The 55,833-nt window shown below is 72.0% G+C and carries 51 protein-coding genes (2 of these 51 running past the window's edge); 20 read left to right on the top strand and 31 right to left on the bottom strand.

The annotated features are described in order from the left end of the window. Positions 1-210, top strand: partial view of a TetR family transcriptional regulator gene (locus tag CRP49_RS16220; RefSeq protein WP_094217255.1) — the 3' portion only. It extends 426 nt beyond the left edge of the window; 210 of the gene's 636 nt are visible here — the last part of the coding sequence; its start codon lies beyond the left edge, outside the window; the stop codon is at positions 208-210. A gap of 47 nt (positions 211-257) precedes the next feature. Here the strand turns inward: CRP49_RS16220 and CRP49_RS16215 are convergent, their stop codons facing one another. The 3 genes from CRP49_RS16215 to CRP49_RS16205 form a co-directional block, all read right to left on the bottom strand. Next, entirely contained in the window at positions 258-4,337 is a 4,080-nt protein-coding gene (locus CRP49_RS16215; RefSeq protein WP_097253999.1) for a serine protease, read from the bottom strand. Beyond that, on the bottom strand, positions 4,337-4,774 hold the full coding sequence (locus CRP49_RS16210; protein WP_143669990.1) for a CU044_2847 family protein: 438 nt from the start codon (positions 4,772-4,774) through the stop codon (positions 4,337-4,339). Before CRP49_RS16210 ends, CRP49_RS16215 begins: the two co-directional genes overlap by 1 nt. A 98-nt stretch (positions 4,775-4,872) precedes the next feature. Beyond that, complete coding sequence (locus CRP49_RS16205) at positions 4,873-5,334, bottom strand: Lrp/AsnC family transcriptional regulator (RefSeq protein ID WP_094217252.1); 462 nt, start codon at positions 5,332-5,334, stop codon at positions 4,873-4,875. An 82-nt stretch (positions 5,335-5,416) separates the two neighbouring features. Here CRP49_RS16205 and CRP49_RS16200 point away from each other — a divergent pair, with 82 nt between their 5' ends. Continuing rightward, the gene (locus CRP49_RS16200; RefSeq protein WP_097253997.1) at positions 5,417-6,037 is read left to right on the top strand and encodes a LysE family translocator; all 621 of its coding nucleotides are present in this window, start codon (positions 5,417-5,419) and stop codon (positions 6,035-6,037) included. On the opposite strand, the gene CRP49_RS16195 is transcribed toward CRP49_RS16200, so the two are convergent. Together CRP49_RS16195 and CRP49_RS16190 are read right to left on the bottom strand one after the other, a co-directional pair. Next, positions 6,038-6,514, bottom strand: coding sequence for a nitroreductase family deazaflavin-dependent oxidoreductase (locus CRP49_RS16195; protein ID WP_097253996.1), 477 nt, complete (start codon positions 6,512-6,514; stop codon positions 6,038-6,040). After that, complete coding sequence (locus CRP49_RS16190) at positions 6,514-7,698, bottom strand: acyl-CoA dehydrogenase family protein (protein ID WP_097253995.1); 1,185 nt, start codon at positions 7,696-7,698, stop codon at positions 6,514-6,516. Before CRP49_RS16190 ends, CRP49_RS16195 begins: the two co-directional genes overlap by 1 nt. Before the next feature lie 118 nt (positions 7,699-7,816). Between CRP49_RS16190 and CRP49_RS16185 the strand changes: the two genes are divergently transcribed. Then, a complete protein-coding gene (locus tag CRP49_RS16185) occupies positions 7,817-8,986 on the top strand; it encodes an acetyl-CoA acetyltransferase (RefSeq protein WP_097253994.1) in 1,170 nt (389 codons plus the stop codon). 139 nt (positions 8,987-9,125) lie between these two features. After that, positions 9,126-9,806: a pyridoxal 5'-phosphate synthase gene (locus tag CRP49_RS16180; protein ID WP_097253993.1), complete on the top strand. Its 681-nt coding sequence runs from the start codon at positions 9,126-9,128 to the stop codon at positions 9,804-9,806. A gap of 31 nt (positions 9,807-9,837) precedes the next feature. On the opposite strand, the gene CRP49_RS16175 is transcribed toward CRP49_RS16180, so the two are convergent. Genes CRP49_RS16175 through CRP49_RS16165 form a run of 3 tightly spaced genes read right to left on the bottom strand, consistent with a single transcriptional unit; the run spans position 9,838 to position 11,562 of the window. Further along, complete coding sequence (locus CRP49_RS16175; RefSeq protein ID WP_097253992.1) at positions 9,838-10,710, bottom strand: GNAT family N-acetyltransferase; 873 nt, start codon at positions 10,708-10,710, stop codon at positions 9,838-9,840. A 16-nt stretch (positions 10,711-10,726) separates the two neighbouring features. Then, positions 10,727-11,116, bottom strand: coding sequence for a Zn-ribbon domain-containing OB-fold protein (locus CRP49_RS16170; RefSeq protein ID WP_097257391.1), 390 nt, complete (start codon positions 11,114-11,116; stop codon positions 10,727-10,729). Beyond that, complete coding sequence (locus CRP49_RS16165) at positions 11,116-11,562, bottom strand: DoxX family protein (protein WP_097253991.1); 447 nt, start codon at positions 11,560-11,562, stop codon at positions 11,116-11,118. Before CRP49_RS16165 ends, CRP49_RS16170 begins: the two co-directional genes overlap by 1 nt. A gap of 193 nt (positions 11,563-11,755) precedes the next feature. Between CRP49_RS16165 and CRP49_RS16160 the strand changes: the two genes are divergently transcribed. The 4 genes from CRP49_RS16160 (at position 11,756) to CRP49_RS16145 (ending at position 17,887) form a co-directional block, all read left to right on the top strand. Next, positions 11,756-13,321, top strand: a complete 1,566-nt coding sequence (locus CRP49_RS16160; protein ID WP_097253990.1) for a subtype B tannase — start codon at positions 11,756-11,758, stop codon at positions 13,319-13,321. 284 nt (positions 13,322-13,605) lie between these two features. Then, positions 13,606-14,793: an NAD(P)/FAD-dependent oxidoreductase gene (locus tag CRP49_RS16155; RefSeq protein ID WP_097253989.1), complete on the top strand. Its 1,188-nt coding sequence runs from the start codon at positions 13,606-13,608 to the stop codon at positions 14,791-14,793. 95 nt (positions 14,794-14,888) lie between these two features. Beyond that, positions 14,889-17,108: an acetate--CoA ligase family protein gene (locus CRP49_RS16150; RefSeq protein ID WP_097253988.1), complete on the top strand. Its 2,220-nt coding sequence runs from the start codon at positions 14,889-14,891 to the stop codon at positions 17,106-17,108. Next, entirely contained in the window at positions 17,105-17,887 is a 783-nt protein-coding gene (locus CRP49_RS16145; protein ID WP_179851638.1) for an enoyl-CoA hydratase/isomerase family protein, read from the top strand. Before CRP49_RS16150 ends, CRP49_RS16145 begins: the two co-directional genes overlap by 4 nt. A gap of 6 nt (positions 17,888-17,893) precedes the next feature. On the opposite strand, the gene CRP49_RS16140 is transcribed toward CRP49_RS16145, so the two are convergent. Then, a complete protein-coding gene (locus CRP49_RS16140) occupies positions 17,894-18,820 on the bottom strand; it encodes a hypothetical protein (RefSeq protein WP_257033418.1) in 927 nt (308 codons plus the stop codon). An 80-nt stretch (positions 18,821-18,900) separates the two neighbouring features. On the opposite strand from CRP49_RS16140, the gene CRP49_RS16135 reads away from it, so the two are divergent. Next, on the top strand, positions 18,901-19,509 hold the full coding sequence (locus CRP49_RS16135; RefSeq protein ID WP_097253986.1) for a flavin reductase family protein: 609 nt from the start codon (positions 18,901-18,903) through the stop codon (positions 19,507-19,509). A 6-nt stretch (positions 19,510-19,515) separates the two neighbouring features. Here CRP49_RS16135 and CRP49_RS16130 read toward each other — a convergent pair whose 3' ends face one another. Next, positions 19,516-20,817, bottom strand: a complete 1,302-nt coding sequence (locus tag CRP49_RS16130) for an MFS transporter (RefSeq protein WP_097253985.1) — start codon at positions 20,815-20,817, stop codon at positions 19,516-19,518. A gap of 130 nt (positions 20,818-20,947) precedes the next feature. Here CRP49_RS16130 and CRP49_RS16125 point away from each other — a divergent pair, with 130 nt between their 5' ends. Beyond that, complete coding sequence (locus CRP49_RS16125) at positions 20,948-21,961, top strand: GlxA family transcriptional regulator (protein ID WP_097257389.1); 1,014 nt, start codon at positions 20,948-20,950, stop codon at positions 21,959-21,961. Here CRP49_RS16125 and CRP49_RS16120 read toward each other — a convergent pair. The 4 genes from CRP49_RS16120 to CRP49_RS16105 all read right to left on the bottom strand — a co-directional run bounded on the left by CRP49_RS16120 (position 21,919) and on the right by CRP49_RS16105 (position 26,451). Beyond that, positions 21,919-23,199 carry an MFS transporter gene (locus CRP49_RS16120; protein ID WP_257033417.1) on the bottom strand — a complete coding sequence of 427 codons (1,281 nt, stop codon included), beginning with the start codon at positions 23,197-23,199 and terminating at the stop codon, positions 21,919-21,921. The two genes, CRP49_RS16125 and CRP49_RS16120, sit on opposite strands and share 43 nt — an antisense overlap. Positions 23,200-23,308: 109 nt before the next feature. Further along, positions 23,309-24,358, bottom strand: coding sequence for a Zn-dependent alcohol dehydrogenase (locus CRP49_RS16115; protein WP_097253984.1), 1,050 nt, complete (start codon positions 24,356-24,358; stop codon positions 23,309-23,311). After that, positions 24,358-25,506, bottom strand: a complete 1,149-nt coding sequence (locus CRP49_RS16110) for an acyl-CoA dehydrogenase family protein (RefSeq protein ID WP_097253983.1) — start codon at positions 25,504-25,506, stop codon at positions 24,358-24,360. The genes CRP49_RS16115 and CRP49_RS16110 overlap by 1 nt, the downstream gene beginning before the upstream one ends. Positions 25,507-25,539: 33 nt before the next feature. After that, positions 25,540-26,451, bottom strand: a complete 912-nt coding sequence (locus CRP49_RS16105; protein ID WP_097253982.1) for an SDR family oxidoreductase — start codon at positions 26,449-26,451, stop codon at positions 25,540-25,542. Positions 26,452-26,537: 86 nt separating this feature from the next. On the opposite strand from CRP49_RS16105, the gene CRP49_RS16100 reads away from it, so the two are divergent. Further along, complete coding sequence (locus CRP49_RS16100) at positions 26,538-27,464, top strand: cyclase family protein (protein WP_097253981.1); 927 nt, start codon at positions 26,538-26,540, stop codon at positions 27,462-27,464. Between the two features lie 233 nt (positions 27,465-27,697). On the opposite strand, the gene CRP49_RS16095 is transcribed toward CRP49_RS16100, so the two are convergent. The 4 genes from CRP49_RS16095 to CRP49_RS16080 form a co-directional block, all read right to left on the bottom strand. Further along, a complete protein-coding gene (locus CRP49_RS16095) occupies positions 27,698-28,162 on the bottom strand; it encodes an ATP-binding protein (RefSeq protein WP_097257388.1) in 465 nt (154 codons plus the stop codon). A 484-nt stretch (positions 28,163-28,646) separates the two neighbouring features. Continuing rightward, complete coding sequence (locus CRP49_RS16090; RefSeq protein WP_097257387.1) at positions 28,647-29,519, bottom strand: acyl-CoA dehydrogenase family protein; 873 nt, start codon at positions 29,517-29,519, stop codon at positions 28,647-28,649. 2 nt (positions 29,520-29,521) lie between these two features. Beyond that, positions 29,522-30,655: an acyl-CoA dehydrogenase family protein gene (locus CRP49_RS16085; protein WP_097253980.1), complete on the bottom strand. Its 1,134-nt coding sequence runs from the start codon at positions 30,653-30,655 to the stop codon at positions 29,522-29,524. Continuing rightward, complete coding sequence (locus tag CRP49_RS16080; RefSeq protein ID WP_097253979.1) at positions 30,655-31,860, bottom strand: amidohydrolase family protein; 1,206 nt, start codon at positions 31,858-31,860, stop codon at positions 30,655-30,657. Before CRP49_RS16080 ends, CRP49_RS16085 begins: the two co-directional genes overlap by 1 nt. 85 nt (positions 31,861-31,945) lie before the next feature. Between CRP49_RS16080 and CRP49_RS16075 the strand changes: the two genes are divergently transcribed. Then, the gene (locus CRP49_RS16075) at positions 31,946-33,469 is read left to right on the top strand and encodes a class I adenylate-forming enzyme family protein (RefSeq protein ID WP_097253978.1); all 1,524 of its coding nucleotides are present in this window, start codon (positions 31,946-31,948) and stop codon (positions 33,467-33,469) included. Here CRP49_RS16075 and CRP49_RS16070 read toward each other — a convergent pair. Continuing rightward, complete coding sequence (locus CRP49_RS16070; RefSeq protein ID WP_097253977.1) at positions 33,453-33,965, bottom strand: EF-hand domain-containing protein; 513 nt, start codon at positions 33,963-33,965, stop codon at positions 33,453-33,455. The genes CRP49_RS16075 and CRP49_RS16070 overlap by 17 nt on opposite strands. Positions 33,966-34,111: 146 nt before the next feature. Continuing rightward, the gene (locus CRP49_RS16065; RefSeq protein ID WP_097253976.1) at positions 34,112-34,492 is read right to left on the bottom strand and encodes an STAS domain-containing protein; all 381 of its coding nucleotides are present in this window, start codon (positions 34,490-34,492) and stop codon (positions 34,112-34,114) included. Between the two features lie 334 nt (positions 34,493-34,826). Here CRP49_RS16065 and CRP49_RS16060 point away from each other — a divergent pair, with 334 nt between their 5' ends. Next, positions 34,827-35,408: an RNA polymerase sigma factor gene (locus CRP49_RS16060; RefSeq protein WP_094217220.1), complete on the top strand. Its 582-nt coding sequence runs from the start codon at positions 34,827-34,829 to the stop codon at positions 35,406-35,408. After that, positions 35,405-36,796, top strand: a complete 1,392-nt coding sequence (locus CRP49_RS16055) for a zf-HC2 domain-containing protein (RefSeq protein ID WP_179851637.1) — start codon at positions 35,405-35,407, stop codon at positions 36,794-36,796. The genes CRP49_RS16060 and CRP49_RS16055 overlap by 4 nt, the downstream gene beginning before the upstream one ends. A 19-nt stretch (positions 36,797-36,815) precedes the next feature. Here CRP49_RS16055 and CRP49_RS16050 read toward each other — a convergent pair whose 3' ends face one another. From CRP49_RS16050 to CRP49_RS16040, 3 genes are all read right to left on the bottom strand, one after another. Next, a complete protein-coding gene (locus CRP49_RS16050) occupies positions 36,816-37,595 on the bottom strand; it encodes an SDR family NAD(P)-dependent oxidoreductase (protein ID WP_097253975.1) in 780 nt (259 codons plus the stop codon). Between the two features lie 22 nt (positions 37,596-37,617). Then, the gene (gene purU, locus CRP49_RS16045) at positions 37,618-38,499 is read right to left on the bottom strand and encodes a formyltetrahydrofolate deformylase (protein ID WP_097253974.1); all 882 of its coding nucleotides are present in this window, start codon (positions 38,497-38,499) and stop codon (positions 37,618-37,620) included. A 111-nt stretch (positions 38,500-38,610) separates the two neighbouring features. Then, positions 38,611-39,111 (bottom strand): hypothetical protein, encoded by a 501-nt coding sequence (locus CRP49_RS16040; protein ID WP_097253973.1) that lies wholly within the window; start codon positions 39,109-39,111, stop codon positions 38,611-38,613. 117 nt (positions 39,112-39,228) lie between these two features. On the opposite strand from CRP49_RS16040, the gene CRP49_RS16035 reads away from it, so the two are divergent. After that, the gene (locus tag CRP49_RS16035) at positions 39,229-40,557 is read left to right on the top strand and encodes an ABC transporter substrate-binding protein (RefSeq protein ID WP_097253972.1); all 1,329 of its coding nucleotides are present in this window, start codon (positions 39,229-39,231) and stop codon (positions 40,555-40,557) included. A 48-nt stretch (positions 40,558-40,605) separates the two neighbouring features. Here CRP49_RS16035 and CRP49_RS16030 read toward each other — a convergent pair whose 3' ends face one another. Beyond that, entirely contained in the window at positions 40,606-42,306 is a 1,701-nt protein-coding gene (locus CRP49_RS16030) for a hypothetical protein (RefSeq protein WP_097253971.1), read from the bottom strand. A 201-nt stretch (positions 42,307-42,507) separates the two neighbouring features. Beyond that, positions 42,508-43,893, bottom strand: a complete 1,386-nt coding sequence (locus CRP49_RS16025; RefSeq protein WP_097253970.1) for a transcriptional regulator — start codon at positions 43,891-43,893, stop codon at positions 42,508-42,510. Positions 43,894-44,169: 276 nt separating this feature from the next. Between CRP49_RS16025 and CRP49_RS16020 the strand changes: the two genes are divergently transcribed. The 3 genes from CRP49_RS16020 to CRP49_RS16010 all read left to right on the top strand — a co-directional run bounded on the left by CRP49_RS16020 (position 44,170) and on the right by CRP49_RS16010 (position 47,264). Continuing rightward, positions 44,170-44,823, top strand: coding sequence for a bifunctional DNA primase/polymerase (locus tag CRP49_RS16020; protein ID WP_097253969.1), 654 nt, complete (start codon positions 44,170-44,172; stop codon positions 44,821-44,823). Between the two features lie 81 nt (positions 44,824-44,904). Next, a complete protein-coding gene (locus CRP49_RS16015) occupies positions 44,905-45,681 on the top strand; it encodes an ABC transporter ATP-binding protein (RefSeq protein ID WP_094217211.1) in 777 nt (258 codons plus the stop codon). Beyond that, positions 45,678-47,264 carry a transporter gene (locus CRP49_RS16010; protein ID WP_097253968.1) on the top strand — a complete coding sequence of 529 codons (1,587 nt, stop codon included), beginning with the start codon at positions 45,678-45,680 and terminating at the stop codon, positions 47,262-47,264. Before CRP49_RS16015 ends, CRP49_RS16010 begins: the two co-directional genes overlap by 4 nt. A 116-nt stretch (positions 47,265-47,380) precedes the next feature. On the opposite strand, the gene CRP49_RS16005 is transcribed toward CRP49_RS16010, so the two are convergent. Both CRP49_RS16005 and CRP49_RS16000 read right to left on the bottom strand, forming a co-directional pair. Further along, entirely contained in the window at positions 47,381-48,241 is an 861-nt protein-coding gene (locus CRP49_RS16005; RefSeq protein WP_097253967.1) for an alpha/beta fold hydrolase, read from the bottom strand. Positions 48,242-48,551: 310 nt separating this feature from the next. Beyond that, the gene (locus CRP49_RS16000; protein WP_067120881.1) at positions 48,552-49,244 is read right to left on the bottom strand and encodes a metal-dependent transcriptional regulator; all 693 of its coding nucleotides are present in this window, start codon (positions 49,242-49,244) and stop codon (positions 48,552-48,554) included. A 223-nt stretch (positions 49,245-49,467) separates the two neighbouring features. Between CRP49_RS16000 and CRP49_RS15995 the strand changes: the two genes are divergently transcribed. Further along, positions 49,468-50,223 carry an SIS domain-containing protein gene (locus CRP49_RS15995; protein ID WP_097253966.1) on the top strand — a complete coding sequence of 252 codons (756 nt, stop codon included), beginning with the start codon at positions 49,468-49,470 and terminating at the stop codon, positions 50,221-50,223. Between the two features lie 25 nt (positions 50,224-50,248). Here the strand turns inward: CRP49_RS15995 and CRP49_RS15990 are convergent, their stop codons facing one another. The 3 genes from CRP49_RS15990 to pdxH form a co-directional block, all read right to left on the bottom strand. Then, on the bottom strand, positions 50,249-51,682 hold the full coding sequence (locus CRP49_RS15990) for a PAS domain-containing protein (protein ID WP_097257385.1): 1,434 nt from the start codon (positions 51,680-51,682) through the stop codon (positions 50,249-50,251). Between the two features lie 112 nt (positions 51,683-51,794). Further along, entirely contained in the window at positions 51,795-52,256 is a 462-nt protein-coding gene (locus CRP49_RS15985; RefSeq protein WP_257033416.1) for a GNAT family N-acetyltransferase, read from the bottom strand. A 569-nt stretch (positions 52,257-52,825) separates the two neighbouring features. Further along, positions 52,826-53,512, bottom strand: coding sequence for a pyridoxamine 5'-phosphate oxidase (gene pdxH, locus CRP49_RS15975; RefSeq protein ID WP_097253964.1), 687 nt, complete (start codon positions 53,510-53,512; stop codon positions 52,826-52,828). A 167-nt stretch (positions 53,513-53,679) separates the two neighbouring features. Between pdxH and CRP49_RS15970 the strand changes: the two genes are divergently transcribed. After that, on the top strand, positions 53,680-54,780 hold the full coding sequence (locus CRP49_RS15970) for a citrate synthase 2 (RefSeq protein WP_179851636.1): 1,101 nt from the start codon (positions 53,680-53,682) through the stop codon (positions 54,778-54,780). Between the two features lie 80 nt (positions 54,781-54,860). Here the strand turns inward: CRP49_RS15970 and CRP49_RS15965 are convergent, their stop codons facing one another. Beyond that, a protein-coding gene (locus CRP49_RS15965; RefSeq protein ID WP_097253963.1) for an isopenicillin N synthase family oxygenase crosses the window boundary here: on the bottom strand, positions 54,861-55,833 show its 3' portion. It continues 68 nt past the right edge of the window; only the last 973 of its 1,041 coding nucleotides appear in the window; its start codon lies off the right edge, out of view — the gene reads right to left on this strand; the stop codon is at positions 54,861-54,863.

Raw genomic sequence — 55,833 nt, 5'->3', positions numbered from 1 at the left:
GTGGACTCCATCGCGGAACTCCAGTCCAAGGGCAGGGTCGACAAGGACGTGAACCCGGCGGCGGTGGCCGGCTCACTGGTCGCCATGCTCGCGGCGGTGGCGGCGCACCAGAAGGGTTTCCAGACCTGGGGCGTCAAGCAGGCCGAACTCAAGCCGAACCTGGCGCTGTTGGTGCACCTCGGTGTGACAGGCAAGAAGCCGACGAAGTAACACACGGCCCTTTTCCAGGCCCCAAGTCCTGTCTGGCAGGCGGTGGTTCACCCGGGTGAACCACCGCCTGCCTTCTTTTCGGGTCCGGGTGCGCCGCCCGGGGCCTCGGTGACGCCGGACCGGCTCCCGTGTCCGGGGTCGTTCGCCTCCCGCCACGCCTTCGCCCACTGCTCCACCTCGGCCCGGCGATCGACGGGCAGGTCCGGGTCGTGCAGCAGGGCGTCGAGCACCTGACCCGCGAGGGGGTGCGCGGCGTTCTGGGACAGCCAGGCGAGCGCGTGGGTGACGGCGGCCGCACGCCAGGGGGCGGGTGCGGTGTGGCCGAGCAGTTCCGCCAGCGGGCGTCCCATCGTGGGGCGGGCCGCCCTGGGCTCCAGCCAGGCGAGGAACAGCTCGGCAGCGCGGGCCAGCCGCTCCCCCGTCAGGTCGGGCTGGGCCAGCAGTTGCGGGAACAGGTCGTCGGGGCCGTTGCCGAGGGTGGCTCCGCGCCGGGCCAGCCAGTCGAGTGTGTGGTCGATCAGCACCGCCCGCTGTCGCGTCCCGCTCGGCACCTCGTCCAGCAGTCCGATGAGGACGGGCACCGCACTACCGCTGCCGACGGTCCGCAGCAGCTCGCGGGGCAGGGGTCCGGCGGTGTCTCCGGGACCGGGTTCGGCCAGCAGGGGCAGCAGCAGGCCGATGCGGTTCTCCTCCTCCGGGTGGCGCTCCAGCCACGCTGCTGCCAGGGCCTCGGCCTCGGCCCGCAGGTCGGGCGGCAGGCCGGCGCAGACCAGCAGCGGGCTGAGCACCCGGTCGGCGTTGCGGGTCGCCGCGTGGACCCCGAGCCAGGTGGCGGCGGCCCGGAACGCGGCAGCGGCCTCGTCGGGGCCGGGGGACGGCAGGGCGAGCAGCGGCGCGATGACGAACCGCGCCTCGGGCTGGTCGGCGTGCGACTCCAGCCAGCGCAGGGCGTGCGCCACCGTCTGGCGGGCCGCGTCCTGCGCAAGGCGGTCGTGATGGCGCAGCAGCGGCTTGAGGACGTACGTGGCATACGGATCCGCGTCGGGCTGCGCCAGCCATTCCAGGGCCTGCCGTGTGGTGTCGGCGCGGCCCGGCTCCGCGGTGAGCAGGTCGGGCAGTACGAGGCTGGCGTCGGCGCCGGTCGCATGGCGCTCGACCCATTTCACGGCGGCGGCGGACACCTCGGTCCATGTCGTGCCGCCCGGGCCCGTGCTGCGGAGCAGCAGGTGGAGCAGCGAGGCGTTAGGCCGGTGCCCAGGGACCCGCAGCCAGTCGAGGGCCGCCTTGACGGTCTGTCGGAGGTGCGGCTTCGGCAGGTCCTCGCGGGCGAGGAGGGCGCGCAGCAGGTACTGCTGCTCCTCGGTGACCGGATGCTGCCCGAGCATCTCCAGGGCACGTTCGACGACCGATCCGTCGCGTTGCAGCAGGGCGCACAGGACGAAGCCGTGCGGTGCGTCGTCGTGCCGGGCCAGCCACCGGCGCGCGTAGGCGATGGCCTGGTCGGCCTGGGGGTCGGTGAGGTCGGCGCGCAGCAAGGGCCGGAGAAGGTAGGTGGCCTGCGCGTCGGTGATGTGGTCGCGCAGCCAGGCCAGGGCGAGGCCGACCGCCCGGCCCTGGTGCACCCCGAGATCGTCGCGGCGCAGGGCACGGCCCAGGACGAACGTTCTGCGGGGGTGGCCGGGGTTCCTGACGGTCCAGGTCAGAGCCGTGTCGACCACGGCCTTGGCCCGGGGCCCGAGGTCCTCGCGCTCCAGCAGGGGGACCAGCAGCACGGTGCCGGCCGGGTGCCTCGGGTTGCGCCGTAGCCAGTCCTGGGCCGCTGCCACGACCCGCCCGCTGGTCACGGCCGGCAGATCGGCGCGGGCCAGGGCGGCGCCCAGCAGGTGAACGGCGCGCCGATCGCCTCCGTAGCTGCCCACCCAGGCCAGCGTGCGGTCGGTCACGGCCTCCAACCGGTCCGGCCCGAGACCGTCCGCGTACAGCAGGGCCTGCAGGAGGACGCCCGTCCTCTGGGCGCCGGCCATGGCCTCCAGGCAGGCCATGGCGCTGGCGAGCAGTTCCTGCGGCAGCGGGCCGGTGACCTTGTCCACCGCCTGGGCCAGCACGGCGGGCAGGGCGCCGGGCCGCTCGCGCTTGATCTGTGCCAGCCAGGGGCCCACCAGCTCGTCCCAGAGCCGGAGCATCCCCGCCTGCCAGGGCGTCCGGGCCATCAGGTCGAAGGCCGTCTCACCGAGGGCGTCGGCGGCGAGCAGCTCTCCGATCCTGCGCGCTCTGACGCCGAGCCACCGGGCGCAGGCGGCTTCGATCTCGGACTGCCGGTACTCCTTCTGGTCGGTGGTCCAGCGCGACAGATGCCGGACGGCCTGTGCGAAGACCGGGCCGTCGTCGAGCAGGGCGTCGAGCAGCTCCTCGGCGGTGCGGCTCTGGACGATGTCCCCGTCCGGGATCAGTGTGGCGTCGAGCAGACCGTCGGCCACGATGTCGTGGACCAGCTCGAGCCGGTCACCGCTGCCCACCAGCCAGCCCTCCAGGCGCAGCCTGGCGACCACGTCACGGCCGTAGTGGCCGAAGCCCTCTTCGCCGCGCTTCGTGACCGCCCGGTCCACCGCCGACTCCACGGCCGCAGAGCGGTCCTGTGGGCAGGCCAGCAGGGCCACCGCGGAGGCCAGCAGGGGCACGCGCGGCCGGGAGTGGCCCGCTTCGCGGTCCGTGTCGGCCGGGACTTTGAAATCGCGTTCGAGTCGCCGGCGCAGCCAGGCGAACAGATCGTCCTGCCGCAGTTCGGAGAGGTCGGGGGCGCGCTGCCCCGCCTGTGCCTGCTTCTCCAGTGCCAGCGCGATCAGCAGGGCCAAGATCGGGCGGTCGCTGCACGCGGTGACCAGCTGGTCCTCGTCCCACAGCAGCCGTGCCTGCGGAGCCACCCTCCGGAAGATCCCGGCGGCGACCCTGGCGCGGTACTCCTCGCCGTCCTCCAGGCGGACCTGGACGAAGAGCCGCTCAGCGGCGTCCCGGACGAATTTCTGCAGTGCCCCGGGCCGGGCCGAGGCCAGGCAGGCGACCCGCCCTTCCGGGTCGTGGGTCTGCAGTTCCTGGCTGACGTCCGGCAGGCGGAGCCGGGTGTAGCTGTCCAGGTAGTCGAGGACGAGCAGGACCCTGGCCGCGCCCGCGACCCAGGCGTGCGCCATGGCCGCCTGGACGAGCTCCTCGGCGGTCACGGGCGACTCCACGTGCAGGACCAGCCAGGCCGTCTCCCGCTGGGCCAGCGCCGCCACCTCGAAGCAGGTGCGGGTCTTGCCGGCGCCGGCCACGCCGGTGAGCAGCACCCCGCGTTCCGGCTCCGCGTAACCGCCGGGCTGGAACTGTGTGGCGAGCAGTCCCATCAGGCGGGCCGGCGCGGAGGCGCTGCCCGGGGCGGGACTGACGAACTCCAGCCGCTGCTCGGTGAGGTACTGCTCCTTCTCGTCCAGTCCCCGCAGCACCTGCTCGTGGGTGCGCAGATGCGGGGAGAACCAGGACAGCTCCCGCGGGGCGAGTTCGGCGAGATCCTCGGTCCTGGCCGTCCACCCCGAGTCGCGCAGCCAGCCGTTGGCGCTGTTGTAGCGGCCGCTGACCACGCCGACGACGGCGTCGTCGGAGGTACGGCGCACGGGGGCGCCGCTCATGCCCTTCAGCAGGTCCTTCGTGCTGAGGCGGCCGAGCCGGACGCCGTCGCTCCGCTCGGTCGTATGCTCCCAGCTCCCCTTCGCCCTCATGCGCTGGAAGGTGTACTCGGCGCCGTACAGGGGGACCTGCCCGAAGCCGTCGACGACCACGTCCGTGCCGGACTCCACCGTCTCCGTCGGCATCGCGCGGGTCACGGACGCGGGAAGCGGGCTGTCGGTGCGCAGAACGGCCAGGTCGTGGGCCGGGTCCACTTGTTCGACCGTGGCCGTGGCCGCCGGGCCGCCCGCCAGCGGGGCGAAGCGCACACGCGCGCCCGGCGCCGCGAGGCCCAGGTCGGCGAGGACGTGGCAGGCGGTGGCGAGGACGCCGGGCGAGAGCTGGAAGCACGTTCCCGCCGGGGAGTCGTCGGCGGGATGCAGGACGACGCCCAGATAGCCGAGGACTCCGGAGGAGGACACAGTCATCAGGACGCCTCGTCGTCCGCGCCGTCGCCGTCGCCCTCCCCCTCACCGCCGCCGTCGCCGCCGCCGTCGTCCGGTTGCGCTCCCCTCCCGTCGTACGTCAGCTTCACCTTGAGCGTGACCTCGCCGCTCGCCCCCGCCACGATGATGTCGCCCTTGGCGGTGAACTTGATGCCGAACTCCACCTCCATGGCATCCGGCCTGGCCGCGCGGCCGGCCCGTCCGAGGGCCGTCGCCGTGGAGGCCGCGATCTCCACGATCGCCGACTGCGCCTGCCCGAAGGCGTCCCGGACGCGCGCGGCGAGTTGAGCCGGCCGCGCGGCTGTCGGCTCCGTTCCCGGCAGCTCCACGGGAGTGGCCTCCACCAGGACCTCGATCCCGCCCACTGCCACCGGAACGTACATACCGGCCCTGCCCGCCCCTGTCTCCATACCGGCCATGCCCCCCGTCTCCCGGATCCGTCGATCCCGTTCCCGGTGTATCACAGGCGCCTGCGCCGCACCGGGTGAACGGCCGGTCCCCGCAGCCCCGTTGGTCGCTACCCCCGTGCCGCAGGCAGCGGCCGGTCCTGCACCACGTGCTTCATCACCAGCGTCGAGGTCAGCCGCTGCACCCCCGGCAGGGTCGCGAGCCGCTCGTCGTACAGCCGCTGGAAGGCCGCGAGGTCGGCGGTGGCCACCCGGAGCAGATAGTCCGGCTCGCCGAACAGCCGCTGGGCGTCCAGGACGTGTTCCAGCTCGCTGACCGCCCGCTCGAACTCGGCGACCGTCTCCCGGTCCTCCTGCCGCATGGAGACGAAGACCAGCGCCTCGAAGTTCAGCCCGAGCGCGGCCGCGTCCACCACTGCCCGGTAGCCCTGGATGGCGCCGGAGCGCTCCAGCTCGCGCAGCCGCCGGTGGCAGGGCGAGACACTCAGGCGCACCCGGGCGGCCAGCTCGGTCACGGTCAGCCGCCCGTCCTGCTGCAGTTCGGCAAGGATTTTCCGGTCCACGTCGTCCATGAAGAAGATAATTGCTCAGATCTCGCGATCACGGGCAAACTTCAGGAACACTTTCGGGCCATTCACGCCTAATGTCCCCAGCATGGACTCAGGACTGCTCTTCTCCTTCCTCGCCGTGGACCTGCTGCTGGTGTGCGTACCGGGCGCGGACTGGGCGTTCGTCATCGCGACCGCCCTGCGCGGCCGCTCGGTGCCGCGCGCGGTGGCGGGCCTGGTCTCCGGCTACGCCCTGCACACGGTCCTGGCGACGGCGGGTCTCGCGGTCCTGGTGGCGGGCTCGCCCCGGCTGCTGACGGCGCTGACGGTGGCGGGCGCCGGGTATCTGCTCTGGCTGGGCTGGGGGGTGCTGCGCCGCCCCGCCGTCCCGGGCGCGGCGGACGAGACCTCCGACACCGACCGGGGCCTGTTCCCGCGGGGCGCCACGATCAGCGGCCTGAACCCCAAGGGCCTGCTGCTCTACCTCTCCGTACTCCCCCAGTTCCTCACCCTCCGCGGCGCCCACCTGCCCGTACCCGCGCAGACCGCGGCACTGGGCCTGCTGCACATGGCGTGCTGCGCGGCCGTGTACCTCAGCGTCGGCGCCCTGGCCCGCGTCCTGCTGGCGGCCCGTCCGTCAGCGGCCCGCGCGGTCACCCGCACGTCGGGCGCCGCGATGCTGGGAATCGGCGCGTTTCTGCTGGTGGAGCGCCTGGCGACGCTGTAGCTACCGGCGCGTGAGCCGAAAGATCCGGATCTCCCGCTCCACCCGCGCCTGATACGTCGCGTACGGCGGCCAGAACGCCAGCAGTGTCTTCCAGGCGGCGGCGCGTTCCTCCCCCTCCAGCAGCCGGGCCGTGACGGGGATGTCCCGGCCCTTCCAGCTGATGGAGGCATCCGGATGGGTGAGCAGGTTGTGGGTCCAGGCGGGATGGTCGGTCCGGCCGAAGTTGGAGCCGACGAGGAGCCAGCCGCGCCCGTCCCCCTCCGGCATGCAGGCCAGCGGCGTCCGGCGCGGCAGGCCGCTCCTCGCCCCGGTGGAGGTGAGGATCACCCCCGGCAGCAGCTGGGCGCTGAGCAGCACCTTTCCCCGGGTGAGCCGGTGGACGGCCCGGTCGAGGGCCGGGATCACATGCGGGGCGACCTTCGCGAAGGCCCGGGTGGCGGACACCTTCTGCACGAACCGCACGCCGACGGCGGCCATCAGACCGCCACCTGCCCGCGCACGAACAGCCCGGCCTCCTCGGCGGCCCGGTCCCGCAGCCGGTGCACGGGCCCGAACAGCAGCTCGTCCCCGGCCGCCCGTTTGAAGTACAGGTGGGCCTCGTGCTCCCAGGTGAACCCGATCCCGCCGTGCAGTTGGACGGCTTCTCCGGCCGCACACCGCAGCGCCTCCAGCGCCTGCGCGAGCGCGAGCCCGCCCACCCGCTCCCCGTGCGCGGTGGCCCAGGCGGCGTAATACGCGGCCGAGCGCGCGGCCCGCACGCCCACGTACACGTCCGCCAGCCGGTGCTTGACCGCCTGGAAGGAGCCGATGGCCCGCCCGAACTGCTCCCGCTGCCCGACGTACTCCACGGTCCGCTCCAGCGCCCGGTCGGCGGCCCCCAACGCCTCGGCGGCGAGCACGGCGGCGACGGTGTCACCGAGTCCGGCGAGGGCGGGAAGCACGTCCTGGTCGGCCGGGCCCAGCAACTCGGCGGGTACGTCCCGAAGTTGGATCCGGCCCTGCGGCCGGGTCGCGTCGAGCGCGGTCTGCCGGGCCCGTACGACCCCCACGGCGTCCCCCGCGACCAGGAACAGCAGCGTCCGGGACCGCGCGAACCCGCCGGTGTGCGCGGCGACGACGAGCAGCCCCGCGCTGTGTCCGTCCAGCACCTGGTCGACCTGTCCGTACAGCCGCCACCCGTCCCCGCTCTGCCGGGCCTGCACACCCCCGGCCCGGCCCCCGCCGGCCCACGGGCCGGCGTTGCCGCCGGTCAGAGCCAGGGCCGTGGTGAGGGCGGGGCCGGGGACGGCGAGGGCGGCGGTGAGGGTGCCGGCGGCGATGCGGGGCAGCAGGTCGGCGCGCTGGGTCTCGGTGCCGAGCGCGAGGATCAGCGGGGCCGCGAGGACTGAGGTGGCCAGCAGCGGGGAGGGGGCGAGCGTGCGCCCCACCTCCTCGCAGGCGAGGGCGAGTTCGGTGGCCGAGCAGCCGATGCCGCCGTAGGCCTCCGGGAGGGCGAGCCCGGGCAGGCCGAGCCGGCCGGCGAGGGCGGACCACAGGGCGGGGTCGTACCCGGCCGGACTGTCGACGGCGGCCCGCAGCGCCTCGGCGTCACAGCGTTTGCGGAGCAGTTCACGCAGGGTGCGGCGGATCTCGTCCTGCTCGGCGGTGAGACGCGTGTCCATGGCTGATCCGATCCCTCCGACCTGATCTGACGGTGCGTCATGTTAGGGCGGGCGAGGAGGGATGCCCAGGGGTGCGACACCTGCCGCGGACAACCGTATCTGATGTACCGTCAGATTCATGAAGCCCGGGAACCGGAAAGTCGCCGTGGCCGGGGTGGCCCTCTCCGACTGCGGCCGCGTGGACGACACGACCCCCTACACCCTGCACGCCCAGGCGGCCCGCCGCGCCCTCGCGGACGCGGGCCTGGACCGCACCCTGGTGGACGGCTTCGCCTCGGCGGGCCTCGGCACGCTGGCCCCCGTGGAGGTGGCCGAGTACCTGGGCCTGCGCCCCACCTGGGTGGACTCCACCTCCGTCGGCGGCTCGACCTGGGAGGTCATGGCGGCCCACGCGGCGGACGCGATAGCGGCGGGGCATGCGAACGCCGTCCTGCTGGTCTACGGCTCGACGGCGCGGGCGGACATCAGGGCGGGCCGCAGAACGGGCAACCTGTCCTTCGGCGCGCTCGGCCCGCTCCAGTTCGAGGTCCCGTACGGCCACACGCTGATCGCCAAGTACGCGATGGCGGCCCGTCGGCACATGATCGAACACGGCACGACGATCGAGCAGTTGGCCCAGGTGGCGGTCCAGGCCCGCGCCAACGCCGCCCTGAACCCCGAGGCGATGTTCCGCGACCCGATCACGGTCGACGACGTCCTGTCCGGCCCGATGATCGCCGACCCCTTCACCAAGCTGCACTGCTGCATCCGCTCGGACGGCGGGGCGGCGGTCCTGCTGGTGGCCGAGGAGTACGTACGGGACTGCCGTACGGCCCCCGTCTGGATCCTCGGCACCGGCGAGCACGTCTCCCACGCCACCATGTCCGAGTGGCCGGACTTCACGGTCTCCCCGGCGGCGGTGAGCGGCAGGCTCGCCTTCGAGCGGGCCGGAGTCCGGCCGTCCGAGATCGACTTCGCCGAGATCTACGACGCCTTCACCTACATGACCCTGGTGACCCTGGAGGACCTGGGCTTCTGCGCGAAGGGCGAGGGCGGGGCGTTCGTGGAGAAGGGCCGGCTGCTGGTCTCCGGGGACCTCCCCGTGAACACGGACGGGGGCGGCCTGTCCGCCCAACACCCCGGCATGCGGGGCCTGTTCCTGCTGGTGGAGGCGGTACGGCAGCTGCGCGGGGAGGCGGGCGAGCGCCAGGTGCGACGGCCGGACGGGAAGGTGCCGTACCTCGGTGTCGCCTCCGGCACGGGGGGCTGGTTCTGCTCCTCGGGGACCGTGGTGCTGGGCCGGGAGTGACGGCTTACCGGCCGAGGGCCCGGACCATGCGGTGGTCCGGGCCCTCGTGTGCGTCGCCGGAGTTCAGCTGACCGGTGTCGTGATGGTGGCGGTGTTTCGGGTCGTCACACCGCAAGTCGCCCGAGGTGATACTCGACCCATGGCACAGACCGATCTCCACGAACTGCTGCGTTCCCTGCGGGTGTGGTCGCCCGAGCTGACGGAGCTACGGCCCTTCGACCCGGACCAGGCGCCCGCGACACCGCTGCCCCTGTTCACGAGCTGGTTCGCGGAGGCGGTGGAGGCGGGCCAGCCGGAGCCGCACACCATGGCGCTGGCGACGACGGACGAGGACGGCCGTCCGGACGTACGGATCGTGATGCTGCACGGCGCGGACGCGGACGGCTGGTCGTTCGCGACCCACGCCACGAGCCGCAAGGGCCGGGCCCTGAGCGCCCACCCGTACGCGGCCCTGGCCTTCTACTGGCCGGTGCTGGGACGGCAGGTGCGGGTGCGGGGCCCGGTGACATCGGCACCCTCACAGGAGAGCCAGGCGGACCTGCACGCCCGCTCCACCGGAGCCCTGGCGGCGGCGCTCACCGGGCGGCAGAGCGCGGAGCTGTCCTCGCTGGAGGAGCTGCGGCAGGCGTCGGAGTCGGCCTGGGAGCGGGCCCTGCAGAACCCGACGGAGCCGTCCGAGACCTGGACGCTGTACCGCCTCCAGCCGGAGGAGGTGGAGTTCTTCCAGGGAGACGCGGCGCGCAGACACGTACGCCTGACCTACCGCCGTACCGCGACCTCGAACGCTTCGGGGTGGTCGCGGCAGTTGCTGTGGCCCTGAACGGCGACAGTCAGTCTCTCTCCCCCCGAATTCACCTCCCGAACTCCCACACCGCGAAGTCCGCCACGCCCCGGTAGCCGATCCGCTGGTAGAGCCCGTTGCTGGTCGGGTTCGCGAGATCGGTGAAGAGGAGGACCTCCTCCGTCCCGGACTCCCGGGCCACCCGGCTCACCTCGCCGGTGACCGCGCCCGCGTAGCCACGGCCGCGCAGGTGCGCCGGGGTGTACACCGTCTGCACCCGCACCTGTCCGGCCGCCTCCGGCGTCACCCCTGCCATGGAGACGGGGGTGCCGTCGGGGGTCTCCCAGAGGGTGAGGCCGCCGTGGGCGAGGCGGGCGTCGGTCCACTCGCCCGCGTCCTGTACGGCGGGCAGGTCGACCGCCGCCATGAACTCGCCGTACCAGCGCATGAGAAGGTCCCGGTCCGCCGGGGCGGCCACCCTGGGGCTTCCCTCGGGCAACCGCTCCGGTGCGGTCAACTCCGCCAGCCGGTAGAGCCGTTGACGCTGGTGGATCGTGCCCGCCGTGCCGGTGCGCCGCTGCCAGGCCGCCGCGAAGGCGGCCGCCGTGTCCCGTTCGGCAGAGATGCCGGAGACGCCGGGGACCGGCTGGCCGAGGTCCACCAGCCGGGCCGCCAGGGCGTCGGCCTCCGCCGTACCGAGCGGGGTGGCGTTGACCGGGAAGGGCGGGGTGTGCAGGAGGGTCGCCCGGACCCCGCCGTTCCCGTCCCGCAGGGTCCCGAAGAGCGGTGGCTCCTCGCTGTACGCCCGCAGCCCCCGCCTGCGCAGCGCGTCCGTCACCGTCAGCTGCACCGTGTGCAGGGCCGGCCGGGAGCGCAGGAAGTCGTGGGCGTGGGTGAGGAACTCGTCCAGGTCGTGGGTCAGGCGCCAGGCGTCCGGATGCATCCCCCCATGGTTCCGCTCAACCGCCCGGCCCGAACACCGGTTTTCCCTCCCGGAACGTCACCCGCAGGGGCATCCCGGCCACCATGTCCCGGCACTCCACCAGCTCCGTCATCATCCGCGGACCCTCCGCCAGGTCTACCACCGCGGCCACGTACGGGGTGCGGTCGCCGAAGGGCGGGAGGTCGTTGCGGTGGACCGTGGACCAGGTGTAGAGGGTCGCCCGGCCGCTCGCCTCCTCCCAGGTCACCTCCTCGCTCCAGCAGTGCGGGCAGAACTCGCGGGGGTAGTGGTGGGCCCGGCCGCAGGCACCGCAGCGGCGGATCAGCAACCGCCCCTGCGCCGCCGCGTCCCAGTACGTCCGCGTGAAGGCGTCCACCTCCGGTACGTCGAACCTTGCCGCCCCCATCAGAACCACCCCAGCGCGCTGTCCACCGACCACGTCTGCCACGCCATCCCGAACAGCCCCACCACCGAGATGAGCGCCATCATCGAGTTCTGCCCCTGCTCCGCCCAGTCGTGGATCATCAGGGTGAGGTAGACGAGGTTCAGCAGCAGACCGCCCACCAGGGCGACCGGGGTCAGGAAGCCGGCGATCAGGCCCAGGCCCAGCGCCAGCTCCGCGTAGAGCACGACGTAGGCCATGACCCGCGGCCTCGGTTTGACGACGACCGCGAAACCCGAACGGACCGCGTTCCAGCGGTGCTTCTCCGCCACGTCCGCCGCCCAGGCGATTCCGCTGCCCTCGAACCACGTCTTCTTGTCCTTGTGCCGCCAGCTCTCCAGCCACCACAGGCCAAGACCTATGCGCAGCACCGCGAGCCACTCCGCGCCGTCGAGCCAGATCGCGTCCATGGATCTGACGGTATGTCAGATCACACTGATTGACCATGGGTGCGCCATAGAGCTGTGGGTCCCCAATGAATCGCCCGCAGATTGTTGACGATTTTGTTGGCGTCGAAATACGTTCGCAAGCGCAAGGGCAGGAGCCGTCGAGACGAGAGGCAGCATGGTGAAGCACAGGGCCGTAAAGCGCAGGACCGTCGTGATGGGCATCGGCGCCACCGCCGGTGCCGCAGCAGTGGGCGGCATCGCCCTGAACGCGCACGCGTCGAGCGACTCGGCGTCCTCGGACTCCCTGGTCTTCGACCCGGACGCCTACACGAAGCTGACGACCACGGTCACGGACACCGACGGCAACGACCACGTGGTGACCTACCACTTCTGGAAGGCGATCACGTACCTCGCCAAGCCGGTGGACGAGAAGTACCAGAGCCTGAACGTCAGCGTCCCGGTCGAGATCGACGGCAAGGCGGTCGACGCGACCGACGCACCGATACTGTTCGCCAACTCCGTCGGCGGTTACATGCCGTCCTCCGTGGCCGACGCCACCGGGATCGGCGCGTCCGGCGGGATCGTGGGGCCCGGCGGCGGCGCGCCGAGTGCCGCGCCGAGCGCCTCGGCCCCGGGCGCGAACGGCAACACCAACGCCACCGGCGGCGCCCTGAACAGCAATCAGCTCCTGGCCCTGGCCGCCGGCTACGTCGTCGTCGAGCCCGGCGCCCGCGGCCGTACCCTCAAGAACTCCGGTGGCGAGTACTACGGCACCGCTCCGGCGGTGATCGTCGACCTCAAGGCGGCGGTGCGGTACGTGCGGTTCAACAAGGGCCGCATACCCGGCGACGTCGACCGGATCGTCTCGGCGGGCACCAGCGCGGGTGGCGCCGTGTCCGCGCTGCTCGGCGCGTCCGGCGACAGCCCGCTGTACGACAAGTACCTCGAGGAGCTGGGCGCGGCCGACGCCGGCGACGCGATCTTCGCGACCGGCGCCTGGTGCCCGATCACCGACCTCGACCACGCCGACGGCGCCTACGAGTGGAACTGGGGCACGAACGTCACCCAGTCCACCGGCAAGGTCGTCGACCAGAGCGTCTCCAAGGACCTGATCTCCCAGTTCGCCGAGTACCAGGCCGCTCTCCACCTCAAGGGCCTGAACGGCTTCGGTCCGCTCACCGCCCGCAACCTGGACGACTACCTCGTGAAGCAGTACCTGGAGCCCTCGGCCACCAGGTACCTCACGGACCTGTCCGACTCCGACCGCGCGACCTACCTCGCCGCGAACACCTTCATCACCTGGAAGAACGGCAGGGCCACCTTCAGCTGGGCCGACTTCCTCACCCACGTGGGCGCCCGCAAGAAGACCACCCCGGCCTTCGACGCCTTCGACCTGTCGGCGGGCGAGAACAACGAGTTCGGCGCCGGGACGACCGAGGCCCGCCACTTCACGTCGTACAGCCTGAGGCACGACACCACCGGTTCCACCAGCACGCGCCTCGACAGCGACATCCCCGAGAAGCTGCGGCTGATGAACCCGATGCACTTCCTGACCGGGAAGGCCAACCCCGGCCGCTCGAAGCACTGGTGGATCCGCCTCGGCACCAAGGACTCGGACACCTCGCTGACCGTGTCCGCCAACCTCGCCGCGGCCGCCGCCGGCCTCGGCGACGAGGTCGACCACCTCTACTACTGGGACCAGGGCCACGGCGCCAACACCGACCCCGGCGACTTCATCCAGTGGATCGCCAAGGTCACCGGGTACCGGAAGGCCCGGTAGACCGGAAGGCCCCACAGACCGGCTGGACCGGCAGCAGACCGCGGTGTCCGTCTCCCGTCATGCTTCGGACACCGCCCCGCCGCGACGCCTGGCCCCTGCGCACCGGGGCCAGGCGTCGCGGTGTTCGCGCACCACTTCACCCACCACCTCGCGCACCACTTCCGACCATCCGAGGCGACTACGACACCTGTCCCACCCACATCTCCCACCGATGTGATCAATCCGCAACCAATTCCGGTCTTGACCGAGACCCATCAACGGAGTGGGTGATTACGCTCGCGCTCATGGCCGTCTCCCGCCCCACCCCCGCGCATCTCTCCGCGACCCCCGCCGACCGTCCCGTGTACGTCATCGGCGCCGGCCCCGGCGGACTGGCCGCCGCGTACGCGCTGCGGGCGCGGGGCATACGGGCCGTGGTGCTGGAGAAGGCCGACGAGGTGGGCGCCTCCTGGCGGCGCCACTACGACCGGCTCCATCTGCACACCACCCGCCGGCTGTCCGCCCTGCCGGGGCTCGCGATGCCGCGGAGGTTCGGCCGCTGGGTGTCCCGGGACAACGTGGTGCGGTACCTGGAGAAGTACGCCGAGCACCACGAGCTGGAGATCGTCACCGGTGTGGAGGTGTTCCGCGTCGAGCGGTCGGCGGACGGGCAGGGCTGGCTGCTGCACGCCTCCGGCGGGCGGGAGCTGACCGGCAGCGCGGTGGTCGTCGCCACCGGCTTCAACCACACCCCGCGCGTGCCCGAGTGGCCGGGCCTGGACGGCTACGGCGGGGAGTTCCTGCACGCCGGCCGGTACCGGAACGCCGAACCCTACGCGGGCCGGGACGTGCTGGTGGTCGGCGTCGGCAACACCGGTGCCGAGATCGCCGTGGACCTGGTGGAGGGCGGGGCCGCGCGGGTGCGGCTGGCGGTGCGCACCGTCCCGCACATCGTGCGCCGGTCCACCCTCGGCTGGCCCGCGCAGTACTCGGGTGTGCTGGTACGGCGGCTTCCGGTGCGGTTCGTGGACCGGGTGTCCCGGCTCCAGGCCAGGGTCGGCGTCCCGGACCTGTCCGCCCACGGCCTGCCCCGCCCGGACACCGGCCTGTACAGCAGGGTCAAGCAGGGTGCCATCCCGGTCCAGGACGTCGGCCTGATCGACGCCGTACGGAAGGGGAAGGTGGAGATCGTGGCCGCCGTCGAGTCCTTCGAGGACGGGAAGGTGGTCCTCGCCGACGGCACCCGGATCGAGCCGGACGCCGTGATCGCCGCGACGGGGTACGAGCGGTCGCTGGAGGGGCTGGTCGGGCATCTCGGGGTACTGGACGACCGGGGCAGACCGACGGTGCACGGCGGTCGTACGCCAGCCCGGGCGCCCGGGCTGTACTTCACCGGCTTCACCAACCCGATCAGCGGGATGTTCCGCGAACTGGCCCTGGACGCCGAGAAGATCGCGCGGGTCGTGGCCAAGGAGTTTCGCACCGGAGAGTAACTTTGCCGTTCCGACCCATTCCTGACGCTCCGTCAGTTCAAGTAATCTGACAGAGCGTCAGTTATGTGTGGCTGTCTCACAGGGCGGGCGGAACGATGCTTGGATCAACCCACGGCACCCTCACCACCGACTCCCGCCGGGCCCGGGTCATCGCCTGCGGCGAGCAGCGGCCCGGACCCGTCGTCCACGATCAGGTCGACGACCTCGACGTCAGCGGGCGGCCGCTGTACGCGGACGTACCGGATCTGGCGCGGTTCTTCCGGCCCGAGTCGCTCGCCGTGATCGGCGCCTCGGACGCCGAGGGGCGGCCGAACACCGGGATCACCCGGCAACTGCTGAGCTGGGCCGAGCGGGTGGGGGCGCGGGTGCACCCGGTGCATCCGACCCGGCCGTCGGTCTTCGGCATCCCGTGCACCGCCTCGATCACCGACCTTCCGGAACAGGTCGACCTGGCCGTGCTCCTGGTGGCCGATCCGCTGCCGGTGATCGAGGAACTCGCCGAGACGAAGGTGAGGTTCGCCGTCGCGTTCGCCTCCGGGTTCGCGGAGACCGGCGAGGCGGGGGCCGAGGCGCAGCGGCGGCTCGCGGACGCCGTACGGCGGTCGGGGCTGCGGCTGCTCGGGCCGAACACCAACCTGAACGCCTTCGAGCGCTTCCGCGACGACCTGGACGGACCGGCGATCGCACTCATCACCCAGTCCGGACACCAGGGCCGCCCCCTCTTCGCTCTCCAGGAGCTGGGCATCCGGCTCTCCCACTGGGCCCCGACCGGCAACGAGGCCGACCTGGAGAGCGCCGACTTCATCTCCTGGTTCGCCGAGCAGCCCGAGGTGGGCGCCATCGCCTGCTACGTCGAGGGCATCAAGGACGGCCGCGCCTTCCTGCTGGCCGCCGACCGCGCCGCCCGCCGCAAGGTGCCGGTGGTCGCGGTGAAGGTGGGCCGCACGGAGGCGGGGGCCCGTACGGCCGCCTCGCACACCGGCAAGCTCACCGGCGCCGACGACGTGGTGGACGCGGCCATGCGGCAGTACGGCGTCATCCGCGTCGACGGCCTCGACGAACTCCAGGACACGGCCTCCCTGTTGGCCCGGGCGCGGACTCCGCAGGCCGACGGGGTCGTCGTCTACTCCATCTCCGGCGGCACGGGAGCGCATGTCGCCGACCTGGCCGCCGGGCTGGGCCTGCGCCTGCCGACGCTGTCGCCGGACAGGCAGGCCGAACTGCACCAGTGGATCCCGGAGTACCTGAGCGTGGCCAACCCGGTGGACAACGGCGGGCATCCGGTGGGCGACTGGCGCGGCCGGAAGATCATCGACGCGATCCTCGCCGACCCGGAGGTCGGGGTGCTGATCTGCCCGGTCACCGGCCCCTTCCCGCCGCTCAGCGACAAGCTCGTACGCGACCTGGTCGAGGCGGCGGAGGAGACGGACAAGCTGGTGTGCGTGGTGTGGGGCTCGCCGGTCGGCACCGAGCCGGCGTACCGGGAGGTCCTGCTCGGCTCCTCCCGCGTGGCCACCTTCCGCACGGTCGGCAACTGCCTCACCGCGGTCCGCGCCTGGCTCGACCACCACCACTTCGTCAGCGACTACCACTCCCCCTTCGACGAGGCCCCGCGCACCCCCTCCCCCTCCTTCCGCAAGGCCGACGCCCTGATGCGCCCCGGCCAGCAGCTCAGCGAGCACGCGGCCAAACAACTGCTGCGCGCCTACGGCATCCGGGTACCGCGCGAACAGCTGGTGACCAGCGCCGCGGCCGCCGTACGGGCCGCCGCCCAGGTCGGCTACCCGGTGGTGATGAAGGCGTCCGGCGCGCAGATCGCCCACAAGACCGAGCTGGGCCTGGTGAAGATCGGTCTCACCTCGGCCAGCCAGGTCCGGGACGCCTACCGCGAGCTGACCGACATCGCCCGCTACGAGGGTGTCTCGCTGGACGGTGTCCTGGTGTGCCAGATGGTCGAGCAGGGCGTCGAGATGGTCGTCGGCGTGACCCACGACGAGCTGTTCGGGCCGACCGTGACCGTCGGGCTGGGCGGGGTGCTGGTGGAGGTCCTGCACGACGCGGCCGTCCGGGTGCCCCCGTTCGGCGAGGAACAGGCCCGCGACATGCTCACCGAACTGCGCGGACGGGCCCTGCTGGACGGTGTCCGCGGACGTCCGCCGGCCGACCTCGACGCCCTCGTGGAGGTCGTGTTGCGCGTGCAGCGCATGGCCCTCGAACTGGGCGGTCAGCTGGCCGAGTTGGACATCAACCCACTGATGGTGCTGCCCCGCGGGCAGGGCGCGGTGGCGCTGGACGCGCTGGTGGTGTGCCGATGACCGACCTCAGGCACGACCTCCGGGACCAGGTCTCCCACATCACCCTCGACCGCCCCGAGTCCCTCAACGCGCTCACACCCGGGATGCGGGACCGCCTGATCGGACTGCTGGAGGAGGCGTCGGCGGATCCGGGCGTTCGGGCTGTCGTCCTCACCGGGACCGGGCGGGGATTCTGCGCGGGAGCGGATCTGCGGGGTGGGAGCGTCGGCGAACGCCTCCCGGGAGACGTGGCACGCACCCTCCGCCTCGGCGCCCAGCGGCTGATCGCCGCCGTACTGGACTGCGAGAAGCCGGTGATCGCCGCCGTGAACGGCACGGCGGCCGGACTCGGCGCGCACCTGGCGTTCGCCTGCGACCTGATCCTGGCGGCCGAGTCGGCCCGCTTCATCGAGGTGTTCGTACGACGCGGACTCGTACCCGACGGCGGTGGCGCCTATCTGCTGCCCCGGCTGATCGGTCCGCACCGGGCCAAGGAGCTGATGTTCTTCGGGGACGCGGTGCCGGCGGCGGACGCGGAACGGCTGGGCCTGGTCAACCTGGTGGTTCCGGACGGCGAGCTGGAGAAGACTGCCCGGGAGTGGGCGACCCGGCTGGCCGCCGGCCCGACCCGCTCCCTCGCCCTCACCAAACAGCTGGTGAACGCCTCCCTGGACGCCGACCGGGCCACCGCCTTCGCCGCCGAGGCGGCCGCGCAGGAGATCAACATGGCGACGGAGGACGCCCGGGAGGGGCTGCGGGCGTTCGTGGAGCGCAGGGGGGCGGAGTTCCGGGGGCGGTGAGGCTCCTCAGCCGCGGGTCGGCTTGAGGATGCGCAGTGAGCCCCCGTCCGGGTCGCCGAAGAGGACGAACAGTTCGGGGGCGCCCTCGCTGCCGCCGATGGACCAAAAGGTGTCCTCGCCGCAGGTGCCGTCGAGCTTGAGCAGGACGCCGTCGCGCTCGGTGCCGCCCGAGTCGTCGTCGGGCTCCCAGGTGCCGGATCCCCGGCACACGACGTAGTCCCGGAAGTGGTCGTCGTCGAACGGGGGCTGGGCGGGCAGCTTGACGGCCTCCGCGCTGCCGTCGGGGTGCAGCCGCAGCTCGGCTCCGCTCGGTCCGTGCCAGACCCCCGCCAGTTGGGCGCGGGTCAGCTTCGGGGGCTCGTACTCCTGGATCAGGCCGGTCTCGGTGGCGAGCACCCCGCCGCCGAACGCCAGCACGAAGAGGACGACCGAGCCGACCGCCGCCCGCCACCACACACCCCACTGCCGCCAGCCGCGCCGGCGGGCGAGGCCCACCCAGAGGGTGGGCAGGAGTCCGAGGGCGGCCAGGGCGGGGACCGCGGTGCCGAGCGGCCACCCGAAGAGGACGCAGGCCGGTACGCCCCAGAAGAGAGCGGGGCCGACCGGGGCCACCACATGCCAGACCCACCCCGGGCCGGGCAGGCGCCGGCCCGCGAGGCGCGCGAGCACCACCGAGGGCAGGGTCAGCACGAACGCCGACAGCATGCCGAGGATCGGCAGCAGGAACGGTGCGAAGAGGAGGAAGCACAGCGCGCCGAGGGCTCCGCCCAGCCCCGCCCCGTAGCTGTCCTGGGTGGTGCTGTCGTAGATCCACCACAGCAGTCCGGCCGCGGGCAGCTGGGCGCCGCCGAGGGCCGCCGCAGCGCTCAGATCATCGGGTGCCCAGGTCGGCCCGGTGTCAGGCAGCGTTCCACGTGTCTTTTCCCACCCCATGGGCGCAGCGTACGGGCACGCTTTCGGCCATTCTCCAGCCCCTTCCCATCTGACGGCCCGTCAGCTTCAATGGAGGTGTGATGGGACACGCAGGGGCGGCGGCCGCAGCCGTCCGGTATCTCGGGTCGGCCCCGGCGCCGGGGCCCGTGGAGGCGCTGCCGCGCCCGGAGTTGCGGTGCGTCCGGGAGGACGAGCGGGCGCCGGTGGACCAGACGGAGTTCCGGCGCGTGCTGGGGAGCTTCGCGACCGGGGTGACCGTGATCACGGCTCCCGCCGCCGAGGCCTCGGCATCCCCCGCCGGCTTCGCCTGCCAGTCCTTCTCGTCCCTCTCCCTCGACCCGCCCCTGGTCTGCTTCATGGTCGGCCGCACGTCCACGACCTGGCCGCGCATCGCCCGCGCGGGCGTCTTCTGCGTCAACGTGCTCGGCGCCGGCCAGGGCGCACTGTGCCGGGCCTTCGCGGTGAGCGGCGCGGACAAGTTCGCGGGGGTGCCGTACGACACGGCGCCCGTCTCCGGTTCCCCGCGCCTCACCGGCGCCGCCGCCTGGATCGACTGCACGATCCATGCCGTACACACCGGGGGCGACCACCTCATCGTCGTGGGCCGGGTGAACGCCCTCGGGGCCGCCGAGCGGGGTGATCCGCTGATCTTCCACCGGGGGCGGTTCGCGCGGCTGGGCGGCGACTGAACCGGTTCAGGACAGCGCGGGCGCGGGAGCCGGGCTTCGCCTGATCACCAGGGCCATCAGGGCCGCCGCCGCGCACAGGGTGCCGGAGGCGTACCAGACCATGTCGTAGGTGCCGAAGACGTCACGGGCGACGCCGCCGAGGAAGGCGATGAGGGCCGCGCCGACCTGGTGGGAGGCGAGCACCCAGCCGAAGACGATGGCGCTGTCCTCGCCGTACTGCTCCCGGCACAGGGCCAGGGTGGGCGGGACGGTGGCCACCCAGTCGAGGCCGTAGAAGACGATGAAGAAGATCATCGGGGGGTGGACGGACGGTCCCAGCAGCATGGGCAGGAAGAGGAGCGAGATGCCGCGCAGGGCGTAGTAGACGGCCAGCAGACGGCGCGGTTCGAAGCGGTCGGTGAACCAGCCGGAGGCGATCGTGCCGACGACGTCGAACACCCCGATGACCGCGAGCAGCGAGGCCGCCGCCGTGACGGGCATGCCGTGGTCGTGGGCGGCGGGCACGAAGTGGGTCTGGATCAGGCCGTTGGTGGAGGCACCGCAGATCGCGAAGGTCCCGGCGAGCAGCCAGAAGGGGCCGGTGCGCACGGCGGAGGAGAGCACCGAGAGCGTGCGGCGGGCGGCTCCGGTGACCGGCGCCGGCTTCGGTATGAACTCCTTCGCGCCGTACGGCTTCAGGCCCACGTCGGCCGGGTGGTCGCGCAGCAGGATCCACACGAACGGGACGACGGCGAGCGCGGCGAGCGCGACCGTCACGGCGGCCGGGCGCCAGTCGTAGGACTCGACCATCCAGGACAGCAGCGGCAGGAAGATCAGCTGGCCGGAGGCGGAGGCGGCGGTGAGGATGCCGCTGACCAGCCCGCGCCGCTCGGTGAACCACCGGTTGGTGACCGTCGCGGCGAAGGCGAGGGCCATCGAGCCGGAACCCAGGCCCACCAGCAGGCCCCAGCACAGCAGCAGCTGCCAGGCCGCCGTCATCCACACGGTCAGGCCGGAGCCGAGCGCGATCACCGTCAGCGCCACGGCGACCACCTTGCGGATGCCGAAGCGGTCCATCAGCGCGGCGGCGAACGGCGCGGTGAGCCCGTACAGCGCGAGGTTGATCGAGACGGCCGCGCCGATCGTGCCGCGCGACCAGCCGAAGTCCTCGTGCAGGGGGTCGATGAGCAGGCCGGGCAGGGAGCGGAAGGCGGCCGCGCCGATGATCGTGACGAACGTGACGGCGGCGACGAACCAGGCGCGGTGCACACGGGGGCGCCGGGCGGGCGGGGCCTGGACGGGGGCTGCTGCTTCGGTTGTCTGAGTCACGTCATAAAGAGTCCTGTTTTCATTCCCGCGCATCGAGTGGCCCGAAGGACAGCATTCGTTAGGATCGGGCCATGGAGGATCGAGCACTGAAGGATCGAGCCATGGGGATCAAGTCATGAAGGATCAGGCCATGACTGCCGGCCAGGACTTCGGCCGGGACTTCCGTCCGCACCGGGTCGCCGTCCTCGCCCTGGACGGCCTGCTCCCCTTCGAGCTGGGCATCCCGCACCGGATCTTCGGCCGCCCGCGGGACGCCGAGGGCCGGCTCCTGTACGAGGTCGTGACCTGCTCGGCCCGGCCGCCCGGCCCGGTCGAGACGGACGCCGACTTCACGATCCACGTCCCGCACGGCCCGGAGGCGCTGGAGACCGCCGACACGGTGATCGTCCCGGCGTCCTACGAACTCGGCCCGGTGTACGAGGAGGGCAGGCTGACCGACGAACTCACCGCCGCCTTCGCCCGCATCCGCCCCGGCACCCGCCTCGCCTCCATCTGCACCGGCGTCTACGTCCTCGCCGCCGCGGGCCGACTGGACGGCCGCCCGGCGACGACCCACTGGGCGGACGCCGAGCGCTTCCAGCACATGTTCCCGCGGATCAAGGTGGACGCGGACGTGCTGTTCATCGACGACGGGGACGTGCTGACCTCGGCCGGGGTGGCCGCCGGGATCGACCTGTGCCTGCACATGGTGCGCCGCGACCACGGCACGGCCGTCGCCAACGACGTGGCCCGCCGCACGGTCGTCCCGCCCCACCGCGACGGCGGCCAGGCCCAGTACATCCACCGCCCCGTCCCCGACCCCCAGCTCGCCACGACCACCGCGGCCCGCGCCTGGGCCCTCGGCCGCCTGCACGAGCCGATCCAACTGCGGGACATGGCCGAACAGGAGGCCATGTCGGTCCGCACCTTCACCCGCCGCTTCCGCGAGGAGGTCGGCGTCAGCCCCGGCCAGTGGCTCACCCAGCAGCGCGTCGAACGCGCCCGCCACCTCCTGGAGTCCACCGACCTCTCGGTCGACCAGGTGGCCCGCGACGCCGGCTTCGGCACGGCCCAGTCGATGCGGCAGCACTTGCAGCAGGCGTTGGGGGTGACGCCGACGGCTTATCGGCGGACGTTTCGGACGGGGGTCGCCGGGGCGGTGTAGGAGCGGGGAGGGGGTTCACTCACCCGCGCTTGCGAGGTGCCTCCCCCACTCTCGGCTTCGCCAGATACGGCGGCTCCGGGACGACGCGCCCTGCGTATCTCCCCCCACCAGCCAACCCCCGTCAGCGCCAGTGTCAGGCCCACGCCCGCCAGGATCGCCGTCGAAGGAGCCGTCAGTCTCAGCAACGCCCCGGCCAGGGAACCTGTCGCCGCGTAACCGGCGCTCACGGCTGCGTACATGACCGAGTAGCCGGCGGCCAGCGCGCTGGGCGGCAGCGCTTCCCGCAGGGACAGGTTGCGGGTGAGCATCGCGCCCGACTGGAGCAGGCCCGCCACGGCGAGACCGGCACCGATGCCGGCGAGGTCCGGGGTGAGGGCGACCAGCACCACGGCTGTCGACATCCCGCACAGCAGCAGCACGCTGCGCGTGGGCAGTCGGCCCGGCCAGGAGCGCAGGCCGTACAGGAACGCGCCCACACCCGCGGCCGCCGACATGCCCAGGAGCAGCGGACCCGACCAGCCGACGCCGATGCCGCGCTGCTCCAGCAGGGCAGGCAGGACCAGTTCGGCGAGGGCGAGCAGGGACAGGCCCGCCGCGCCGGTGACATAGACCGGCCAGGCGGACGCCACCACCCGCAGCTGAGAGGTTCTCCCGGTCCGCTCCCCCGTCTGCCAGCCCTCCGGGAGCAGCCACAGGCCCGCCACCGAGACCCCCATCAGCGCCGCCGCGAGCAGCAGTGGCACGCCCGGGGCGACGCCCAGCGCGAGACCGGTCACCGCCGCCGGGGCGATGGCCCAGATGGCGGAGGTCAGCATGGACTCCACCGACAGAGCCTGCTCCGCCGCGTGTCCGGGGACCAGTGAGGTGAGCAGGGCGCGCAGGCCTCCTGAGACCGCCGACGGGGCGGCACCGGCGAGGAACGCGAACACCGCGAGTGTCACCGGATGCGCTCCCGGCAGCGCGCCCAGTCCCGCGAAGCCCACGGCACCGCCGGCGAGTCCGACCGCCAGGTGAGGCCGGGCCCGGCGGGCGTTCAGGCGCAGGCCCAGCACCGGGGCACCGATGATCTCGCCGAGAACGTAGGCCGCGGCCAGGGCCGCCCCCAGGGTGTAGCCGCCCGGGCGCTCGCGGACCAGGAACACCAGGGCCAAGGGAGCCATGGCCACCGGCATGCGTGCGGCCACGGCCACGAAGGCCCAGGTCAGGACCTGCTTCGAGGCGACTTCGCGATAGCTCATGCGACGACGGTAGGGGGCACCGCCGACAATCGGCCCGGCAATTTCCCCCGCCTGTGGATAACTCGCCGACGCTGCACCCCCGGCACGCACACCACTCGGCTCCACGTACTCAGAACGTCAGCACCCCCCGCGCCACCCGCCCCGCCTCCGCGTCCGCCCGCGCCTTCTCGAAGTCCTCCACCGGATAGGTCGCCGTCACCAACTCGTCGAGGAGCAGGCGGCCTTGGCGGTACAGCTCGGCGTACAGGGGGATGTCACGCTGGGGGCGCGAGGAGCCGTAGCGGCAGCCGAGGACGGACTTGTCGAGGAACATCGAGGAGACGACGAAGGACGCCTCAGCGGCCGCCCGGGGTACGCCGAGCAGAATGGCCTGGCCGTGGCGGTCGAGGAGGTCGATCGCCTGGCGGATCAGCTCCACGCGGCCCACGCACTCGAAGACATGGTCGGCGCCCGTAGGCAGGATGTCCCGGACGCCCTCCGCCGAGGTCAGGAAGTCGGTCGCGCCGAACTGCCGGGCCGCCGCCTCCTTCGCCGGGTTGGCGTCCACGGCCACGATCCTGAGGGCCCCGGCAAGGCGCGCGCCCTGCAGGACGTTGAGGCCGATACCGCCCGTCCCGATGACGACCACACTGTCCCCGCGGTCCACCCGGGCCCGGTTGAGGACCGCGCCGACCCCGGTCAGCACCCCGCAGCCGATCAGCGCGGCCGACGGCAGCGGAATGTCCTTCGGGATCCGGACCGCCTGCACCGCCTTCACGACCGTACGTTCCGCGAAGGCCGAGTTGCAGGCGAACTGGTGGACCGGCCGGTCCCCGCGGCTGAAGGGCCGGCCCGGGCGGCCGATCGCCTGGCGGCACATGGTCGGCCGGCCCCGGTCGCAGTCCGGGCACGTCCCGCAGTTGGCCAGCGTGGACAGGGCCACATGGTCGCCGGGCGCGACATGTGAGACGCCCACACCGACCGCCTCCACCACCCCGGCGCCCTCATGCCCCAGCACCACCGGCACCGGGAACGGGATGGTGCCGTCCACCACCGAGAGGTCGCTGTGGCACAGCCCGGCCGCCGAGATCGCCACCAGCACCTCGCCGGGCCCCGGATCCCGTACCGCCAGATCGTCCACCACCTGCACCTGCTTGCCGTCGAACACCACACCGCGCATCACACGACCCCCTTCGGCTCTCTCGGCAGACCGAGCACCCGCTCGGCGATGATCGTGCGCTGGACCTGGTCCGAGCCGCCGTAGATGGTGTCGGCCCGGGAGAAGAGGAACAGATGCTGGTCGGGATCGAGTTCGTACGGCGCCGACGGCGACCAGTCCACGGGCCCCACGGAAGCCTCCGCGCCCCGCACCTCCACCGCCAACTCCCCGAGCCGCTGGTGCCAGTTGGCCCACAGCAGCTTGGCCACACTCGGCGCGCCCGCGTCACCGGAGCCGCCGAGGGTGCGCAGTGCGTTCCAGCGCATGGCCCGCAGCTCGGCCCACTGCCGCACGAGCCGGGCCCGTACGACCGGGTCGTCGACGGCACCGGTGCGTACGGCCGCCCGTACGACCCGCCCCAGCTCCTCGGCGAACCCGATCTGTTGGGCCAGCGTCGACACCCCGCGCTCGAAGCCCAGCAGACTCATCGCCACCCGCCAGCCCTGGCCCTCTGCCCCGACGACGTGCTCCACGCGCGCGCGTGCCCCGTCGAAGAAGACCTCGTTGAAGTCGCTGGTGCCGGTCATCTGACGGATGGGCCGCACCTCGATACGCCCCGGCTGGTCCATGGGCACGAGCAGAAAGCTGAGGCCGTGATGGCGACGGGAGCCGGGATCGGTACGGGCCAGCACAAAGCACCAGTCGGCCTCATGCGCGAGCGAGGTCCAGATCTTCTGGCCACTGATCCGGTAGGACGCCCCCTCACGCACCGCCGACGTCCGCACCCCGGCCAGATCGGACCCGGCACCCGGTTCGCTGTACCCCTGACACCACAGCTCCTCCCCGGCGGCGATCGGCGGCAGGAAACGACTCTTCTGCTCGTCCGTACCGTGAGCGATCAGCGTGGGGGCCAGCAGGTTCTCACCGATGTGCCCGGAGCGCGGAGGCGCCCCCGACCGCGCGTACTCCTCGGCCCAGGCGACCTGCTGAGTGAGGCCGGCGGTGCGGTTCCCGTACCCACCCTCGGGCCAACCGAGCCCGATCCAGCCGGCTTTCCCGAGGGTGCGTTCCCAGGTGCGGCGGTCCTGCACGGGCTCGGCGTGCGCGGTAAGCCAGGCACGAGCCTCGGTACGGAACGCCTGGTCCTCGGAGGTGAATTCAAAGTCCACGGGCCTCTCCTCTCAGCACCGGCCGCGTAGCTCTCAGGCGTTGGGCCGCTCGCCATCCCGTGCAGCCCTCTCCATCGCCTCCAACTGCAAGAGCATCGGCATCGGATCCACCCCCACCGCCCCAGGCAGAAACTCCGCAATCGTCTCCGGCGTCCACCCGCCGGAGGCATACGCGGCCCGCAACTCCCTCGGCTGAGCCCACACCGCGATCTTCGGCCCGGCAACCGTGTACACCTGCCCGGTGACGCCCTGCTCCTTCGCCGCGTCCGACAGCAGATACACCACCAGCGCGGCCACATCCTCCGGCTCCCCGATCTCCTTCAGCTCCGTGGGAACGCCCGCCGACATCCGCGTACGCGCCACAGGGGCGACCGCATTCGCAGTGACCCCGTACTTGTGCAGCCCCAGAGCCGCGCTACGGACCAGCGAGATGATCCCGCCCTTGGCCGCGCTGTAGTTGGCCTGCGACACGGATCCCTGGTGGTTGCCGCTGGTGAACCCGATCAGCGTCCCCGCGCGCTGCTTCCGCATCACCGCCGAGGCGGCCCGAAACACCGTGAACGTGCCCTTGAGGTGGGTGGCGACCACGGGATCCCACTCCTCCTCGGACATGTTGAACAGCATCCGCTCACGCAGAATCCCGGCCACACACACAACCCCGTCGATACGGCCGTACGAGGACAGGGCCGTATCGACGACCCGCTGCCCACCCGCCATGGTCGAGATGTCGTCGGCAACAGCGACCGCGTCGCCCCCCGCCGCCTCGATCTCCTTGACGACAGCCTCGGCGACCTCACTCGCGGGCGAGGTGCCGTCCGTGGAGACGCCGTAGTCATTGACGACGACCTTCGCCCCCTCCGCGGCGGCCGCCCGCGCCACCGCCCGCCCGATGCCCCGTCCGGCGCCCGTCACGGCGACCACCTTGCCTGCCAAGAAGTTCCCCATGCCCGGCCCCTTCCCGCGGTTTCTGACGGACCGTTAGATTTTATGGCGCGTCGGATGTGCGGACACAAGCCCCGGGGAGGCATCGGATGTCACTGCCCGCCGAGTTCCATGAGATCGCCAAGCGCGTGAACAACTGGGGGCGTTGGGGGGAGGACGACGAGATCGGCACCCTGAACCTGATCACCGACGAGGTCGTCCGCGAGGCCGTCGCCTGTGTGCGCGCGGGCCGGCGGGTCCCCCTCGCCCTCCCGCTCCAGCAGGACGGCGTGCAGACCGGGATGATCCCGGGGCGGGTCAATCCGCTGCACGCGATGGTGCAGATCAACCAGGAGCTGTTCGGGCCGGGCACGGTGGCGTGCAGCGACGACGCGGTGACCATGGGGCTGCAGGCGGGCACCCACTGGGACGCGCTGACCCATGTCTCGCACTCCGGGAAGCTCTACAACGGCCGCCCGGCGCACACGGTCACCGCGCACGCGGGCGCAGAGTTCAGCGGCATCGACAAGGCGCGGCACATCGTCTCGCGCGGGGTGCTGCTGGACGTGGCACGCGCGCGTGGCGTGGACCGGCTGGCGGGTGGGCACGCGGTCACGCCGGAGGACCTGGAGGCGGCGGAGGAGTTCGGCGGGGTGCGGGTGCGGGCCGGGGACGTGGTCCTGGTGCGGACCGGGCAGGTGCAGGTGTATCTGGCCGGGGACAAGCACGGATACGGCTATCCGTCGCCGGGGCTCTCGGTGCGCTGCCCGGAGTGGTTCCACGCGCGCGATGTGGCCGCGGTCGCGAACGACACGCTCACATTTGAGATCTTTCCGCCCGAGATCGAGAATCTGTGGCTGCCGGTGCACGCACTGGACCTGGTGGAGATGGGGATGCTCCAGGGTCAGAACTGGAATCTCGAAGAGTTGTCCACAGCCTGTGGAGAAGCGGGCCGGTACGCGTTCCTGCTGTCGGCGATGCCGGAGCCGTTCGTCGGCGCGACGGGGACACCCGTGGCACCGATCGCCGTGCTGTGAAGTCCGGTTGGCGGCGCGCCCCCCTGTGTCGTCCACGCGCCGCCACCCGCTGCGACCCACACTCGACGAGGACCGCCGTCACCGAGCCCTCGCCGTCCCCTCGCGGCGAATCGTTGCCCACAAGCGTGTTCAAACAGTCACAAGCCGTCAACACCGATACGGCGATTCATTACGTACGCCCGATTCATGGAGGCCGCGCACGGATGCACCCCCGGCGCACGGCCCACCGGGGCCTACACCGCTTCGAACGCGAAGTCCTCGCACGCGGACCGTCCGCCCCCGTACGCCACCGCTGCGCCCTCCCGGGGCTGCGAACAGCTGTCCAGCTCGCACCAGATGCTCTTGCCGGAGCCCTCGGGACGCCAGCCCCAGCGGTCGGCGAGGCAGTCGACGAGCGCCAGGCCCCGGCCGCCGGTGGCGTCACCGCCGGCGCAGCGCGGGACGGGGGCGCGGGAGCTGGTGTCGGCCACCTCCAGGCGGACAGTGGCGGATTCGACCGCGCCCGCGGGCAGGGACAGCCGCAGCACGGCCGGACAGCCGGTGTGCACCACGGCGTTGGTGACCAGTTCGGAGACGAGCAGGATCAGCGTCTCGGCGAGCGGCTCGTCGGCCTCTATACCGGACCCGGCCAGGCGCGATCGGGCCCACCTCCGGGCTCGCCCCACCTCTGCGGGGTCGGGCCGGACTTCCAGCTGCACCTGAAGTACCTGCACCGCTCACACCATCCGAACCGGCGGACACATGACCTCGCGCCACGCACACACCGCGACGAGGGCCACGATCGTAGCCATTTTCTGCATGGCCAGAACAACAGCCAGAGCAAGGGTCACGGAACGTGAATCCCTTGGAAGACAGCATGGTTGACGTACAGTCACCCCAACAAGCGCTTCGGGCATATTCCAGCGCGAAGGAGTACCCGTGCGGCATACTGTGCGACGCCCGTTGCGGGGAGTCGAACAGGCCAGCTCCGGCCTCACCCACGGGGCATCACCGGCACGGCTCGTGCTCGCAGCCACTCGCATCCCACAGAAGGTACCGGAGCGGGACGCCGACTCCAGGACGTGACGGGTCACGCATAGGACACAACCCGGTATCAACGCTCCGTGATTCCGGTACGCCACGATCCGCGACATCTTGGGCCATGGCTTTCCTGGCAGCCCAGTTGAGCGCGCCGCCCTGCGGTCAGGCCACCAGGTCGGCGGCAAGCACTTCCTCACTCTCCGTGCTCCCCCCACCACGCTGGGCCCGCGCCCAGGCCCGTTTGAGATGCAGATGGACCTCGGCCTCCCAGGTGAAGCCCATGCCACCGTGCACCTGGAGGCAGTCGCGGGCCCCGCGCACGGCGGCCTCGTCGGCGAGCAGCCGGGCGGCGGCGATGTCGGCGGGGTCGGCGGTCAACGCGGCGGCGTAGACCGCCGCCCGGGCCGTCTCGGCGCGCACCAGCAGGTCGGCGCACAGGTGTTTGACGGCCTGGAAGGCCCCGATCGGCTGCCCGAACTGCTCCCGAGCCCGGGCGTGTTGCACGGCCAGCTCGCACGCGCGCGTGGCCGTGCCGAGCTGCTCGGCGGCGGTGAGGAGCACGGCCTCCGGGTCCGGCGCGCCGGCGTCGTCGCCGGGGAGGCGGTGCAGGGGCGTCAGCGGGTCCACCGAGCGCAGGGGTACGGCACCGGAGGCGTCCCCGCACACGGTGTCCGCCGCGTCCAGCCACTCCACCAGAGGACCGTCCACGCGGGCCACCACGGTCTCCCCGGCGGCCGCCCCGGGTACGGTCCCGGCGGCGAGGTGGGTGGCCAGTACGGGCCCCGGCAGCAGTGCGCGCCCTGCCTCCTCGAAGACCAGCACCGCCTCCGGCAGCCCGAGGCCGACGCCGCCCGCCTCCTCCGGCAGCCGCAGCGCGAACAGGCCCGCCGCACCCAGCTCCCGCCACAGGTCCCGGTCCAGGTGCCCGGGCCGGGCCACGGCCGCCCGCAGCGCGTCCGCGCCGAACCGGCGCTCCAGCAGCTGCCGCACCCCGGCCCGCAACGCCCGCTGCTCCTCGGTGAGTCGGAAGCGCACGGTCACCGTCCCTTCGGCAGGCCGAGGATGCGCTCGGCGACGATGTTGCGCTGGATCTGCGAGGTGCCGGCGGCGATGGTGTACGACAGCGAGGAGAGCCGGTCGAGGACCCAGGGCCGGTCCAGGTCGAGACAGTCGGGGCCGAGTACCTCGGCGGCGGTGTCGTACAGCTCCTGACGGGCGTGCGAGTACCTCAGTTTGAAAACCGAACCCCCGACGCCGGGCACCCCGCCGCTCGCCTCCGCCTCGCTCACGTTCCACTGGGTCAGCCGCCACAGCGCCCGGAACTCCGCGTTGAGCCGCCCGAGCCGCCGGCGCAGCACGGGATCGTCCCAGCGGCCGTTCCCCCGCGCGGTGCGGGCGAGTTCGCCGAGCACCCGGCGGCAGGCGACGACCTCGCCGACAAAGGCCGTGCCGCGCTCGAAGGAGAGCGTCACCATGGTCACGCGCCAGCCGTCGTTCTCCGCCCCGACCCGGTTGCCGACCGGCACCCGGACCTCGTCCAGGAACACCTCGGCGAACTCCGCCGACCCGGCGAGCGTGCGCAGCGGCCGTACGGTGATGCCCTCGGCGTGCATCGGCATGGCCAGCCAGGTGATGCCGCGGTGCTTCGGCGCCTCCGGGTCGGTCCGCACCAACAGCTCGCACCAGTCGGCGACCTCGGCGTGCGAGGTCCAGATCTTGGACCCGCTCACCACGTAGTCGTCGCCGTCCCTACGCGCGCGCGTGCGCAGCGCGGCGAGGTCGGACCCGGCGTCCGGCTCGCTGAACCCCTGGCACCACACCTCGTCCCCGCGCAGGATCGGCGGCAGCCAGCGCGCCCGTTGCTCCGGGGTGCCCTCGGCGGCGACGGTCGGCCCGGCGTGCAGCAAACCGACGAAGTTCGCGCCCACGTAGGGCGCGGCCGCCCGCTCCGTCTCCTCCAGGAAGATCAGCCGCGTGGTCGGGGAGGAGTCCCAGTGGACGTCGGCGTACCCGGCGTCGTACAGCATCCGCTGCCAGCCGAGGTCGTAGGCGCGGCGGCCGGGCCAGTCGTCCGGGGACGGCGCGGCGGGCAGGGTGGGCAGCACCTTGGCCAGCCACTCCCGCAGCCGGGCCCGGAACTCCTCCTCCTCGGGCGTGTACGAGAGGTCCATCACGAGGTCTTCTTGTCGAAGTCCAGGTCGAGCATGCGGATGGCGTTGCCCCGCATCAGCTTGTACACGGTCTGGTCGTCGAGGCCCTTCACATGGTCGAGGGCGACCTCCTTGGTGTGCGGGAAGGTCGAGTCGACGTGCGGGTAGTCGGTCTCGAAGGTGGCGTTGTCACGGCCGACGACGTCCAGGGACGCGACCCCGTGCTTGTCGCGGAAGAAGCAGCAGAAGATCTGCCGGTAGTAGTACGTCGACGGCGGCTCCGGGATCAGATCGCGCACCCCGCCCCAGGCGCGGTGCTCCTCCCACACGTCGTCGGCGCGCTCCAGGGCGTACGGGATCCAGCCCATCTGCCCTTCGGAGTAGGCGAGTTTGAGGGTGGGGAACTTCACCAGCACCCCGCTGAAGAGGTAGTCCATCATCGAGGCCATCGCGTTGTTGAAGCTGAGCGAGGCCTGGACGGCGGGCGGTGCGTCCGGGGAGGCGGCGGGCATCTGCGAGCTGCTGCCGATGTGCATGTTGACGACGGTCCCGGTCTCCTGGCACACCGCGAAGAACGGGTCCCAGTAGCCGGAGTGGATGGACGGCAGCCCGAGATAGGTGGGGATCTCGGAGAAGGTCACCGCGCGCACCCCCCGCGCGGCGTTGCGCCGGATCTCCACGACGGCCAGCTCCACGTCCCACAGCGGAATGAGGCACAGCGGGATCAGCCGTCCCCCGCTGCCCCCGCACCACTCCTCCACCATCCAGTCGTTGTAGGCGCGCACACAGGCGAGCGCGACCTCCTTGTCGTGCGCCTCGGCGAAAGTCTGCCCGCAGAAGCGCGGGAAGGTCGGGAAGCAGAGGCTGGCCTCGACGTGGTTGAGGTCCATGTCCTCGAGGCGCGCCTTGGGATCCCAGCAGCCGCGCCGCATCTGCTCCCTGGTGATCCCCTCCAGGGTCATCTCGTCCCGGTCGAAGCCGACGGCGGCGATGTTGCGCTTGTACGGGAACTTCAGGTCCTCGTAGATCCACCAGTCCGTCGGCTGGCCGTCCGGGTCCATGGTGATCTGGTACTTCCCGCCCACGTACGCCAGCTCCCCGATCCCGGCGGTCAGCGGCTTGGGACCCCGGTCCCGGTACTTCGCCGGCAGCCAGGTCTCGAAGAGGTGGGCGGGCTCGATCACGTGGTCGTCGACGCTGATGATGCGGGGCAGTTCGGTCGCCATGGTCCCCTCCGCCGGACAGTACTTATCTGATGGTCCGTCAGATAGCATGGCACCTGACGAGTCGTCAGCCAAGCAGGGGGCACACGTGAACGAGACCCCGCACTCCCTGAGTTCCTCCCGCACGCTGTGGGACCTGGTCGTACGCCGCGCCGACCTCACCCCCGACCGCCCCGTCCTCCTCCAGGAGGACCGCCGGCTGACCTTCGGCGAGCTGCGCGCGCGGGCCGAGCGGGTCGCGGCGGGCCTGTACGGCATGGGCGTCCGCCCCGGCACGGTGGTCGCCTGGCAGCTGCCCACCCGTATCGAGACGGCCCTGCTCTCCTTCGCCCTCGCCCGCCTGGGCGCCGTACAGACGCCGGTCATCCCCTTCTACCGGGACCGCGAGGTCGGCTTCGCGCTGCGCGAGTCCGGGGCCGAGTTCTTCGCCGTACCGGGCGTCTGGCGCGGCCACGACCACACGGCGATGGCCCGCCGGCTGGGCGCGAAGGGCGTCTTCGAGGCGTACGACACCCTGCCCGACGGCGACCCGTCGGTCCTCCCCCCTCCCCCCACCGACGGCACCTCGGTCCGCTGGATCTACTGGACCTCGGGCACGACCTCCGACCCCAAGGGCGTCCTCCACACGGACCGTTCCCTGATCGCGGGCGGCTCCTGCCTCGCCCACGCGCTGCGCCTCACACCGGACGACGTGGGCTCGATGGCCTTCCCGTACGCGCACATAGCCGGACCCGACTACACGGTGATGCTCCTGCTCTACGGCTTCCCGGCGGTGATGTTCGAGCAGTTCGCCCTGCCGGACGCGCTGGCGGAGTACCGGCGGCACGGGGTGACGGTGGCCGGCGGTTCTACGGCGTTCTACTCGATGTTCCTGACCGAGCAGCGCAAGCAGCCGGGCGAAAAGGTGATCCCCTCCCTGCGCCTCCTCGCGGGCGGCGGCGCCCCCAAGCCCCCGGAGGTCTACCACTCCGTCGTCCGCGAGATGGACGTCCAGCTCACCCACGGCTACGGCATGACCGAGGTCCCGATGATCACCATGGGGGACCCCGAGGACACCCCCGAGAACCTCGCGACGACCGAGGGACGCCCACCGCAGGGCATGGAGATACGGATCGTCGACGGCGAGGTCCGCCTGCGCGGCGAGGCCGTCTGCCAGGGCTACCTGGACCCGAGCCAGACGGCCGCGGCCTTCGACTCGGCGGGCTTCCTGCGCACCGGCGACCTGGGCCACGTCACCGCCTCCGGGCACCTCGTGCTCACCGGCCGTCTCAAGGACGTGATCATCCGCAAGGGCGAGAACATCTCGGCCAAGGAGATCGAGGACCTGCTGGCCGCGCATCCGGGCGTGGGGGACGTGGCGGTGATCGGGCTGCCGGACGCGGAGCGCGGGGAGCTGGTCTGCGCGGTCATCGAACAACCGCCCGGAGTCGACGGATTGACGCTTCCCGAGGTCATCTCGTACCTGCGCGCGGAAGGGCTGTCCGTCCACAAGCTGCCGGAGCGACTGGAGGTGGTGGAGGCCCTGCCACGGAACGAGACGCTGCGGAAGGTGCTGAAGTACAAGCTGCGGGAGCGCTTCTCGCAGCCGCCGTCCCCTACTCCGGGACGGTGAAGTAGCGCGCGAACGCCGGGATGATCTCCGACTCGCCGATCCTGCCGTCGCCGTCCGTGTCGAGTGCGGTGGCGGTGGTGCGGGCGACGTCGGCCGGTACGTGGAAGACGCGCAGGACGCGGGCGGTGTCGGTGAGGGTGGCGTGGCCGTCCGCGTCGGGGTCCGCGACGGCCAGGGCCGCGTGCAGGAAGGGGCGGGCGATCTCGGCGAAGCGGTCGGGGTTGTCGCGCAGACGCTTGACCGCGCCGGTGACGAACTCCTCGCGGGTGATGCGCTGGTCGCCGTCCCGGTCGGCGATGCCCGCCATGCCCTGCCAGAAGGCCTCCGCACCGGCGTACAGCGCCTGGCCCTTGTCGGAGCGGGCGGCGACGTCGAACTCGGCGAGCAGCGCCTTGGCCGCGGCGTTGAAGTCCTCGCGGTCGATGTAGCCGTTGCCGTCCTGGTCGAAGGTGGCGAACCGGGCGGCGATCCTGCGCTCGTACTCGGTGCTGACCATGTCTGTTCGGGCCGCCTTACGTTGACGTGGGGGTGGATCTGGCACGGAGCGTACGTCGCGGGAGGCGGGGAAGTGGCGAGAAAGCGAGGGTTGTGCCAAGACCGGGGGAATTCCGCGACAACCTTGTGGCGGCGGCGCGGCGGGACTCAGGCCGAGAGGGGGTCCGCCTCGTCGGCGGTGGCGGTCTCGACGTCGGGGCGGACGTCGAAGAGGCGGCGGACGCCGAGCGCGCCGAGGACCCGGTTGACGTGCGAGCCCTCGTCCGCGCCCCGGTCCGGCAGGATCAGCCGCAGCCGGCCCTGGCAGGAGCGGATCAGCCGCCGGGCGGCGACCAGGACGCCGACCCCGCTGGAGTCGCAGAAGAAGACCTCGGAGAGGTCCAGGATCAGACTGTGGTGGCCCTCGGCGACCACGTCGTGCACCCGTTGCCGCAGCACCGGCGAGGTCATCAGGTCCAGTTCCCCGGACACCCGGAGCACGGCCCACTCGCCCTGTTCGACGCCGGTCACCTTGAATGCCACGGCCATGCCCCTCCGCTCGCCGGATCTCCCGGAACCGCCCGGAAACGGAAGCAGTTCCTACGTTTCTCTCCGCGCGGCTGCCCAGCGGCGGTTCCCTGAAACTTCGGGGAACAAACCGCGGGCGATCATCAAGGGGCTTGTTTCAGTCACTATCGATCCTGTTCGATCGAAGTTGGACACGCCTTGAGTGAAGATTGCGTGAAGAGGGCACTATCACCTGCGACGCCTCGGGGGGCGCACATTGACACAAAGGGGCGTGCGTAGTCAGGGGTGCCGACTACATTCGAGATGACGGTGCAGAGACGCTGGACGGGCCGGACGAGGCGAGGGGAGGGGCAGCATGGCGCAGAAGGACGTACCGCCCCGCTGGGACCGCAAGATGCAGCAGCGGCTCGCGCGCGGTGAGGCGGCCGCGCTCGGCGAGCTGTACGACCGGTTCGCCTCCCTCGTGCACAGCCTCGCCCACCGCGTCCTCGGCGACGAGCGGGCCGCCGACGGTGTCACCCGCGAGGTCTTCGCCCACGTCTGGGAACACCCCGACAGCTACGACCCCAAGGAGGGCCCGCTGCGCTCCTGGGTCGCCGGGGTGACCCACCGGCTGGCCGTGCAGCGGCTGCGCGCCACCGAGACCGCCGCGCTCACCGGCGGCGAGAGCGGCTCCGCGGAGGAACTGGAGAGTCTGGAGAGCAAGGTGCGCCGCGCCTCGGTCGCCGCCCGCGCCGACTACATCGTCCACTCCATGCCCGCCCCGCTGCGCGCCGCACTCGAACTGGCTTATTTCCAGCGCCGCGACTACCGCCAGACCGCCACCGACCTAGGCGTCACCGAGGACGAGGCCCGCCGCCGGCTCCGCCTCGGTCTGCAGCTGCTGTCCACCGCCCATGACGTCGGCGCCTCGCCGGGATACGGGGGTGCGGTGTGAACGGGCCGCGAGGGTTCGATGCGCACGACGGGGACGACAGGGACAGCAGGGACGGCGCGTACGAGGGCGCTCAGGGAGCGGGCCCCGGTGACGGTGTCGGTTCTGGTGCCGGTTCGGGGCCGCCGGGTGCCGGCGCGTCCGGACCCGACCGGTCGCCGCGGATACCGCTGCCCCGCGCCTCCGTCGAGGACAGCGGGCTGCCGCTGCCCGACCTCACCGACCTGGGGGACCTTGCGCCCGTGCCGCTCGACCTGTCGCACGACGTCCTGAAGTCGCTCCTCGGCGCCTGGGCCTTGGCCGCCTGCTCGGCGGCCGAGACGACGGCCGTGGAGGAACACCTCGGCAGCTGCGGCTCCTGCGCGGACGAGGCGCTGCGGCTGCGCGAGGCGGTCGGTCTGCTGCACCAGCCCGAGAGCCTCGACCTGGACCCCGCCCTGCGCACCCGCGTCCTGGAGGGCTGCCTGGACCGCCGGCCGCCGCGCATCCCGGTGCCCGAGTGGGCGGCTCCCTACGACGCCGAGAGCGCCCGACTGGACGCGCTGCTGCAGGACTTCGGCGACGCCGAGTGGCATGCGCCGGTGCGGCTGCGGTGGTTCGAGGGCGACGCTGCGACAAGTCGTCGTACCACCGTGGCCGGGGTGATCGCGCATCTGCTGTCGGTGGACGGGCTGGTCGCGGTGGCGCTCGGCCTGGAGGATCCGCTGGCAGAGATCTTCGAGAAGACCGAGAAGGGTGAGACCGGCAAGCAGGGTGCGGCGGGGCCGGCCGGGCGCACCGAGGCGTTCTGGCGGGCGTCCCACTTTCCGCCGACGCGGTCCGTGCGGGGGCCGTGGCGGGAGCAGAGCCACAACATCGTACGGACGGCGTCCTTCACGGGCAGCACCGCCGACGGGCTCGCGGTGCCGTACGGCGACTTCGAACTGCCCTTGCACAACGCCATGCTGGACCGCGCCTTCGAGTGCTGGGTGCACGCGGAGGACATCGCGGAGGCGGTGGACTATCCGTACGAGCCGCCCGCACCGCGTCACCTGAACAAGATGATCGACCTCGCGGCGCGGATGCTGCCGGTCGCGCTGGCCGAGCGGCGCCGGGCGGGGCTGTCCGCGCCCGGGCAGACCCCGCATCTCGTTCCCGCGGGGGCGCCGGGGCGCAGCCTGCGGCTGGAGATCGAGGGGGCGGCCGGCGGGGAGTGGCTGATCCCGCTGGACTCGCCCGCGGCGGTGGGCTCGGCGGAGTTCGAGGTGGCGCATGTCGCCCTGGACGGTGTGGAGTTCTGTCGCCTGGCCGCGGGCCACGTGCCTCCGGAGGAGGCTGCGGCGGGGCAGGTGGGGGACCGGGGGGCGATCAGGGACGTGCTGTTCGCCGCGGCGGGGCTCAGCCGGATGTGAACTTGCCGGCGCTGCGGCCTCAGTGCACCGAAAACCCGCCATCCACAAAGATCGACTGCCCGGTGACATAAGCAGACGCCCCACTCGCCAAGAACACCGCCGCCCCCGCGAAGTCCTCCGCCACCCCGTTGCGACCGACCATCGTGCGAGCGGCCAGGGCCGACACCCTCTCCGGGTCGGACGACAGCCGCGCGTTCAGCGGGGTCATCACGAACCCCGGGACGAGGGTGTTCGCGGTGACGCCGTACGGTGACCACGCCTCGGCCTGGGAGCGGGTCAGGGACTCCAACGCCCCCTTGGAGACGCCGTACGCACCGCTCTGCACGAAGGCCCGGTGGGCCTGCTGGGAGGTGATGTGGATGATCCTGCCGTAGCCCCGCTCGGCCATGCCGGGCCCGAACCGCTGCCCCAGCAGGTAGGGCGCCTCCAGGTTCACGGCCATGGTGGTGTCCCACACCTCCTCACCCAGCTCCCCCATCGGCGGCCGCAGGTTGATCCCGGCGCAGTTGACGAGGATGTCGGGCTCCCCGAACCTCCCGGCCGCCTCCTCCGCCGCCGCGCGCACCCCCTCACGCGTGCCCAGGTCCGCGCTGACCCAGGCGGCCCGGCAGCCGTCGGCGGTCAGCTCGTCGACCGTGGCGGCCAGTTGCGCCTCCTTGCGCGCCACGACCACCACGCTCGCCCCGGCCCGCGCCAGTGCCCCGGTGATGGCCCGGCCGATGCCGGAGCTGCCGCCGGTGACCACGGCGACACGGCCGTCCAGCGAGAACAGTTCGGAGAGGTACGCCTGTGAGGTCATGCCCGCAGCCTAGGGGCACGGCTCAGGCGAAGATCACCGTCCGGCGCCCGTTGAGCAGGATCCTGCGCTCCGCGTGCCACTTCACCGCGCGCGCCAGCGCCTGGCACTCCACATCCCGCCCGATGGCGACCAGTTGGTCCGGCGTCACACCGTGGCCCACCCGCTCGACCTCCTGCTCGATGATCGGGCCCTCGTCGAGGTCGGCGGTCACGTAGTGGGCGGTGGCGCCGATCAGCTTGACGCCCCGCGCGTGCGCCTGGTGGTACGGCTTGGCGCCCTTGAAGCTCGGCAGGAAGGAATGGTGGATGTTGATGATCCGGCCGCTGAGCTGCTTGCACAGGTCGTCCGAGAGGACCTGCATGTAGCGGGCGAGGACGACCAGTTCGACGTGCTCCTCGCGCACGATCTCCAGCAGCTGTGCCTCGGCCTGGGCCTTGGTGTCCTTCGTCACCGGGATGTGGTGGAAGGGGACGTGGTACGAGCCCACCAGCTCTTTGAAATCGGTGTGGTTGGAGACCACGGCCGCGATCTCCACCGGCAGGGCGCCGATGCTGGCGCGGAAGAGCAGGTCGTTGAGGCAGTGGCCGAACTTGCTGACCATCAGGACGATGCGCATCTTCTCGTCGGCCCGGTTGAGCTGCCAGTCCATGTGGAAGGTGTCGCCGATCGCCGCGAAGCTCGCCCGCAGCTTGTCCACGGTCAGCGGCGCGTCCGCCGAGAAGTGGACGCGCATGAAGAACAGTCCCGTGTCGTGGTCGCCGAACTGCTGGCTGTCCTCGATGTTGCAGCCGGTCATGAACAGGTAGCTCGACACGGCGTGCACGATGCCCTGCTTGTCCGGGCAGGAGAGGGTGAGGACGTACTGGTCGGCCGGGGCGGCGGCCGGGGCGGACTGCTCGTTCATGCACCACAGGGTCCCATACGGCCACGCGCCGTGGGCAATCGTCCCGCAGGGCGGGACGGGTCGGGACGGTCCCGCGGCACCGGGTGCCGCCCCGGGAAGGTCGGCCCCTGCCTACGCGACCCGCGTCATGATCCGCAGGACCTCCAGGCTCCGCGGCGGGGCGTCGGGATCGTCGCCGTCACTCGCCGCGAGGCGTATGTGCGCGTCCCGGGCCGCCCGCACCGCCTCCGGCCACCCGTGGTGGTCGAGGTAGGCGGAGACCTGCGCGTCCGGGCCGACCTGGTGCATGATCCGCAGCACCCGCAGTACGGCGGTGTCGACGAGCGCCGCCTCCTGCGAGTCCCGGAATATCGTGCCGACGTACTTCTCCGCGGACCAGTTGTCCAGCCAGGTGTCCTCCACCAGGCGGTACACCGCGTCGGTGACGTCGCCGTACCCGTCGACGCCGGCCAGCCAGACGTCGCGTTGGAACCCCGGGTCGGAAAGCATGTGCAGCGCGGAGCGCACATTGCTGCGCCAGCGCCACCACGGCATGTCGTTCAGTGGCATGCCGCCCATGGTGGAGGAGCGACGGCCGCGACGGGAAGAGTTCTCCGAACCTTGCACGGTCATCGATCGTACGTTCCTCGCCACAGGAGTCTCACCAGCCCCTGCAATTCACCTCGCTGTCACCTTTCGTTGACCGAGGGTCACTCCCCGGTTAGTCGTGTGAGGGAATCGTGCGTGTCCATGACCGGCAGGCGACGCATCCGCAGCACCTTCCTTCCTTTCCTCTCCCGGCCCGTCAGAGCCACCGCGCTGTCCGCGGGGGCACTGGCCGCGTGTGCGTCGCTCACCGCCGGATGCGGGGTCATCCCCGGTGCCACGGGGGGCTCCGGGGATGACCCGATCAAGGTCATGACCTGGGCGCCCCAGAAGACGGACGCCACCAACAAGCCCGGCATGCCCGCGATGGCCCACGCCTACGGCGAGTGGATCAACTCCCGCGGCGGCATCAACGGCCGCAAGCTCGAAGTCCTGACCTGCAACGACCACAACGACAGCGTGGGCGCGGCGAAGTGCGCCCGGCGCGCGGCCGCCGAGGACGTGGTCGCGGTGGTCGGCTCCTACAGCCAGTTCGGCGACTCGTTCCTCGCCCCGCTGGAGAGCGCCGGCATCCCCTACATCGGCGGCTACGGCGTCACCAGCGAGGAGTTCACCGGCCCCATGGTGTACCCGGTCAACGGGGGCCAGCCCGCCCTCCTGGCCGGCCTCGGCAGGGCGCTCGCCGCCACCTGCGGCCCGGTCTCCCTGGTCCGCCCCGACAGCATCGCCGGGGACCAGCTGCCCGCGCTGCTCGACTCGGGCCTGAAGGCGGGCGGGCACGCCGCGGCCGGCGACCAGCTCGCCGCCGAGAACTCCACCGAGTACGACGGCCAGGCGGACCAGGCGCTGCGGTACGCGACCAAGGACACGACCAGGAAGGGGTGCGTGGTGCCCGCGCTCGGGGACCGCACCGACACCTTCATGGACTCCTTCCGGCGGGCCCGCGACGGCTACCCCGCCGTGCGCACGGCGACCGTGCTGGGCAGCGTCGACCAGACGGTGATCAACGCGACGGGCGGGGCGTCGGGGCCGTACGAGGGGTCGTACATCACCGGCTGGTACCCGCCGGCCTCCGACGCGCGCTGGGACCTGATGAAGAAGGTGATCAACGAGGAGGCCTTCGGCGACAACCGCATCGACCCCGCGGACGCCGGAGTGCAGACCACCTGGATCGCCTACACCGTGCTGAAGGCCGTCCTGGAGAAGATCGGCGACGGCGAGGTCAGCTCCGACAGCGTGCGGCGCACCCTCGACGACGGCCTGAAGGTGTCCACGGGCGGCCTCACCCCGACCCTGCACTGGCCCTACGAGAGCAAGCTCGCCGGGGTCGGCTTCCCGCGGCTCGTCAACGCCGACGTGACCCTCCAGGTCGTCCAGGACGGCCGGCTGGTCGCGGCGAAGAAGACCGCGGGCTCGGGCTTCGACGGGATCACCGACATGACGGGCACGCTGGAGAACGCCGACCTGGACTGACCGGGCCCCCTGGGCCCGGCCAGGGGGCTGCCCCGGCGCCGACCCGGCTCAGAGCTGGGTCGGCTGGCGCTGGGTCAGGCCGTACTTCTTCGCGATGGTGTTCCACAGCGCGGCCGCCTTCACCTTCTGCTGGCTGGCGGTGCCGCTCTCCCGGTTGCCGGCCTGGGTCTGGCCGGTGGTGCGGGCGTGGCCCTTCTTGCAGCCCTTCCCGCTGCCGGCCTGGTCGGCCCAGGCCGCGTAGTGGTTGTCGGCGGCCGCGGACGCCTGCCAGGCCTTGGTGAGGGCGGCGGTCAGCGCGGCGTTGTCCGGCAGCTTGTCGACGGACAGCTTGCCGAGCCGGGTGACCAGGTCGGTGCGCTGCTTGGCCGCGTCACGCAGGTCGGAGGCGGCCTGGCCGAGGTTGTTGCACTGCCGGACGTTCGTCACCGCCTGGATCACCGAGGCGCGGCTGCTGCCGCTGTCGGCGAGCAGCTTGTCCAGGGCGACCGCCTGCTGCTGCGCGGGGTCGGCGGCGGCCGAGGAAGGGGAGTCCTGGGTGGTCGGGGAGGAGGCGGCGACGGGCTTGTTGTCGGTGCCCTTGTCCCCGCCGCCACCGCTGAGCATCGCACCGGCACCCACGCCGACGACGATGATGCCGACGCCGACAGCGGCGATCAGCGGCACCCGCGAGCGGGTACGGCCGCCCTGGTGCCCGCCGTCGTCGTCCATGGGCGGGCTGTACGACGGCTGCGCCGGGCCCGGGTAGCCGTTCTGCGAGTAGCCGTTCTGCGGGTAACCGTTCTGCGGCTGGATGCGCGGCATCTGCTGCGTGGCGCCGGCCGGGCTCTCCCCGCCCCCCGGCCCGCCGCGGAAGAGGTTGTCGAACTCGGCGGGCGGCTGCCTCTCCCCGCCCTGCGCCTGACCGGTGAACGGCGGGATGTACTGCGTGGCCTCGGCGTCGGAGTGCGCCGCCGGTGCGGCCTGCTGCGGCACACGCCCCAGGTAGCGCGTCTCCTCACCACCGGCGTCGGGCGGCAGCGCACCGGCCGCCACCGGCGGGATGTACTGCGTGGCGCCCTCGTCGACGGGGGCCGCCGGGACGGGCGGGAGGTACTGGGTCGCGCCCTCGTCCGCCGGGGGCAGGGGCGCGCCCTGCCCTGGGTAGGCCTCCGGCAGGGCGGGGGGCAGGGAGGTGCCCTGGGCGCCGTTCTGCACCGGGTACGCGTCCGCGCCGGCGGGCGGCAGGGGCGCGGAGGGGGCGGGCGCGGCCGGGTACTGCTGCTGGTACGGGGCCGGGGCGCCGTACGCGGGCTGCTGGCCCGCGCCGTCCTGAGGCAGGGGGCCGCCGTACTGGGCGTCGCCGCCGTACTGCGGCTGCTGACCCCCGCCGTACGCCGACGCCTGGGCGCCGGAGCCGTACGCCGGGTCCGGTCCGCCCGAGCCGTACGCCTGGCCGTAGGCCTGACCTCCGTACGAGGGAGCCGGTGCGCCCTCCGGAGGGAGCGGGCCGGGGCCGTTGCCCGCGGGGGGCTGCTGGTCCGGGGTGCCCCACTGCTGGGCGGGCGCCGGCGGCCAGCCCTGGTCCGGCTGCGGCGGCTGCTGCGTGCCGGGGCCCCATGCGCCGCCCCACGCCTGCCCGCCGGCCGGGGCCGCGGGGGCGGGGGTGCCCGTCATGCCCGGAAGCAGGGGCTCGCCTCCGTCGGAGGGCAGCACGATGCCTTCGTGCGCGGGCCGCGCCGAGGGCTCCTCGCCCTGTCCACTCTGCGTCACCGGGACTCCTACGAATGGGGGACCTTCGGAATCGTCGGCTCACGCTACCGGGTCTCCCGAGCCGGGTGCCACGCAGCTCAGGGCGCGATCTCCTTCCCTGTGACAGCAGTAACAAAACAGCCCCGCGGTTCGCTGTACATGGCAACCGCCGTGGATCCGGGTGCCGTTTCCCGTACGTTCACGCAACCGCGGGGCCGGTGTTCAGGCGGCCTGCTGGAGGTCGAGGCGGGCCCCGAACTCCCGCACGACCGCTTCGTCCCGGAAGGGCTCCAGGCGCTGCTGCAGATCCTCCAGGTACTCGGCGCCCCGGTTGGAGCGGAGCGTCTCCAGCAGTTCCACCGCCTTCGTCCCGGTGCTGCAGGCCTGCTCGATCTCGCGCTGCTGCACCTGGGCCGTGGCGAGCAGCACATAGCCGATGGCGCGGCGCCGGGCCCGGGTCTCGGGGTGTCCGGCCAGCGACTGCTCGGCGTACCGCGCCGCCGCCTCGGCCTGCCCCAGGTCGCGGTAGCAGTGCGCCAGCTCGTCGGCCAGATAGGCCTCGTCGAAGTGCGCGATCCACACCGGGTCGTCCCCGGAGGCCGCGTCCGCCTGTTCCATCGCCGAGATCGCCCGCCCGGAGGCGTCCTGCGCGGCCCGGACGTCACCGAGCAGCGCGTGCCCGCGGGCCTCGGCCGCGTGGAACATCGCCTCCGCGCGCGGGGTGACCCGCCCGCGCGCCCCTTCCTGCGCGGCCCGCGCCAGCTGGGCGATCTCGCGCGGGTTGCCGAGCTGCGCGGCGAGGTGGCTCATGGAGGCGGCGAGGATGTAACCGCCGTAGCCACGGTCACCGGCCGCCTGCGCCAGACGCAGCGACTGGATGTAGTACCGCTGGGCCAGACCCGGCTGCCCGGTGTCGACCGCCATGTACCCCGCCAGCTCGGTCAGCCGGGCGACGGTCGCGAAGAGATCGCGGCCGACCGCCTCCCGGTACGACCCCGCGAGCAGCCCGGAGACGACGCTGTTGAGGTAGTGCACGACGACCGGGCGCACATGCCCGCTGCCGTACTGGTGGTCGAGGTCGACCAGCGCCTGGGTCATGGACCGTACGGCGGCCACGTCGGACTGGCCCACGCGCGGACCCGCCTGCCGGGCCACCTGGGCGTCCGGCGCGGAGATCAGCCAGTCGCGGCTGGGCTCGACCAGCGCGGAGGCGGCGACGGAGGAGCCGGACAGGAAGTCCCGCCGGCCCACATCGCTGCGCCACAGCTCACAGACCTGCTCGATGGCCCCCAGTACCGTCGGCGAGAACTGGAGACCGACCCCCGAGGCGAGGTTCTTGCCGTTGGCCATGCCGATCTCGTCGATCGTGACCGTACGGCCGAGCTTGCGCCCGAGCGCCTCCGCGATGATCGCCGGGGCCCGGCCCCGCGGCTGCTGACCGCGCAGCCAGCGGGCCACGGACGTCTTGTCGTAGCGCAGGTCGAGACCGTGCTCGGCGCCGCACATGTTGACCCGCCGGGCCAGCCCGGCGTTCGAGCACCCCGCTTCCTGGATGAGTGCCTGCAGCCGTTCGTTCGGCTGCCTCGCGACGAGAGGCCTTGCGGCCATGTGCTACCCCCTGCGAACCCCTGGAGCGTGACGATCCGGCCGGAAGGATCCGGTCGTGAAGATCACTGCCCAGCTGACATACCGTCAATGCGTGACATGTGCGGTTTGCCGGGGTAAAGGCAGATGCCACCCCCATCCCTGGCTACCCACTCCACGCCCCGCTTCCTCCCGCGCGCCCCCACCTGTGCACCCATGCGCCCCAGCTGGGGAGTCGATGCTCCTCCCCTGCACACGCCCGGGCCGTAACTCCAGGTGAGTGCGGGAGTTGAGTGAACCGTGGAAGAGACGATCGCCGGCCCCGAAGCCGCCCAGATTCCGCAGCAGCGCGGGGAATCGCTGCTGGAAACCGCCGTACGCTACGCCGAGGAGCGCCACTGGGACGTGTTCCCGGGTGCCTGGCTGGAAGCCGTCGACGGGGTGCAGCGCTGCTCGTGCGGCGATGCCTCCTGCCCCGCGCCGGGTGCGCACCCCACGCGCCCCGACTGGGCGACCCAGGCGACCGGCAGTGCGACCGTCGCCCGCCGGATGTGGCAGAAACAGCCGACGGCTTCGATCCTGCTGCCTACGGGGCGCACCTTCGATGCGTTGTCCGTCCCGGAGAGTGCGGGGTTTCTCGCCCTCGCCCGTATGGAGCGGATGGAGTTGACGCTCGGGCCTGTGACGTTGACTCCCGATCGGCGTATGCAGTTCTTCGTGCTGCCGGGGGCCTCTGTGAAGGTTCCTGAGCTGGTGCGGAAGTTGGGGTGGTCGTTGGCCTCGCTCGACCTTGTGCCCCTGGGGGAGGGAAGTTACGTCGCTGCTCCTCCGACTCGATTTGGCTCGCGGGGTGCCGTGCAGTGGGCTTGCCGGCCCACCCCGGCGAATCGGTGGTTGCCGGACGCTGAGGAGTTGATCTCGCCGCTTGCCTATGCGTGCGGTCGGGATAAGTAACGTGCGCCCACGCGGCGGAGCCGCAAATTCAGGCACAGTCCCGCGCCCCTGAAGACTTTTGCGCCGCCGTAGGGTTCTGGCATGGACGAGGCTGCAGTTCGTGTGCGGGGGCTCTGGAAGCGGTTCGGGCAGCAAGTCGCCGTGGGCGGGATCGATCTCGATCTGCCTGCCGGCAAGTTCATCGGGCTGGTCGGGCCGAACGGGGCCGGGAAGACCACCACGTTGTCCATGGTGACCGGGTTGCTGCGGCCCGATCAGGGGGCCGTCGAGGTCGTAGGGCATGACGTGTGGCGGGACCCGGTGGCGGTGAAGGCACGGATCGGGGTGCTGCCCGAGGGGCTGCGGCTGTTCGAGCGGCTGTCGGGGCGGGAGCTGCTGGGGTACTCGGGGCGGCTGCGGGGGCTGCCCGGTGCCGAGGTCGACAAGCGGGCCACGCAGTTGCTGGACGTGCTCGACCTGGCCGGGGCGCAGCACAAGCTCGTCGTGGACTACTCGACCGGCATGCGCAAGAAGATCGGGCTCGCGGCCGCACTCCTCCACAATCCCGACGTGCTGTTCCTCGACGAGCCGTTCGAGGGTGTCGACCCGGTGTCCGCGCAGACGATCCGGGGTGTGCTGGAGCGCTACACCGCCTCCGGCGCCACCGTCGTGTTCTCCTCGCACGTGATGGAGCTGGTCGAGTCGCTGTGCGACTGGGTGGCCGTCATGGCGGCGGGCCGCATCCGGGCGACGGGCACGCTGGCCGAGGTGCGCGGGGAGCACCCCACCTTGCAGGCGGCCTTCCTGGAGCTGGTGGGGGCGCGCGGCCGGGACGCCGCCTCCGATCTGGACTGGCTGGGTGGTGGGGCGGCCCGATGACGAGCCTGACCTCCACCGTCGTACGGCTGAAGCTGTCGCTGCTGCGGAACGGGCTCAGGCAGTCGGCGGGCCGACGGGCCGCGTTCGTCGCCTCGGCCGTCGTCGCGCTGCTGTTCGCACTGCTGCAACTGCTCGGCCTGGTGGCGCTGCGCGGGCATGCGCACGCCGAGGCCGTCGCCGTACCCGCTACGGCCGTACTGGCGCTGGGCTGGGCGGTGATGCCGCTGTTCTTCCCGAGCGGTGACGAGACGCTGGACCCGACCCGGCTGGTGATGCTGCCGCTGCGCCCCCGGCCACTGGTCCGGGCCCTGCTGGCCGCCTCGCTGGTCGGCATCGGGCCCCTGTTCACGCTGCTGGTGCTGGTGGGGTGTGTGCTGTCGGTGGCGCAGGGGTCGGTGGGGTACGTCGTCTCCGTCGTCGCCGTCGTGCTCGCGCTGCTGGTCTGCGTGGCGCTCGCGCGAGCCGTCGCCGCCGCCAACGTACGGCTGCTGACCAGCAGGAAGGGGCGCGATCTGGCCGTGCTGAGCGGTCTGGTGATCGCCGTCGGGGCACAGCTGGTCAACTTCGGTGCGCAGCGGCTGGGTTCGGCGGGGCTGGGACAGCTGCAGCCGGCCGCGGACGTGCTGTCGTGGGTGCCGCCCGCGTCGGCCGTGGGGGCGGTGCGGTCGGCGAGCGAGGGGGCGTACGGCACGGCGCTCGGGCAACTCGCGCTGTCGGTGGCCGGGTTGGCCCTGCTGGTCGTGGTCTGGGCGCGGAGTCTGACCCGGCTGATGACCTCGCCCGACGGGTCCACCCTCCAGGCCCCGGAAGGGGCGCGGGACCGTGCCCCCTCCGCCGGGCTGCGGCGGCTTCTCCCGGACGGGCGCACGGGCACGGTCGTGGAGCGCACCCTGCGCTACGTCTGGCGCGACCCCAAGACCAAGGCCGCATGGGTGACCTCGCTGGCCATCGGGCTGATCGTGCCGGTGTTCAACGCGGTGCAGGGCACCGGGTCGATCTACTTCGCGTGCTTCGCCGCCGGGATGCTCGGCATCCAGATGTACAACCAGTTCGGGCAGGACACCTCCGCCTTCTGGATGGTGGCCCTGACCATCTCCTCGGCGCGGGACGCGCACGCCGAGCTGCGCGGGCGGGCGCTGGCCCTGCTGGTGATCACCCTGCCGTACGCCGCCCTCGTCACCGTCCTGACGACCGCGCTGCTGGGCGCCTGGGCCCGGCTCCCCGAGGCGCTGGGACTCTCCCTCGCGCTGCTCGGCGCGATGCTGGCGACCGGCGCCTGGACCTCGGCGCGCTTCCCGTACTCCATCCCCCAGGAGGGCCACAAGAACGTGGCCCCCGGTCAGGCCGGCCTCGCCTGGATCTCGATCTTCGGCGGCATGGTCGCGGCCGCCCTGCTCTGCTCCCCCGTCATCACCGCCACCATCTGGCTGAACGTGAGCGCGGACGGGGATGCGTGGAGCTGGGTGCTGCTGCCGGCGGGGGCGGCGTACGGCGCGACGCTCACACTGCTGGGACTGCGCCTGGCGGCCCCCCGAACAGCGGCCCGCCTGCCAGAAATCCTGGCGGCGGTAAGCAAGGGCTGACGGGACTTTTCAACGCAGGGCACCTACAACTTGCCCAGGGGCGCGGGGAACTGCGCAACCAGCCACAACGCACCCGCACCCGCCAACGCACTGGCACCACGCGGACGAACAGGCGATCAAACACCCAGCACAGCCTCAAGAAACGGCTCGACAGCCGACCGCCAAGCCACCGGCTGGTCATAGTGAACAAGGTGCCCGGCGTCAGCCACCTCCGCATACTCCCCCCGAGGAAGCACCCGCACCATCTCCTGCGCCTCGGCCCGCCCCAGCTCACCGTCCAGGCCACGCACGACCAGCGCAGGACACCGAACCTGGGCCAGCTCCTCCCAGTGGGCGTCGTACACCCAGCTGTCCCGCGTCGCGAGCATCTGCTCCGGATCGAAGACGGGCCGCCAGCCGTCGGCGGACTCGTGCATGACCTCGGCGTAGAACGCGCCGCGGGACGGGTGGGGGCGCTCCACCCAGGGATCGTCCTCGCCGAACCACTTGCGGACGTCGGCGAGGGTGGCGAAGGGGACGGGCCAGGAGCGGAACCAGGCGTCCCACTCACGCTGGGAGGCCGCGCCGAGCGCGGAGGCCCGCATGTCACAGATGACCAGACCCCGCACCAGATCGGGGCGCTTCGCGGCGAGCTGCCAGGCGGTCAGGGCGCCCATGGCGTGGCCGATGAGGACGGCGGGGGCGAGACCGAGCTGTTCGAGGGCGGCCTCGGCGTCCTCGACGTAGGCCTCCCGGGTGTACGCGGCCTGCGGGAGTTTGTCGCTCTGGCCGTGGCCGCGCTGGTCGAGGGCGACGGCGCGGTGGCGCTCGGCGAGCCAGCGGGTGGTGGACGCCCAGTGCGAGGCGCGGCCCATCAGGCCATGGAGTAACAGCACGCCCGGAGCGGCGGGCTCCGCCTCCGGTTTGGGCGGGTCCGCGAACTCCCAGGCGGCGAGGCGCACCCCGCCCGCTCCCGTCACGTCGATACGCCGTGCCATCGGCCTGGCACCCCCCAGCTCCGCCTGCCTCGTACCGGTGTACTGCCGTTGTCGCCGTCGTACTGTCGCTCGTACTGCCGCCGCAGACTATCGAATACCTATTCGAAAATACTTCCTCTGCGGACAACACCCCTCATTCGAGTGACACCCCTCAAGGAATGATCGCCGCCGCCGAGGGGATCTTTCTGGCGGGAGGCGGACCGCTCGGGGAAAAACGGTCCGAGGGGGATGACCCTGAGAGCTCGGGGCTCCGGGTCAGCACAGGGGAGGACAGGCCCCGGCGCCACACGGCGCCGGGGCCCTCTCATGCTCAGCGCTTGGCCACGAACACATGCGAGGCGACGTCCGCCTCCAGCTCGGCCGCCTCACCGCCGCTGCCCACCAGCACCCCGCCGGCCGACTCCGTCACACTCACCACCGAACCGGGCTGCACACCCGCACGGCGCAGCGTGTACATCAGCTGGGCGTCCGTCTGGATCGGCTCACCGATACGGCGCACGACGACCGTCTTGCCGTCGCTGCCCGGATCCAGATCGGCCAGCGACACCATGCCCTCGTCCAGGAACGGATCGGCCCCGTCCTTCTCGCCCAGCTCCTCCAGGCCCGGGATCGGGTTGCCGTACGGCGACTCGGTCGGGTGCCGCAGCAGCTCCAGCACCCGGCGCTCCACGGCCTCGCTCATCACGTGCTCCCAGCGACACGCCTCCGCGTGCACCTGCTCCCACTCCAGGCCGATCACGTCGACCAGCAGACACTCCGCGAGGCGGTGCTTGCGCATCACCCGCGTGGCCAGTCTGCGGCCCTCGTCGGTCAGCTCCAGGTGCCGGTCGCTGGCCACCGACACCAGACCGTCACGCTCCATACGCGCCACCGTCTGGCTCACCGTCGGCCCACTCTGGTCCAGCCGCTCCGCGATGCGGGCGCGCATGGGGACGACGCCTTCCTCTTCGAGCTCGAGGATGGTGCGGAGATACATCTCCGTGGTGTCGATCAGTCCGGACATACGTGCCCCTCGATTACCTCTGCCGGATGCTCACCGCTCTCCGGCGCGTGCGCTGGCCCTGGATTCAATTCTGCCGGATACCACTGACAACCGTGCCGCACCGCGGAAACAGCCGGGTGAAGACTGCCCCGGCGCATGGCGCGTCCGCACGCCCCCGTATTGACACCGCACTGGTCCAGACCGCACGGTGATCCGCGACACAGACGCTGCGAAGGGGCACCGCATGAGCGACGGCACGCCTGCCGACCTGTTCTTCGACGCCGCCATCAGCCTGCTGCAACGGGTCCGGGCGGAGGAGGCCGAGGCGATCACCGCGGCCGGCACCCTGCTCGCCGACACCGTCGCCGCCGGCGGCCGCCTGTTCGCCTTCGGCGCCGGGCACTCCTCGCTCGCCGCCCAGGACGTCGTATACCGCGCCGGCGGACTCGCCCTCATGAACCTGCTCACCGTCCCCGGAGTCGTCGGCGTCGACGTCACCCCGGCCACTCTCGGCTCCGCCCTGGAACGCGTCGACGGCCTCGCCGGCGCCGTCCTCGACACATCCCCCCTCCGCGCCGGCGACGCCCTCGTGATCATCTCCCTGTCCGGCCGCAACGCCCTGCCCGTCGAGATGGCCCAGGGCGCCCGCGCCCTCGGCGTGAAGGTCATCGGCGTGACCTCCGTGGCCTACGCCACGCAGACCACGTCCCGGCACAGCTCCGGCACCTTCCTCAAGGACCACTGCGACATCGTCCTGGACTCGAAGATCGCCGTCGGCGACGCCGAACTCACCCTCGACACCATCCCGGCCCCCTTCGCCCCCGCCTCCACCGTCGTCACCAGCGCCCTCATGCAGGCCGTCATGGCCACCACGGCCGCCACCCTGGCCGACCGCGGCATCGAACCCCCACTGCTGCGCTCCGGCAACGTGGACGGCGGCCACGACTGGAACGGACGGATCATGACCGAGTACGGCGACCGGATCTTCTACCAGCACTGAGCACCAGCCACTGCTCCCCCGGCCACTACTCCCCCGGCTTCTCCCGCACCGCCCCCGCCAGATCCAGCGCCGCCGCGATCCGTACGGCCACGTCCTCCGCGTAGACCGCGTCCACCCGCTCGAAACGGCTGCGGCCGGCCCCGCGCAGGAACGTGACCACGCCCAGCGTCCGCCCCCGGCTGCGCAGCACCGCGCACAACGCGTGCACCGCGTCCTCGGGCCACTGCCGAGCCAGCGCCCACTCACGCGCCCGCTCGGCCGGAACCGACCCGGCATCCGCCCGCACGCTCCCAGCCCGCTCCACACAGCTCAACGCCGGATGCCCCTCCTCATAGCGCAGCGGCAGCCCGGCCGCGCCCGAGAGCAGACTCGGCCCCGGCGCCCCCGCGGGTGTGGCCGCGAGCCGCACCAGCCGCACCGGAACCGCGTCATCGCCCTCCGCGCGCGGGGCACCCGCCACACGATCGAGCAGAGCATGATCGGCGAAACCGGCAAGCGCGAAGTCCAGGTGAACCGTGGCCGCCTCCGCCGGATCCTCACACTCGGCGGCGGCACGAGCCGCCCGGTGCAGCTGATTGGCACGGAAGCGCAGCAGAGCCGCCTCCTGCTCCCCCTGCTTGGCCTCCGTGACGTCCTGGAACAGCCAGCCGACCCCGAGCGGCACAGGCTCCTCCGCGAGCGGCGAGGCCAACCGCACGAACCCACTGCGCCAACAGCGCCGCTTCTCACCCTCGGGCGTCCGCACGGTCACCCACATCTCGGCGGGCGCAGGCGGCGCACCCTCCGCCAGGACATGCGTCAGCGCGCTCTCCAGCTCCTCCACACCCTGCGCCAGCAGCTCACCCAGCGGCCGCCCGAGCGCGGACGTACGCCCGATACCGAGCGCGCGGGCCGCATGCCCATTGACGACGGCCGGCCGCAGATCGGCATCGACCAGCACCACACCCCAGGACGCGTCCTCGAACAGCGCCTCGCTCAGCGCGATGGACCGCTCCAGATCGATCTGCGCATGCACCTCACTGAACGCGCAGTACACACCCGCCGGCTTCCCCTCCGGCCCACGCACCGCAGCGGACTGGGTCCGCACCAGCACCCGCCCACCATCCTTGGTGACCAGCGCGAACTCATGAACCTGCCGGCCCGGCGCATGCATGACCGACATCAGCCGCGCCTGCACATCCTCGGCATCGGCACTGCGCACCGCCCACCCGGCGAACCCATGCCGCCCGACCGCCTCCGCCGCGGTCCAGCCGAGAATCCGCTCGGCCTCCCGGTTCCAGTGCGTGACGACCCCGTCCGCGTCGAAGGCGCACAGAGCCGCGTCCATGCCGTCCAGCAGCGCGGCGAGCAGATCGGAGCCGCCGGACTCCTCCGGACCGTCAGGACCCTGCGGACTGTCCCGCTCGGGCTCGTCCGGCCCCAGCTCGTCCGTGGTCCCACTCCGCCGGGAAGCATTCACCTGGACCCCCTGGAGGCTGCGTCGGCGCACCTGCGGCGCGCGGTTCGCTCACTGGCCTTCATTCAACTGGAACGTGACGCAGCCCACATCCTGTTCCCGCAGATTGAAGGAATCAATGCCCGGAACCGGAACCCGGCTCCAGCCGAAGATCGACCCACTCCTCGGTCTCCCCGTCCAGCACATACCGCTCGATCTCCACGAACCCGTACCGCTCGGCAAACCGCAGCCCGTCCACGTTCACCGCCAGCACACACGTCTCGACCACCCGCGCACCCAGCACGCGCGCGTGGGCGAGCCCGTTCTCGTACAGCGCCGCACCGAAGCCCCGCCGCCGGAACTCGGGCAGCACCCGCGCGATGACGGTCGCGACCGCCTCCTCCCCCACCGGCGGCCGCACGGTGGAACACCCGACGAGCACGTCACCCAGATACGCGTTCTCCAGCCGGTACCGCTCCCGACGCCCCCGGGCGTCGTCCAGGGACATGGCGGCCGGGGGCACGATGACGTTGTGGACGTGGCGCCACTGCTCGAGCGCGGCGTCGCTGTCGACGGCTTGGATACGAAGATCGGTCACGCGAGCAGCGAATCGTCCGGGCCGTCGCACGTCAACCGCATTCCGCAGGTGTGGAGCGACCGCAAGCACAGGGCACGCCCTACCGCCTGCATCGCTGGCGCGTTCGAGAATGCCGCCACCTTCGCACTATCGAGCGACTTGAGGCTGATCAGGGCAACCGCTTGATCCACCTTCACGCTCACGGACACCCCGCCATCGCGCGGGGCACCGGCAGGGAACATGGGCGAGGGGAGAGCGACGGGCGACGGCGCAACCAGAAGCCGCACCGTCAATCTCTCAAAAAAACAGTTGAGCGTCCGGAGGCCGCTTCCTAGAGTGGGCGCTACTTCGGAAAGGAGGTGGTTCGGCAGATGTGTGAATACCGGACAGAAGAGGTGGCTGCGGGCTAGCGGCCTGCCACCACACGATGTGCGGTGCCGGACCAGCGTGTGTAACACACACGCAGCCGGCCGAATCCAACGCAGTCACCCGACCCGCGAGCTCGCCGGTACGTCCGGCCGGCTCCCCCGCCGAGCAGGCGGAGGAACCGAGCTCGCGGGTCGTCTGCGTTCAGGAAGGGGCCAGGAGCCTCAGGGGCTCAGCCGCTCCACATCCCAGTCGCCATCCGGCCGGGCCACATACCGCAGCCGGTCGTGCAGACGGTTCTCGCGGCCCTGCCAGAACTCGACCGTCTCCGGGGCGATCCGGAAGCCGCCCCAGTGCGGCGGAACCGGCACCTGCTCCCCCTCCGGGTAGCGCTCGCCCAGCTCCGCGTAGGCCTCGTCCAGCTCGTCACGGGACGTGATCACCGAGGACTGCACACTGGCCCAGGCGCCCAGCTGGGAGCCGTGCGGGCGGGTGCGGAAGTACGCGGCGGTCTCGTCCCGGCCGGTGCGGCGGGCGACGCCGGTGACGATGACCTGGCGGGCGATCGGGTGCCACGGGAAGAGCAGCGAGATGTACGGGTTGTCGGCCAGCTCGCGCGCCTTGCGGGAGTCGTAGTTGGTGTAGAAGACGAAGCCGTCGGTGTCGTACTGCTTCATCAGGACCGTGCGGGAACTGGGCCGGCCCGCCGCGTCCGCCGTGGAGACCACCATCGCGTTGGGTTCGTACAGCGTGCCGTGCAGGGCGGCCCGGGCGGCGTCCTCGAACCAGCGGGAGAACTGGTCCATGGGGTGCGCGGCGAGTTCCTTCTCGTCGAGGCCCGCGGCCCGGTACTGCTTGCGCATGGCGGCGGGATCGACGAGGGGGTCGGGGCTGAGGTCTCGGTCGGTCACGCGGTCATCTTGCCGTATCGAACGCGCGTGGCACTCAGTGTCGTATGGGCTCCCCAACTATGGCACTCGGCGTTATCGTGCAGGTCCCCCTGCGGTTTGGGTGACCACCGGCTGATCGGGGCATCACCGGGGTGACCGCCGCCGACACTTTCACGAGGAGCCGCCTGATGTCCGATTTCGTACCCGGGCTCGAGGGAGTCGTCGCGTTCGAGACGGAGATCGCCGAACCCGACAAGGAGGGCGGCGCTCTGCGTTACCGCGGCGTCGACATCGAGGAGCTGGTCGGGCACGTCTCCTTCGGGAACGTGTGGGGGCTGCTGGTGGACGGCGCCTTCAACCCCGGACTGCCGCCCGCCGAGCCGTTCCCGATCCCGGTCCACTCCGGTGACATCCGTGTGGACGTACAGTCCGCGCTCGCCATGCTGGCGCCGGTCTGGGGCCTGAAACCCCTCCTCGACATCAACGCCTCCCAGGCCCGCGACGACCTGGCGCGCGCCGCCGTCATGGCGCTGTCGTACGTCGCCCAGTCCGCGCGCGGGCAGGGTCTGCCGATGGTGCCGCAGCGAGAGATCGACAAGGCGCACTCGGTCGTCGAGCGGTTCATGATCCGCTGGCGCGGCGAGCCCGACCCCAAGCACGTGGCGGCCGTCGACGCCTACTGGACGTCGGCCGCCGAGCACGGCATGAACGCCTCCACCTTCACGGCCCGCGTCATCGCCTCGACCGGCGCGGACGTCGCCGCCGCCCTGTCCGGGGCCGTCGGCGCCATGTCCGGACCGCTGCACGGCGGCGCCCCCTCCCGAGTACTCGGGATGATCGAGGAGATCGAGCGGACGGGTGACGCCGAGACCTACGTCAAGAAGGCCCTGGACCGCGGCGAGCGGCTGATGGGCTTCGGCCACCGGGTGTACCGGGCCGAGGACCCCCGCGCGCGCGTACTGCGCCGCACGGCCCGCGAACTGGGCGCGCCGCGGTTCGAGATCGCCGAGGCGCTGGAGAAGGCGGCGCTGGAGGAGCTGCACAACCGGCGCCCGGACCGGGTGCTGGCCACCAACGTCGAGTTCTGGGCCGCGATCATGCTGGACTTCGCGGAGGTTCCGGCGCACATGTTCACGTCGATGTTCACCTGCGCGCGGACCGCCGGGTGGTCGGCGCACATCCTGGAGCAGAAGCGGACGGGGCGTCTGGTGCGGCCTTCCGCCCGGTACGTGGGCCCGGCGGCGCGCGGTCCGCAGGAGATCGAGGGGTACGCGGACATCGCCCACTGAGTGGGGTGGCTTGGGGGCGCGGGCGGCTGCAGACCCGTTGTGGCTGGTCGCGCAGTTCTCCGCGCCCCTTAAAGCGTCGCTCAAGCCGGAGTCAGAAGGCTCGCGTGATGCCGTTCCGCCACCAGCGGATGCGCCCTCAGCTTGCCCTTCAGTTCGTTGTAGCCGTACTCGGCGAAGAGGGGGTTGGCCGGGTCGGTGGTGATGCCAGGTGCCGTCGACGCGTGGGGGAACGGCAGCGGCTCTACCCTCGCGTCCAGGCGGGGGTTGTAGAAGAACGGCACGGAGAAGCGTTCCGTCGCTCCCGCCGGGCTGATCACGCGGTGGTTGGTGGCGATCAGGTAGCCGTTGGTGGCTACCTCCAGGAGTTCGCCGAGGTTGACGACGAAGGCGCCCTCCAGTGGGGGTACGTCGTGGAAGAGGCCGTCCTCGCGATGGACCTGGAGGCCGCCGACCGTGTCCTGCAGGAGCAGGGTGAGGAAGCCGTAGTCCTTGTGGGCGCCGACGCCCTGGTCGGTGCCGTCGGCCGCGCTGCCGGGGTAGCGGACGAGCTTGAGGTGCGGGTGGGCGTGGTCGCCGAAGATCGGGTCGTAGAAGTCGGCCGGGGCGCCGATGGCGGTGAGGAGTTCGTGCAGGAGGCGCTGGGCCACGCCGCTCAGTTTGTCGATCCAGGCCAGGGCGGCCGTGCGCAGCTCGGGGAGGGCGGTCGGCCACTGGTTGGGGCCCTGCAGCCACCAGTACGGGGGCTCGCCGGGGCCGGGGACGTGGGCGGGGCGTTCGGCGCCTATGTCGAGCTGGTCGCGCCAGTCGCGGGCGCCGCCGGTGCGCTCGTCACCGGTGCGGGTGTAGCCGCGGAAGTGCGGGGAGTTGACGTTGCCGAGGGCGAGCCGGTCGGCCTCGGGGAGGTCGAAGAAGGCGCGCATGGCGGTGAGGAGGGCGTCGGTCTCCGCCTGGGTCACGCCGTGTCCGACGAGCTGGAAGAAGCCGACGTCGTGGGCGGCGCTGTGCAGCTGGGCGTGGAGCAGGGCGCGGGCCTGGGGGCCGCGGTCGGCGGCG

The organism is Streptomyces sp. Ag109_G2-15 (genome assembly GCF_900215565.1).
Classification (GTDB): Bacteria; Actinomycetota; Actinomycetes; order Streptomycetales; family Streptomycetaceae; genus Streptomyces; species Streptomyces diastatochromogenes.
This window is presented reverse-complemented; position numbering and strand designations above follow the sequence as displayed.

What these genes read in the sequence shown, in the direction of transcription:
- CRP49_RS16010 (WP_097253968.1), top strand. Translation starts at nt 45,678, where the DNA reads ATGACGAGCCTGACCTCCACCGTCGTACGGCTGAAGCTGTCGCTGCTG.
- CRP49_RS16060 (WP_094217220.1), top strand. Translation starts at nt 34,827, where the DNA reads ATGGCGCAGAAGGACGTACCGCCCCGCTGGGACCGCAAGATGCAGCAG.
- CRP49_RS16085 (WP_097253980.1), bottom strand. Translation starts at nt 30,655, where the DNA reads ATGGACCTCTCGTACACGCCCGAGGAGGAGGAGTTCCGGGCCCGGCTG.
- CRP49_RS16140 (WP_257033418.1), bottom strand. Translation starts at nt 18,820, where the DNA reads ATGGGGTGGGAAAAGACACGTGGAACGCTGCCTGACACCGGGCCGACC.
- purU (WP_097253974.1), bottom strand. Translation starts at nt 38,499, where the DNA reads ATGAACGAGCAGTCCGCCCCGGCCGCCGCCCCGGCCGACCAGTACGTC.
- CRP49_RS16170 (WP_097257391.1), bottom strand. Translation starts at nt 11,116, where the DNA reads ATGGGGGCGGCAAGGTTCGACGTACCGGAGGTGGACGCCTTCACGCGG.
- CRP49_RS16005 (WP_097253967.1), bottom strand. Translation starts at nt 48,241, where the DNA reads ATGGCACGGCGTATCGACGTGACGGGAGCGGGCGGGGTGCGCCTCGCC.
- CRP49_RS16165 (WP_097253991.1), bottom strand. Translation starts at nt 11,562, where the DNA reads ATGGACGCGATCTGGCTCGACGGCGCGGAGTGGCTCGCGGTGCTGCGC.
- CRP49_RS16185 (WP_097253994.1), top strand. Translation starts at nt 7,817, where the DNA reads ATGAAGCCCGGGAACCGGAAAGTCGCCGTGGCCGGGGTGGCCCTCTCC.
- CRP49_RS16035 (WP_097253972.1), top strand. Translation starts at nt 39,229, where the DNA reads ATGACCGGCAGGCGACGCATCCGCAGCACCTTCCTTCCTTTCCTCTCC.
- CRP49_RS16080 (WP_097253979.1), bottom strand. Translation starts at nt 31,860, where the DNA reads ATGGCGACCGAACTGCCCCGCATCATCAGCGTCGACGACCACGTGATC.
- CRP49_RS16065 (WP_097253976.1), bottom strand. Translation starts at nt 34,492, where the DNA reads ATGGCCGTGGCATTCAAGGTGACCGGCGTCGAACAGGGCGAGTGGGCC.
- CRP49_RS16200 (WP_097253997.1), top strand. Translation starts at nt 5,417, where the DNA reads ATGGACTCAGGACTGCTCTTCTCCTTCCTCGCCGTGGACCTGCTGCTG.
- CRP49_RS16190 (WP_097253995.1), bottom strand. Translation starts at nt 7,698, where the DNA reads ATGGACACGCGTCTCACCGCCGAGCAGGACGAGATCCGCCGCACCCTG.
- CRP49_RS15995 (WP_097253966.1), top strand. Translation starts at nt 49,468, where the DNA reads ATGAGCGACGGCACGCCTGCCGACCTGTTCTTCGACGCCGCCATCAGC.
- CRP49_RS16145 (WP_179851638.1), top strand. Translation starts at nt 17,105, where the DNA reads ATGACCGACCTCAGGCACGACCTCCGGGACCAGGTCTCCCACATCACC.
- CRP49_RS16040 (WP_097253973.1), bottom strand. Translation starts at nt 39,111, where the DNA reads ATGACCGTGCAAGGTTCGGAGAACTCTTCCCGTCGCGGCCGTCGCTCC.
- CRP49_RS16180 (WP_097253993.1), top strand. Translation starts at nt 9,126, where the DNA reads ATGGCACAGACCGATCTCCACGAACTGCTGCGTTCCCTGCGGGTGTGG.
- CRP49_RS16175 (WP_097253992.1), bottom strand. Translation starts at nt 10,710, where the DNA reads ATGCATCCGGACGCCTGGCGCCTGACCCACGACCTGGACGAGTTCCTC.
- CRP49_RS16150 (WP_097253988.1), top strand. Translation starts at nt 14,889, where the DNA reads ATGCTTGGATCAACCCACGGCACCCTCACCACCGACTCCCGCCGGGCC.
- CRP49_RS16155 (WP_097253989.1), top strand. Translation starts at nt 13,606, where the DNA reads ATGGCCGTCTCCCGCCCCACCCCCGCGCATCTCTCCGCGACCCCCGCC.
- CRP49_RS16100 (WP_097253981.1), top strand. Translation starts at nt 26,538, where the DNA reads ATGTCACTGCCCGCCGAGTTCCATGAGATCGCCAAGCGCGTGAACAAC.
- CRP49_RS16195 (WP_097253996.1), bottom strand. Translation starts at nt 6,514, where the DNA reads ATGGCCGCCGTCGGCGTGCGGTTCGTGCAGAAGGTGTCCGCCACCCGG.
- CRP49_RS16000 (WP_067120881.1), bottom strand. Translation starts at nt 49,244, where the DNA reads ATGTCCGGACTGATCGACACCACGGAGATGTATCTCCGCACCATCCTC.
- CRP49_RS16070 (WP_097253977.1), bottom strand. Translation starts at nt 33,965, where the DNA reads ATGGTCAGCACCGAGTACGAGCGCAGGATCGCCGCCCGGTTCGCCACC.
- CRP49_RS16025 (WP_097253970.1), bottom strand. Translation starts at nt 43,893, where the DNA reads ATGGCCGCAAGGCCTCTCGTCGCGAGGCAGCCGAACGAACGGCTGCAG.
- CRP49_RS16160 (WP_097253990.1), top strand. Translation starts at nt 11,756, where the DNA reads ATGGGCATCGGCGCCACCGCCGGTGCCGCAGCAGTGGGCGGCATCGCC.
- CRP49_RS16125 (WP_097257389.1), top strand. Translation starts at nt 20,948, where the DNA reads ATGACTGCCGGCCAGGACTTCGGCCGGGACTTCCGTCCGCACCGGGTC.
- CRP49_RS15970 (WP_179851636.1), top strand. Translation starts at nt 53,680, where the DNA reads ATGTCCGATTTCGTACCCGGGCTCGAGGGAGTCGTCGCGTTCGAGACG.
- CRP49_RS16050 (WP_097253975.1), bottom strand. Translation starts at nt 37,595, where the DNA reads ATGACCTCACAGGCGTACCTCTCCGAACTGTTCTCGCTGGACGGCCGT.
- CRP49_RS16215 (WP_097253999.1), bottom strand. Translation starts at nt 4,337, where the DNA reads ATGACTGTGTCCTCCTCCGGAGTCCTCGGCTATCTGGGCGTCGTCCTG.
- CRP49_RS16115 (WP_097253984.1), bottom strand. Translation starts at nt 24,358, where the DNA reads ATGCGCGGTGTGGTGTTCGACGGCAAGCAGGTGCAGGTGGTGGACGAT.
- CRP49_RS16120 (WP_257033417.1), bottom strand. Translation starts at nt 23,199, where the DNA reads ATGAGCTATCGCGAAGTCGCCTCGAAGCAGGTCCTGACCTGGGCCTTC.
- CRP49_RS16135 (WP_097253986.1), top strand. Translation starts at nt 18,901, where the DNA reads ATGGGACACGCAGGGGCGGCGGCCGCAGCCGTCCGGTATCTCGGGTCG.
- CRP49_RS16210 (WP_143669990.1), bottom strand. Translation starts at nt 4,774, where the DNA reads ATGGCCGGTATGGAGACAGGGGCGGGCAGGGCCGGTATGTACGTTCCG.
- CRP49_RS16205 (WP_094217252.1), bottom strand. Translation starts at nt 5,334, where the DNA reads ATGGACGACGTGGACCGGAAAATCCTTGCCGAACTGCAGCAGGACGGG.
- CRP49_RS16105 (WP_097253982.1), bottom strand. Translation starts at nt 26,451, where the DNA reads ATGGGGAACTTCTTGGCAGGCAAGGTGGTCGCCGTGACGGGCGCCGGA.
- CRP49_RS16015 (WP_094217211.1), top strand. Translation starts at nt 44,905, where the DNA reads ATGGACGAGGCTGCAGTTCGTGTGCGGGGGCTCTGGAAGCGGTTCGGG.